53 protein-coding genes and 5 pseudogenes (1 of these 58 running past the window's edge) are annotated in these 51,794 nt (G+C 55.2%); 46 read left to right on the forward strand and 12 right to left on the reverse strand.

The window, feature by feature from the left end:
* Both AB4Y97_RS15620 and AB4Y97_RS15625 read right to left on the reverse strand, forming a co-directional pair.
* Nucleotides 1-1,579, reverse strand: the 5' portion of a protein-coding gene (locus AB4Y97_RS15620; RefSeq protein ID WP_441999962.1) for a hypothetical protein. It extends 32 nt beyond the left edge of the window; only the first 1,579 of its 1,611 coding nucleotides appear in the window; its start codon is at nt 1,577-1,579; the stop codon falls past the left edge of the window.
* A 246-nt stretch (nt 1,580-1,825) separates the two neighbouring features.
* Nucleotides 1,826-2,199: pseudogene (locus AB4Y97_RS15625) on the reverse strand (DDE-type integrase/transposase/recombinase).
* A 646-nt stretch (nt 2,200-2,845) separates the two neighbouring features.
* On the opposite strand from AB4Y97_RS15625, the gene AB4Y97_RS15630 reads away from it, so the two are divergent.
* The 5 genes and pseudogenes from AB4Y97_RS15630 (at nt 2,846) to AB4Y97_RS15650 (ending at nt 9,439) form a co-directional block, all read left to right on the forward strand.
* A complete protein-coding gene (locus AB4Y97_RS15630) occupies nt 2,846-3,901 on the forward strand; it encodes an NAD-dependent epimerase/dehydratase family protein (protein WP_441999963.1) in 1,056 nt (351 codons plus the stop codon).
* 4 nt (nt 3,902-3,905) lie between these two features.
* Nucleotides 3,906-5,984: a glycosyltransferase family 2 protein gene (locus AB4Y97_RS15635; protein WP_441999964.1), complete on the forward strand. Its 2,079-nt coding sequence runs from the start codon at nt 3,906-3,908 to the stop codon at nt 5,982-5,984.
* On the forward strand, nt 5,981-7,537 hold the full coding sequence (locus AB4Y97_RS15640; RefSeq protein ID WP_441999965.1) for a DUF6212 domain-containing protein: 1,557 nt from the start codon (nt 5,981-5,983) through the stop codon (nt 7,535-7,537). Before AB4Y97_RS15635 ends, AB4Y97_RS15640 begins: the two co-directional genes overlap by 4 nt.
* Before the next feature lie 750 nt (nt 7,538-8,287).
* A pseudogene (locus tag AB4Y97_RS15645) lies at nt 8,288-8,374 on the forward strand (IS6 family transposase); the annotation flags it as partial.
* A 264-nt stretch (nt 8,375-8,638) separates the two neighbouring features.
* Nucleotides 8,639-9,439 carry a M55 family metallopeptidase gene (locus tag AB4Y97_RS15650; RefSeq protein WP_441999966.1) on the forward strand — a complete coding sequence of 267 codons (801 nt, stop codon included), beginning with the start codon at nt 8,639-8,641 and terminating at the stop codon, nt 9,437-9,439.
* Here the strand turns inward: AB4Y97_RS15650 and AB4Y97_RS15655 are convergent.
* On the reverse strand, nt 9,429-10,349 hold the full coding sequence (locus AB4Y97_RS15655) for a LysR family transcriptional regulator (RefSeq protein ID WP_441999967.1): 921 nt from the start codon (nt 10,347-10,349) through the stop codon (nt 9,429-9,431). The genes AB4Y97_RS15650 and AB4Y97_RS15655 overlap by 11 nt on opposite strands.
* Nucleotides 10,350-10,502: 153 nt before the next feature.
* On the opposite strand from AB4Y97_RS15655, the gene AB4Y97_RS15660 reads away from it, so the two are divergent.
* From AB4Y97_RS15660 to AB4Y97_RS15690, 7 genes and pseudogenes are all read left to right on the forward strand, one after another.
* Nucleotides 10,503-11,360, forward strand: coding sequence for a D-amino-acid transaminase (locus AB4Y97_RS15660; RefSeq protein WP_441999968.1), 858 nt, complete (start codon nt 10,503-10,505; stop codon nt 11,358-11,360).
* Nucleotides 11,361-11,398: 38 nt separating this feature from the next.
* Nucleotides 11,399-12,250, forward strand: a complete 852-nt coding sequence (locus AB4Y97_RS15665) for an ABC transporter substrate-binding protein (RefSeq protein WP_441999969.1) — start codon at nt 11,399-11,401, stop codon at nt 12,248-12,250.
* A gap of 17 nt (nt 12,251-12,267) precedes the next feature.
* Nucleotides 12,268-13,374 (forward strand): amino acid ABC transporter permease, encoded by a 1,107-nt coding sequence (locus AB4Y97_RS15670; protein ID WP_441999970.1) that lies wholly within the window; start codon nt 12,268-12,270, stop codon nt 13,372-13,374.
* A gap of 44 nt (nt 13,375-13,418) precedes the next feature.
* On the forward strand, nt 13,419-14,162 hold the full coding sequence (locus tag AB4Y97_RS15675) for an amino acid ABC transporter ATP-binding protein (RefSeq protein ID WP_441999971.1): 744 nt from the start codon (nt 13,419-13,421) through the stop codon (nt 14,160-14,162).
* Between the two features lie 181 nt (nt 14,163-14,343).
* A pseudogene (locus AB4Y97_RS15680) lies at nt 14,344-14,535 on the forward strand (IS110 family transposase); the annotation flags it as partial.
* 201 nt (nt 14,536-14,736) lie between these two features.
* Nucleotides 14,737-14,907, forward strand: a pseudogene (locus AB4Y97_RS15685) (DNA translocase FtsK); the annotation flags it as partial.
* A gap of 289 nt (nt 14,908-15,196) precedes the next feature.
* Nucleotides 15,197-17,512, forward strand: a complete 2,316-nt coding sequence (locus tag AB4Y97_RS15690; protein ID WP_441999972.1) for a bifunctional diguanylate cyclase/phosphodiesterase — start codon at nt 15,197-15,199, stop codon at nt 17,510-17,512.
* 150 nt (nt 17,513-17,662) lie between these two features.
* Here the strand turns inward: AB4Y97_RS15690 and AB4Y97_RS15695 are convergent.
* Nucleotides 17,663-18,085, reverse strand: a pseudogene (locus tag AB4Y97_RS15695) (transposase); the annotation flags it as partial.
* Nucleotides 18,086-18,314: 229 nt separating this feature from the next.
* Between AB4Y97_RS15695 and flgB the strand changes: the two are divergent.
* The 16 genes from flgB to AB4Y97_RS15775 all read left to right on the forward strand — a co-directional run bounded on the left by flgB (nt 18,315) and on the right by AB4Y97_RS15775 (nt 31,290).
* Nucleotides 18,315-18,704, forward strand: coding sequence for a flagellar basal body rod protein FlgB (gene flgB, locus AB4Y97_RS15700; RefSeq protein WP_441999973.1), 390 nt, complete (start codon nt 18,315-18,317; stop codon nt 18,702-18,704).
* A complete protein-coding gene (gene flgC / locus AB4Y97_RS15705) occupies nt 18,701-19,117 on the forward strand; it encodes a flagellar basal body rod protein FlgC (RefSeq protein WP_441999974.1) in 417 nt (138 codons plus the stop codon). Before flgB ends, flgC begins: the two co-directional genes overlap by 4 nt.
* A 2-nt stretch (nt 19,118-19,119) precedes the next feature.
* The gene (locus AB4Y97_RS15710; protein WP_441999975.1) at nt 19,120-19,455 is read left to right on the forward strand and encodes a flagellar hook-basal body complex protein FliE; all 336 of its coding nucleotides are present in this window, start codon (nt 19,120-19,122) and stop codon (nt 19,453-19,455) included.
* A 10-nt stretch (nt 19,456-19,465) separates the two neighbouring features.
* Entirely contained in the window at nt 19,466-20,254 is a 789-nt protein-coding gene (gene flgG, locus AB4Y97_RS15715; protein WP_441999976.1) for a flagellar basal-body rod protein FlgG, read from the forward strand.
* Between the two features lie 24 nt (nt 20,255-20,278).
* Nucleotides 20,279-20,740, forward strand: coding sequence for a flagellar basal body P-ring formation chaperone FlgA (flgA, locus tag AB4Y97_RS15720; protein ID WP_441999977.1), 462 nt, complete (start codon nt 20,279-20,281; stop codon nt 20,738-20,740).
* Nucleotides 20,741-21,838: a flagellar basal body P-ring protein FlgI gene (gene flgI / locus AB4Y97_RS15725; protein ID WP_441999978.1), complete on the forward strand. Its 1,098-nt coding sequence runs from the start codon at nt 20,741-20,743 to the stop codon at nt 21,836-21,838.
* Nucleotides 21,835-22,395, forward strand: a complete 561-nt coding sequence (locus AB4Y97_RS15730; RefSeq protein WP_441999979.1) for a MotE family protein — start codon at nt 21,835-21,837, stop codon at nt 22,393-22,395. The genes flgI and AB4Y97_RS15730 overlap by 4 nt, the downstream gene beginning before the upstream one ends.
* On the forward strand, nt 22,395-23,093 hold the full coding sequence (gene flgH / locus AB4Y97_RS15735) for a flagellar basal body L-ring protein FlgH (protein WP_441999980.1): 699 nt from the start codon (nt 22,395-22,397) through the stop codon (nt 23,091-23,093). Before AB4Y97_RS15730 ends, flgH begins: the two co-directional genes overlap by 1 nt.
* Nucleotides 23,094-23,111: 18 nt before the next feature.
* A complete protein-coding gene (locus tag AB4Y97_RS15740; protein ID WP_441999981.1) occupies nt 23,112-23,627 on the forward strand; it encodes a flagellar basal body-associated FliL family protein in 516 nt (171 codons plus the stop codon).
* 114 nt (nt 23,628-23,741) lie between these two features.
* The gene (gene fliP / locus AB4Y97_RS15745; protein WP_441999982.1) at nt 23,742-24,488 is read left to right on the forward strand and encodes a flagellar type III secretion system pore protein FliP; all 747 of its coding nucleotides are present in this window, start codon (nt 23,742-23,744) and stop codon (nt 24,486-24,488) included.
* 129 nt (nt 24,489-24,617) lie between these two features.
* Nucleotides 24,618-26,267, forward strand: coding sequence for a flagellar basal-body MS-ring/collar protein FliF (gene fliF / locus AB4Y97_RS15750; RefSeq protein WP_441999983.1), 1,650 nt, complete (start codon nt 24,618-24,620; stop codon nt 26,265-26,267).
* Nucleotides 26,268-26,957 carry a hypothetical protein gene (locus tag AB4Y97_RS15755; protein WP_441999984.1) on the forward strand — a complete coding sequence of 230 codons (690 nt, stop codon included), beginning with the start codon at nt 26,268-26,270 and terminating at the stop codon, nt 26,955-26,957. It abuts the gene before it with no gap.
* A gap of 3 nt (nt 26,958-26,960) precedes the next feature.
* Complete coding sequence (locus AB4Y97_RS15760; RefSeq protein ID WP_441999985.1) at nt 26,961-28,184, forward strand: MotB family protein; 1,224 nt, start codon at nt 26,961-26,963, stop codon at nt 28,182-28,184.
* 5 nt (nt 28,185-28,189) lie between these two features.
* Nucleotides 28,190-29,392, forward strand: coding sequence for a chemotaxis protein (locus tag AB4Y97_RS15765; RefSeq protein WP_441999986.1), 1,203 nt, complete (start codon nt 28,190-28,192; stop codon nt 29,390-29,392).
* A gap of 13 nt (nt 29,393-29,405) precedes the next feature.
* The gene (gene fliK, locus AB4Y97_RS15770; protein ID WP_441999987.1) at nt 29,406-30,761 is read left to right on the forward strand and encodes a flagellar hook-length control protein FliK; all 1,356 of its coding nucleotides are present in this window, start codon (nt 29,406-29,408) and stop codon (nt 30,759-30,761) included.
* Between the two features lie 58 nt (nt 30,762-30,819).
* On the forward strand, nt 30,820-31,290 hold the full coding sequence (locus tag AB4Y97_RS15775) for a transglycosylase SLT domain-containing protein (RefSeq protein ID WP_441999988.1): 471 nt from the start codon (nt 30,820-30,822) through the stop codon (nt 31,288-31,290).
* Between the two features lie 42 nt (nt 31,291-31,332).
* On the opposite strand, the gene AB4Y97_RS15780 is transcribed toward AB4Y97_RS15775, so the two are convergent.
* From AB4Y97_RS15780 to motA, 8 genes are read right to left on the reverse strand one after another with little or no spacing between them, the layout of a single operon-like run.
* Nucleotides 31,333-32,064, reverse strand: a complete 732-nt coding sequence (locus tag AB4Y97_RS15780; protein WP_441999989.1) for an AprI/Inh family metalloprotease inhibitor — start codon at nt 32,062-32,064, stop codon at nt 31,333-31,335.
* Nucleotides 32,065-32,080: 16 nt separating this feature from the next.
* On the reverse strand, nt 32,081-32,587 hold the full coding sequence (locus AB4Y97_RS15785; RefSeq protein ID WP_441999990.1) for a hypothetical protein: 507 nt from the start codon (nt 32,585-32,587) through the stop codon (nt 32,081-32,083).
* Nucleotides 32,584-33,651: a flagellar biosynthesis protein FlhB gene (gene flhB, locus AB4Y97_RS15790; RefSeq protein ID WP_441999991.1), complete on the reverse strand. Its 1,068-nt coding sequence runs from the start codon at nt 33,649-33,651 to the stop codon at nt 32,584-32,586. The genes AB4Y97_RS15785 and flhB overlap by 4 nt, the downstream gene beginning before the upstream one ends.
* 17 nt (nt 33,652-33,668) lie before the next feature.
* Nucleotides 33,669-34,700, reverse strand: coding sequence for a flagellar motor switch protein FliG (locus AB4Y97_RS15795; RefSeq protein ID WP_441999992.1), 1,032 nt, complete (start codon nt 34,698-34,700; stop codon nt 33,669-33,671).
* A gap of 13 nt (nt 34,701-34,713) precedes the next feature.
* Nucleotides 34,714-35,058: a flagellar motor switch protein FliN gene (gene fliN / locus AB4Y97_RS15800; protein WP_441999993.1), complete on the reverse strand. Its 345-nt coding sequence runs from the start codon at nt 35,056-35,058 to the stop codon at nt 34,714-34,716.
* A 20-nt stretch (nt 35,059-35,078) separates the two neighbouring features.
* Entirely contained in the window at nt 35,079-35,384 is a 306-nt protein-coding gene (locus AB4Y97_RS15805) for a hypothetical protein (RefSeq protein ID WP_441999994.1), read from the reverse strand.
* A complete protein-coding gene (locus tag AB4Y97_RS15810) occupies nt 35,365-36,297 on the reverse strand; it encodes a flagellar motor switch protein FliM (protein ID WP_441999995.1) in 933 nt (310 codons plus the stop codon). The genes AB4Y97_RS15805 and AB4Y97_RS15810 overlap by 20 nt, the downstream gene beginning before the upstream one ends.
* 25 nt (nt 36,298-36,322) lie before the next feature.
* A complete protein-coding gene (gene motA / locus AB4Y97_RS15815; RefSeq protein ID WP_441999996.1) occupies nt 36,323-37,204 on the reverse strand; it encodes a flagellar motor stator protein MotA in 882 nt (293 codons plus the stop codon).
* Between the two features lie 244 nt (nt 37,205-37,448).
* Between motA and flgF the strand changes: the two genes are divergently transcribed.
* The 18 genes from flgF to AB4Y97_RS15905 all read left to right on the forward strand — a co-directional run.
* The gene (gene flgF, locus AB4Y97_RS15820) at nt 37,449-38,174 is read left to right on the forward strand and encodes a flagellar basal-body rod protein FlgF (protein ID WP_441999997.1); all 726 of its coding nucleotides are present in this window, start codon (nt 37,449-37,451) and stop codon (nt 38,172-38,174) included.
* A gap of 1 nt (nt 38,175) precedes the next feature.
* Entirely contained in the window at nt 38,176-39,498 is a 1,323-nt protein-coding gene (gene fliI, locus AB4Y97_RS15825) for a flagellar protein export ATPase FliI (RefSeq protein WP_441999998.1), read from the forward strand.
* Between the two features lie 132 nt (nt 39,499-39,630).
* Nucleotides 39,631-40,857: a flagellar hook protein FlgE gene (locus tag AB4Y97_RS15830; RefSeq protein ID WP_441999999.1), complete on the forward strand. Its 1,227-nt coding sequence runs from the start codon at nt 39,631-39,633 to the stop codon at nt 40,855-40,857.
* 30 nt (nt 40,858-40,887) lie between these two features.
* Nucleotides 40,888-42,351 (forward strand): flagellar hook-associated protein FlgK, encoded by a 1,464-nt coding sequence (gene flgK / locus AB4Y97_RS15835; protein WP_442000000.1) that lies wholly within the window; start codon nt 40,888-40,890, stop codon nt 42,349-42,351.
* A 2-nt stretch (nt 42,352-42,353) separates the two neighbouring features.
* Nucleotides 42,354-43,403 carry a flagellar hook-associated family protein gene (locus tag AB4Y97_RS15840; protein ID WP_442000001.1) on the forward strand — a complete coding sequence of 350 codons (1,050 nt, stop codon included), beginning with the start codon at nt 42,354-42,356 and terminating at the stop codon, nt 43,401-43,403.
* A gap of 16 nt (nt 43,404-43,419) precedes the next feature.
* Nucleotides 43,420-43,767, forward strand: a complete 348-nt coding sequence (flaF, locus tag AB4Y97_RS15845; protein ID WP_442000002.1) for a flagellar biosynthesis regulator FlaF — start codon at nt 43,420-43,422, stop codon at nt 43,765-43,767.
* Entirely contained in the window at nt 43,764-44,183 is a 420-nt protein-coding gene (flbT, locus tag AB4Y97_RS15850; RefSeq protein ID WP_442000003.1) for a flagellar biosynthesis repressor FlbT, read from the forward strand. Before flaF ends, flbT begins: the two co-directional genes overlap by 4 nt.
* Nucleotides 44,184-44,199: 16 nt before the next feature.
* On the forward strand, nt 44,200-44,598 hold the full coding sequence (flgD, locus tag AB4Y97_RS15855) for a flagellar hook assembly protein FlgD (protein ID WP_442000004.1): 399 nt from the start codon (nt 44,200-44,202) through the stop codon (nt 44,596-44,598).
* 1 nt (nt 44,599) lies between these two features.
* Complete coding sequence (fliQ, locus tag AB4Y97_RS15860; RefSeq protein WP_442000005.1) at nt 44,600-44,866, forward strand: flagellar biosynthesis protein FliQ; 267 nt, start codon at nt 44,600-44,602, stop codon at nt 44,864-44,866.
* A gap of 140 nt (nt 44,867-45,006) precedes the next feature.
* Nucleotides 45,007-47,082, forward strand: a complete 2,076-nt coding sequence (gene flhA / locus AB4Y97_RS15865; RefSeq protein ID WP_442000006.1) for a flagellar biosynthesis protein FlhA — start codon at nt 45,007-45,009, stop codon at nt 47,080-47,082.
* On the forward strand, nt 47,079-47,834 hold the full coding sequence (fliR, locus tag AB4Y97_RS15870; RefSeq protein WP_442000007.1) for a flagellar biosynthesis protein FliR: 756 nt from the start codon (nt 47,079-47,081) through the stop codon (nt 47,832-47,834). Before flhA ends, fliR begins: the two co-directional genes overlap by 4 nt.
* Nucleotides 47,835-47,839: 5 nt before the next feature.
* Nucleotides 47,840-48,220 (forward strand): hypothetical protein, encoded by a 381-nt coding sequence (locus AB4Y97_RS15875; protein ID WP_442000008.1) that lies wholly within the window; start codon nt 47,840-47,842, stop codon nt 48,218-48,220.
* 68 nt (nt 48,221-48,288) lie between these two features.
* Entirely contained in the window at nt 48,289-48,795 is a 507-nt protein-coding gene (locus AB4Y97_RS15880; protein ID WP_442000009.1) for a rod-binding protein, read from the forward strand.
* Nucleotides 48,796-48,841: 46 nt separating this feature from the next.
* Complete coding sequence (locus AB4Y97_RS15885; RefSeq protein ID WP_442000010.1) at nt 48,842-49,186, forward strand: flagellar protein FlgN; 345 nt, start codon at nt 48,842-48,844, stop codon at nt 49,184-49,186.
* Entirely contained in the window at nt 49,183-49,632 is a 450-nt protein-coding gene (locus tag AB4Y97_RS15890) for a hypothetical protein (protein ID WP_442000011.1), read from the forward strand. The genes AB4Y97_RS15885 and AB4Y97_RS15890 overlap by 4 nt, the downstream gene beginning before the upstream one ends.
* A gap of 416 nt (nt 49,633-50,048) precedes the next feature.
* A complete protein-coding gene (locus tag AB4Y97_RS15895; protein ID WP_442000018.1) occupies nt 50,049-50,192 on the forward strand; it encodes a CheR family methyltransferase in 144 nt (47 codons plus the stop codon).
* Between the two features lie 158 nt (nt 50,193-50,350).
* A complete protein-coding gene (locus tag AB4Y97_RS15900; RefSeq protein ID WP_442000012.1) occupies nt 50,351-50,515 on the forward strand; it encodes a CheR family methyltransferase in 165 nt (54 codons plus the stop codon).
* Nucleotides 50,516-50,965: 450 nt separating this feature from the next.
* A partial coding sequence (locus AB4Y97_RS15905; RefSeq protein WP_442000013.1) for a flagellin N-terminal helical domain-containing protein occupies nt 50,966-51,794 on the forward strand: 829 nt, incomplete at its 3' end.

Genomic DNA, 51,794 nt, shown 5'->3' on the forward strand with positions numbered 1-51,794 from the left:
GGGCCAGGAAGGTGATGCTCGCGGGCGCCAGCTCAACCCGTCCTGCCTGAACGCGACTGCCCTGCAGGTCCGGGAGCTCGTCTTGGGCCCTGAGCCTCAGCTCTTGTCCGTTCAACCGGATGCTGGAGGATTCCAGCTGTGGCGCCATTAACGTATAGCCTTCCGCCGCTTTCGGGATTTCAACCGCACTCGACTGTGTCCGGCTGTTGTTGATCGCCAGCACCGCGACGCCGCCGGGCGTGCCGCGCAGGCAGTGGGCATAAATATGGAAGCCTTCCTGGATGGGGACCCCCGTCTCAAGCACGGTGGTGCCCATGAGCCGCCGCCACAGCAGCCCCGCCCAGTAGGTGGGCTTCGGCTCCAAGGTCCTGTCGTTGAGCAGGCCATAGTCGCTCGCCACCAGCGTGTTGTGGGCGACAACCCTGACGTCCTGCTTGGCGAGGCGGCCCAGCTGATCGAGATAGCGGAAGGTGTCGAGAAAGGTGTTGGCCCATGGATTGCCGCCGCAGGCCGCGTCGGCGGTTTCGGTCAACCAGAACGGGCGGCCGGGCTCGAACTCGTCGCGCAGTGCCCGGTAGAAGGCGAGAGTCTGGTCGGTGCGCCCGAGCCAGTCCTCGGACAGCGCCGCCTCGGCGGTCGTCTGCTTTCCCATGGCGGCGCAACGCTGCGAGCTCGCCCCATAGTGATGGTATGAGAAAGCATCAACCTGGGCAGGTTGGGATGCGACGAGCATCTCCCGCGTTTTCAGCACGGGCAGCGAACCATACGCCACGCCCCACTCGCCGATGGTCTCGCCGACCGAGCCGGGACCGAGGACGATCATGTCGGGCGCGGCCTGATCGGCGAAGGCACGAAACGCCTTGAAATCGCGCCCGTAGGTGGCGGCGTCGTAGCCTTGCGGGGCCCCGCCCATGATCGCCAGGGTCGGCTCGTTCATGAACTCGGCCGCCACGATGCGACCGCCCACCGACTTCGTGTAGGCAATGAGGCGGCGGGCCTGCTCGGGCATCCAGACACCGGCGCCGTCACGGGTGCCCAGTCCGGTCGCAAACGAGGTGACGATCTCTGCGTTTGCCGCCTTGGCGAACTCGACCACACTCTTCCACTGCTGCCGGGACAGGACGCCCATGAAGCCGGGCGGCGGCGTTGCGGGAGCCTGATCGGTCTCCGGGAAGAACGTGGTGTTGGCCCAGGTTCCGCTGACCCGGACATAGGCCGGTCCGAGGGCGGCGGCCAGCTTGCGCAGGCGCGGGTTGGTCAGGTCGAGGGGTGGCCGGGATTCGTACAGGGCCGGGTTCATGCCGGCGGGCGTGTCGCCGTTCGACTGGGCTGCCGATGCCGGCGTCGGCTGGCGCAGGGCGGCTTCGAGTTCCGGACCGTAGGGCCGCCAGAACCTGCCGCCGGTGACCTCCAGCATCTCGACGTTGTATGACTGGTAGCGCTCGTCGACCGTGCCGATCCGCGGCATGGTGGCCGGGATCAGCGAGACGGATTGTGCCATGGCCGGGCCGCCCAGTGATGCGACAAGGAATGTGAGAGTAACGCCCGCGGACAATCCATGAGGCCAATCCCTGCCCATCGTCCGTCTCCGCAAAAGTGACTCGCGGGGACAACGGATCGCACCTGCTGCCGTTCCGGCGCACATTGGATCCGGAATGGGAAGGATTCCCTTGGAGCATGGCTCAAGATCCTCCCAGTCACCGAGGCTGCGGCCATCGCATTCCGGCGAGCCAAGGGGCTCGCGAACTTTGGTTAGCGGCTCCGTTTGATGGGTTTCATTGCAGTAACTTGGAAAGATCATAACAAACCCAACTGAACGTCCCGCTTAGGCACCAAGACCGAAGAGCTCGTTCACGAGGCGGATTTCGCCTGCCGCTCCCAGCGTGCGCCGTATGCAGTGACCCCGGTGGATCATGCGCATCACTTCAAAGCCTTTCAGAGTCGCGTCTGCTGTTCTCATCCTCCGGAAGCCGCGCGTTGGCCGGATCATCCGCTTGAGTGCGCCGTGATCCGCTTCGGTGACGTTGTTCAAATATTTCGTGTCCGGTGCGCGAAATGTTTCGACAGCAGCCCTTCATTCTGCAAGCGCCCGATCGCCTTCGGGTACGACGCCAGCTTGTCGGTCGTGATGGATGAAGGAGGGTAGCCGCTCCTCGTTACATTGCTAAGGTTAATGCAGCAGTCCCGTCGCGTGATCAGCGTCGATCAGCAACGCGAGATAGTCTTGTACTATTCATTCGGAAAATCCCTCATTCTAATAAAGTTAAAATCAAATTTAATTCGAATTTCGAACTATTTTATATATTATAAACTGAATTTATTCATTGATTTAAGCGATTGTCAGTGCCGAATAAACTCGGTAATACGTATTCAATCGCAAACTACAATTGCCCGATGGTGCGGTAACTGTACCATGAATATTCAAATCCGCATGGATGCCCCAATTGAACAAGGCCTTGCACTCCGCCATAGACCAAACGCTAACTTGGCATCGCTACTTTGTTGCGTCCGACAGAGACCAAGACAAGCGTGAGAACGGACCGCTCGGGAGTTCCATCGCTTTCATCAAGGCTAATGCCGATCGCGTTCGGCTTCCCCATACCTTTCCATCGATCGGAGCGGCCGCTTCAGATGTCGGCACCTCAGAATTGAAGGCGCCCAGAACCCCTGTCACCGATCGGTCTCGGTTCCACCCGCAAGTTGAAAACTTGTGCAATCGAGGAGCCGCGAAAGATGGAGGTAAGACGTTCGACTGACCAAATTCCGATGCCGCGATAGCAAAACGCACGCGGACAGCGACCCTGTCGCAAAATCCAGCTAGCTTGCGACTGCACTTACAGCACCGATGACATCCGCCACCGACATGGATTACCAGCCGCGCGATCTTTCCGGGACAAGATGCCTTGTTCTGGGAGGCGGCGGCTTTCTTGGCGTAAATCTGTGCAACGGTCTCGTCGCGTGTGGGGCATCAGTCACAGCCCTAGGACGTTCGCTCGCTTGGCCGGATGCCCTCAGCCCACGAGTTGCCTGGACGCAGGGTCATCTGGATGACATCGCCGTCCTCAAGGAGTCCGTTCGGGGCCAAGATGTTGTCTTTCATTTGGCGAGCTCTTCAATTCCAAGCATCTCCAATCAAAATCCCGTCGCGGATCTCGAGGCAAATGTGCGGGCTACGGTTCAGTTGTTGGATGTTTGCCGCGGTCATAATGTGGGAAAATTGATCTTTGCGTCGTCCGGAGGGGCCATCTACGGACAACCGGAGTTGCTGCCCATTCCTGAGAATTCGCCCACGGAACCGGTCTCGGCCTATGGCATCAGCAAACTAACAAGCGAGAAGTATCTGGCGCTCTATAAGTATCTGCACGGCCTCGACTACCAGATCTTACGCGTGGCCAATGCCTATGGGCGATATCAAGCGCCACACAGAGGTCAAGGCGTCGTAACGACGATGATCAGCCGAGCCTTGAGCGGCAAGCCGCTCGAGATCTGGGGTACCGGTGATGCCATCCGCGACTTCGTTCATGTCGGCGATGTCGTGGCAGCCATGATAGGGGCGTGTCTCTATACAGGGTCCTGCAAGATCATGAATGTGGGGTCAGGATACGGCCTCAGCATCAACCAGATTTGCCGCGACATCGAAGCTATGATCGCGCGCGGTCCACTGCTCAAACTCTACAAGCCGGCTCAGGCGAGTGATGTGCCGACGAACATTCTCGACACATCGCTGATCCAGCGCGAGTTGGGTTGGCAGCCTCGGGTGCCCTGGCTGGAAGGCTTGCGGCATACCGTGAATTGGTTGGCTGAGGCGAACTGGTCCAGAAGTCACATAGCTTTCACGGACGAAAGAATTCCACGATTGGATCAAGAGAGGGCGACTGCCTTCGCAATTCAGCGAGGGTAGAAGCTTGCGGGAAAACCGGGTTGTCAGAGTTTCCGACGTCTCTGCTGTTAGAGCCGCGATCATTGTGCCTTCTTACGGGCAACCCTCGCTCACGGCGGAGGCATTACGCACTGCCCTAAGTCAGCGCACGAATTTTTCTTATGCGATCGTACTGGTCAATGACGGTTGTCCTGATCCTTCGACACGTGATGTCTGCCTGACTTTTGCGGCCGCCCATCCGGGCCGCATCTTCTACCTTCAGAAAAGTAATGGCGGCCTCAGCGCTGCACGCAATACGGGGATCGATTTTGCGCTTGTCGCCTTTCCCGAACTTGAGGGCATATATTTCCTCGACTGCGACAACCGGATCGGGCCATATCTGCTGCAGCGCCTTCTGACGGCCCTGCGTGCTAGCGAAGAGCACATCGGCTGGGCCTATGCCGATGTCAACAAGTTCGGCTTTACCGAGTTTGGCGATACCTCCGGCCCGTACTCCCCATTGGAGCATCTCTTCCGCAATGTCAGCGAGGCGGGCAGCATGGTTGCGCGGCGAATGCTCGATGCCGGCATCCGCTTCGACACGCAGATGCGACGCGGCGTCGAAGATTGGGAGTTCTGGCTCCAGGGCCTCGAAATGGGGTTTCACGGGGTGCATGTGCCCGATGCCGGCTTTCGTTACCGCCGCCGCGGCGAGAGCATGTTGGTTGCCGCGGAACGGGATTTCGAGCCCATCCTCGATCACATTCGCACGCGCCATCCATCGCTCTTCCGGCCCAGAGCTCTCCTCGCGCGCGAGATTGCCGAAATGTCGCGCTACGCCATTTATCATCCCGATACTGGACGGGTCAGCCGCCTGACCGCTCCTTCAGAGCGCGAGTTCCTCAATCGTGACGACTATCTAAGGCGGTTGCTGCGGTCATGCGAGAGACCGGAATATGGCCGATGCCCGGGGCATCTCGTGGTGATGGACGAGAGTCTGTATGATGCCCTGACCGAACGCCACATGCTGGCCGGAATCCTTTGGACTCTGGAATGCGCGGTAAGGCGCGCCACGTTAGCGGCCATCAGCTTTCGTTCTATGGCCGGCTCTGAGACCATGCCGTGCTGGCTGCGCGAGAACATTTCATACAATCGCGCCGCAGCGACGGTGCCTCTACCGAAGGAAGCGCAGATTATCGCACTCGAAGCGAGCGTCTTACTTTCCCGCGCCCGAGCGGGAAGCGATTTCGACAGTCTCGTCCACCAAGCTATGAAGAGATGTGAAGGGATTGTCCTTACCGCGAATATTGCTGGCTTGCCTTCTTGTGGGCATGGCGCAACCGCGGCCCTGACGGAATTTTGCGAGACCTTGGCCAGTTTCGCCCAGCGCGAGTACGCTCATCTATGGCGCGCCGCTCCCCTCGTCCGCTACCGTTCCCATCCTGCCCTGCCGCGCGATATCTACTCCCATATCGGCCTGCCCTCGGTCTTCCCCTGCGCCGACCTGGCCGGCAAGAACCAGCGGGCAGCGCTGGTTGTCGAACCGGGCATGCCAGGGGCACTGGCAGCGGCGGATCGAATGTGTGATTTGCTGAGTGGCCGAGGGTGGATTGTCGATCTCGTGATCATCGGGAACGAGATCGAGAGCAGCCTCTCGGCTTTAGACAACTATACCGAAATCGTGATGCTGCCCCTTACGGCACTGCAGGTTTCGTCCGGCGCAGGCGACCACCGCATTTATAACGGCACTGGGATCCCGTCTCTCGATGCCTTTAAAATGGAGGACGCCATCGCAACCTTCGCGGCCTATCAATTGGTCATTTCAGTGACAAGCAGCGTCGCCAACACCGTAATGGGCTCCCTGCGCCGACTGAAAGTCAGGACCTGCTGCTTGCTGCAAGCCGACAGCTCCCATCGTTCGCCAGCCGAACTCATCAATGCCTGTGCCGCATTTGAACAGGCTTATGACGCCATTGTCGTCGAAGACCAGCCCATGCTGCACCTCTGCCGTGCTCTTGGCATCCCTCAAAGAAAAATTTACCCATGGCGCGACCTAGCGGCCATGGCGGAAAGCATCGCCCCAATCGCGCCGATGATGACAACTAGGGAGGGGCCCAGCGCATGACCATCTACGCCGATAGAGCATGCTTCGCTTCCCTTTACGACGCGACTCCCAAACTCCTCCTGGTAGGATCGCCGGGATCGGCCATATCTACCGAGTCGAATGATGGGTTCCGATGGGTTGCAGCCCATCGCGACTGCGAGGGACGGATCGTCCTTGCATCGGCGAGCAGACAATTGGTATCCATGTCCGAACTGCTACCACTCCAGGTGCCACCCGCAAACGTCTGGGCGGTGTGGGTACCGGCGGTCGACGACCTGGACGTCGTAGAATCCTTGATGCGGTGGTGGGCGGCTGAAGGTGGCGAAGCAACGCTGCCGGTGTTGGTCCACGGTGACCGCGCCACTTTGGACAGAGTGCTACTGGCTCGATCGCTCGATGAAGGAAACCGACTGGCACGCGCCAATCAACGCCTGCTGTGCGATATCGCTGCTTTGCGCGAGAGCTTCGAGAACCATGTCCGGATTCCCCATGAAATAGAGGAGTTGCTGGAGAATCTACGCCTCGCGCCGCTGCGCCATGTTTTCACTAGCCCACCGCCCAATGACAATATCTCGGTTCCAATGTATGAGCCGATGGATAGGCGTCTGGGCGAGGGCACATCAATCCGGCAAAGATTGCCGATGTCTGCGCGCGGTTTTGCCGGCCTTGATCTCCACATTGCACATCCGGGACTCGGCGAAGGCCTGCTGTGCCTTGACCTGATTGCGCGCGACGAGGGCTTGACGCTCGCGACATGGCGGACGTCTTTCCAGAAGCTGCGCCCGGGCCTTTTGCCCTTGCGTGTGGCAAGAGCTATGGCCCAGCATTGGCATTCGCTCGAGTTGCACATTGCGGCCGAGGGAGTCGGCGATCCTCCACGTCTTGCTATGGGGTCGGCTGGGCTACTGCCGGAGTATTCCTTGATTCCGGCAATTGATGCAGATTTGCCGCCGGAGCCGTCGATGCTTGCCATGCGGCTCTGGGGCGGGCTTCCGGGGGTCGTCACCGGCACCCGAAGCGGTGCGTCGGCTTTGAGGGTCCCACCTTCCGAACCGGTTATCCCAATAGACGAGTTTAGCATCGCCGGCGTACGTCTGACGCGTGAAATCAAGGCGTCTTATCCGTGTTTCGGCCACTTGGGTGGTACCAAGGTGCTGTTGCGGCCGCTTCCGAACAAAGTGTCGGCCGCCGCTATCTCGCTGCAGGCCATCTCTCATCTTGGCGCAGTTTCCTGTTCAGTGGCCGTCGATGAGAAGCGATGCCAGACGCGGAGACTTGGCGCGCGCCTCGTCGTCATGCCTCCGGGCTGCGGGCCCGACGAAGCTGAGCGTGGTGAGGGGGCACTTGCGGCGAGCGAATGGGTTGAGCTGGACGATCCTCTCGAAGCACGAATGCTCAAGGCGCGTCTTCCGGAACCGCATCAGGGGCCGCTCGATCTGCACCTCTTTACGCGCTTGCCTAAGGGAGGTGCGATACAGCATGTGCGCATGGTGTTCCAAAACTTCGAAGCCGAAATTCGCGATCATGCAATTGATGGCATGTCAATTTTGCTACCCTGCGGCGAAGAGGAATGAGGAGCTTTGTGTCGATATCGCCGACAGTGTCGTCAGACCTCCTCCGCACGTCAGATACCTCAACCTCATTGAGGCAGATCGCGGCGCCATCCAGACATGACAACACCGCGTTGGGATATCAGGCAAAGATAAAGCGCCTGCATGGCAGGCGCTTTAGGGGCAGCCTATGGGGGCATAGCTAGGCCGTGAGGATATGTTACCCAAACAGTCAAGCTTTGCTCAGCCATCCTTTCGTATTAGGATCTTACTCCTTTTAAGGTATTTTATCCTGGCGTCACTTCGTATCGTCAGGCCGGATATTGCGCGGCCTTACGCGGCCTCGCAGCGTGCAGGAATCTGGCCGACAACCGCGTCATCGGTCCGATCCAGACCTGCAATGAGGAGTGCTATCGCATCCCGCGCATATATACGGAACTCTGCCTTTAGTATTTCGCAGGCGTGTTCCCAAGTATGTTCGTCGGCTTCGGCATAATAAAATGCCATAGCCACGCGTTCGACGTGTGGTTCCATTTGCCCCCAGCCTTCAGTTCCGATGGTGTGTAAGGATAATCCCGTTGCGCTTGGGTACTTTTACTTGTTTCTGCCCATTGGGATTAAATTCGAGTGATTGCTTTTATGGTTATCGGCCCGGCGATTCGCAATGTGTCGGGAGAGGTACCTCGAAAGTGGTGGAAACGAGGGCCTATCGGACACCGGGCTTTGTCACGCGAACCGCCAACGGATCAGGCTGACATGGGATTGGGTAGGGGGATGCAGCCCGTTTCCTACCACCGTCACCGGTTTCCGCCTCAGATCATCAAGCAGGCTGTTTGGCTCTACCTGCGATTCACATTGAGCTATATGTGTCTGCTCCGTTGTCGGGCCCACATCCGCCTTGGCACGTCTTTTCGACGTTCTGCTTCCTGTCGCGGCTGGGATGTTCGGATTGGAGGTCAGATCGATACTGACGCTCCCTTTCGCAAGAGTTCTTCTTGCGGATTTTCCTGAAAAGGGAATACGGAAGAGAGCTTGTGGCAAAATCCTTCAGCATTCCAGCAAGTAGGTGCTTCATACTCTGTGGGTTTGGGAATATGCCGTACGGGAATCGCGGGGAATCAAGAAATGAAAATCTTCATCAGCGCGGATATCGAAGGCTGCGCGGCGATCACGAGTTGGGATGAAGTCCATAAAGGACACACCGAATATCAAGAATTTCGTGAGCAGATGACTTCTGAAGTGATTGCTGCCTGTGAAGGGGCCCGCGCTGCCGGTGCCACTGACATCTTGATCAAGGATGCCCATGAGAGCGGTTGCAATCTGATTGTCTCGCGGCTGCCGGATTATGCCCGGATCGTTCGAGCCTGGAGTGGTCACCCGTACGTGATGATGTTTGGGTTAGATCGCAGCTTCGATGCGGCTCTCTTCATCGGCTATCACGATGCGGCAGGCTCCGACACCAACCCGCTTGCCCATACGATGAACGACAGGATCGCGAGGCTTTCGATCAATGGCGAGCTTTCATCGGAACTTACGGTCAACGCCTATACGGCGGCCATGAACAGCGTGCCGCCTGTTTTTCTTTCGGGGGATCGGGGCATCTGTGCCGCGGCGGAGCGGTTAGTGCCTGGCATGAAGACCATCGCCGTCAGCGAGGGTTTCGGGCGAGCCACCGTCTCGATCGCTCCTACAAGAGCCGTCCGGATGATCCGTGATGGTGTCGAAGAGGCGCTGACCCGAGATCTCTCAAGATGTGCCCTCACGCTCCCCGAGTGGTTCGAGATCGTGATCGAGTTCAACAATGCCAGCGATGCCTATCGTTCCAGCTTCTATCCAGGTGTCGAACATCCCAAAGCTTGCACGCTGCGCTTCGTCTCGAATGATTATTTCGAGGTCTTGAGAGCGATCCGCTACATCACGGTGTAATCAGGGCGCTTTGTGCACCCGCAACCCGCCAGAATTGATCGACGATTGGGCGCGTCCGGTGGACGTGCCGGTAGAGGCGGATCTCGATAGTGAGTGACCAGGCCGGGTCCTTGCTGGCGTGCGCGAGAGTGCCATCGGCCAGCTCCGACTGGACGAGACTCAAGGGTAACCATGCAACGCCCCAGCCAGCGATCGCCATGGCCTTGTGGCCGATGGAGATGGTGTTCTCGTGTACCACCTGCTTGTCCAGCGGGGGGCGGTTGGCGAAGAGTTTGGTCAAAGCAACGCCGAAAAAAGAGAACTCTCCGTAGCTGAGAAATGGCACGGCCGTCCGGGTCTCGATGGCTCGGTCGAGTATGGATCCGTCCGGATGCGGGCGTGAGACCGGCAGCACCTCCTCGGTACCGAGTACGAGATAAGGAAATCGCGTCTGGTCGAGCAGGAACGGCACGGAGGCGTGGGCGTAGGTCAGCAGGAAATCGCAGTCTCCTTCAACGAGGGATGCGATGTTGTCCTCGATGCCGCCCTTGTCTGGGCTGAGATAGGAGCTGAACGGCGGCAGTGCCTTTTGTATCGATTGCAGCCATCCGGGAAAGAAGGTGACCGTCAACGTGTGAAGCGCCGAGAATGTCAGGCGATGCTGCTCGGGGGCAAGGGTCGGACGCAGAGCGGTGCGATGTCCATTCCACTCGCGCACAGCCTGTTCTGCGACCGGCAGAAAGCGTTTGCCCTCATGCGTGAGTTCGGATGGGAAGATGGCACGATTGATAAGCGTGACGCCCATCCAATCCTCCAGCTGCCGGATTCTCCGGCTGAAGGCGGGCTGCGAAACTCCGCGCAGGGAAGCCGCCTTCGAGAAGCTCAAATGCTCGGCGAGACAGCAGAAATCCTCGAGCCATTTGAGCTCCATGATCCCCTCATCCTTTTTTAGGAATGGTTCGGCGAACGAAATTTTCTATCATTATGCAATTTCTGCATCATGCTCAGAGAAACATGGCATTAGCAATGTACGATTCCTCTTACTAGCGTTCGCGGCAAGCCTCATCCTTCAAGGGGAAAAGCGTTGTCGAGAACGATCTTCATCAATGGGCGCTATGTGCCGGAATCAGAGGCACAGATCTCGATTTTTGACCGTGGTTTTCTGTTTGGCGACGCCATCTACGAAGTGAGCGCCGTGATTGGCGGCCGCATGATCGACAACGATCTTCACCTGGACAGGCTTGAACGCTCCCTGCGCGAACTCGGCATTCCGATGCCTTTGTCGAGAGACGAGATCCTCGCGATGCAGAAGACCCTGATCGTGCGCAACGAGCTCGATGAAGGCGTCGTCTATCTGCAGGTGACGCGTGGAAGCGAGGACAGGAGCTTCGATTACAGTGACACTCTGGAGCCGAACTTCGTTGCCTTCACACAGGTGAAGAGGCTGCTGGACACAAAGGCGCTCAAGGATGGCGTCAAGGTCGGATTGGTCGACGACATTCGGTGGGGTCGTCGCGATATCAAGACGACGATGCTCCTGGCCCAAGTGCAGGCGAAGCGACATGTCAAGCCGAAGGGATGTGCCGAGGCGTGGATGCTGCAGGACGGTTTCATCACCGAGGGCGCCTCCTCGACGGCTTTCATCGTCACCCAGGCCGGCAAGATGGTGACCAGGCCGAACTCACAGGCGACCCTGCCGGGATGTACCCGGCGCGCCGTACTGCAGGTGGCGGCTGATCACGGACTACAGGTTGAAGAACGCCTGTTCACCGCAGACGAGGCTTACCTCGCACGCGAAGCGTTTCTCACAAGCGCCTCAAGCCTCGTTACGCCGATCATCGAGATTGCCGGTCATCGGATAGGGGAGGGGAAGCCCGGTCCGATCACGCGCCGCATTCAACAGATCTATCTGGAACTCGCACTCAACCAAGGCGCAGTCTAGTAGGTAACGCCATCAGAGAACCAAAGGGGACTAAGATAATGAAATTCAAAACCATCAAGACCGCCCTGCTTGCCTCGGCGCTCACGGTCATGGCGGGCGGCATCGCTTCCGCCGAGACGGTCGGCTACGGCAAGTGCGAGCTGACTGGTAAGAAGGGCTCGCACGCGATCACGCCGGCCGTGCCAGGTCAGTTCACCGTGATCATCAACCTACCTGCAGTCGGCCAGTTCAACGGCGACACGCCGGAAGCCATCCGCGATGGCTACGAGTTCTGCATGGCTGTCAACGTCGCCCACCGCCTGGGTCTCGACAAGGTCAAGCTCGTCAATGCCTCCTTCGATTCCATCGTCGCGGGTCAGAACAAGGATTTCGATATCGCCCTGGCGCTGATCTCGGTGACCGAGCCGCGCAAGAAGGTGGTCGATTTCTCGACGGTCTATATGAACTCGAGCTACGGCGTCGCCACTAAGGCGGATGCGAACGTCAGCGAAACCTCGGTGAAGACCGGCCGAGTCGGCGTGCAAGCCGGCACGACGCTGGTGCCTTTTGCCCAGGAAACCCTGAAGGCTTCCAAGGTCGACGTGTATGATGACACCGCCTCCATGTTCACGGCGGCTGCCGCGGGCAAGGTCGATGCCGTCATGACGGATCTCAGCATCGTTCTCGGTCAGGTCGCGAACTCCAAAGGCAGGCTGAAGGTTGTCGGACAGTATCCCAGCGGTGGCCAGACGGCAGGTATTTATCCCAAGGGGTCGGCCAGCAAGCCGGTAATCGACGCCGTCATCCAGGAGTTGAAGGACGACGGCACTCTGAAGAAGCTTGAAGCCGCTTATCTTCTCCCCTCTTGGGGCGGGGTCTCGCCGGATAGCGTCCCGACCTGGAAGTACTGAGATAGGTATCTGATTCTATGAACAAGCTGGCTGTTCAGGCCAATGTCGAGCGCGCCAATCAATGGCGCGCTCGTAGCAAGGTTCGCGCCTATGGCGCTCAGACCTGGGCCGCACTCTCGATCAACGCGATCACGTTCGTGGCTGTGGTCGCCACGGTCATCTCCATCGCGCAATTCATGGTCCAGGAAGGATGGGCTCTACTGCCCGTCTGGATCGCCGGAATCGTTCCTGCGGTACTGTCCCTCCTTGTCGTGATGCTTGCGGCGCAGGCAAGCCGGCTCTCGATGAGAGCCAAGGTCTCGACGGATATTTACGAGGCTCGGGCCTTGGGTGCCAAAGCGTCGGAGATGTCCTGGAAGGCAGTATCCTATTCCATCGCCTTCCTGATCCTGTGCGCACTCGCCTGGTTCATGGTGGTGAACGATGCCGCTGTCAGCCGCACGTTCTTCGACATGGAGTTGATTGTTCGTTCCGCAACGACGGTTCTCAAGGCCTTCGGAACCAACGTGCTCATCTTCGCCGTCTCAGCGGCTTTGATTCTTGTCTGGGCTCTCGTGGTCGCCATCGCCCGCACCCTGCCAGGCGAGGCGGGCCGCCCGATCCGCACTATCGCCATTATCTACAGCGATCTCTTCCGCGGGCTGCCGGCCATCATCACCATCTATCTCATCGGCTTCGGATTACCACTCACGAACCTGCCTATCCTGAAAGATCTCTCCTCCAACGCTTACGCGATCATTGCGCTGACACTCACCTATGGTGCCTACACCTCCGAGGTCTACCGCGCAGGCATAGAGAGCGTTCATCCCAGCCAGATTGCAGCTGCACGCTCGCTGGGGCTCTCCTATTTCAGGACCATGCGATACGTGATCGTCCCACAGGCGGTTCGCGGTATCATTCCGCCGCTGATGAACAACTGCATCAGCCTTCAGAAGGATACGGCGCTCGTCGCCATTATCGGAACGATCGACGCCTTCAATCAATCGAAGATTATTGCTAGCAATAATTTCAATCTCTCGGCGGTGACCACGGTTGCCATCATCTTCATCCTGATCACGATTCCGCAGGCCCGTTTCGTGGACAAGCTCATCGAGCGTGATCGCAGCAAGCGGCGGTCCGGCTAGCTTTCAAACTGAAGCGACAACCGAATTGCGGAAGGGGAACTACCATGGCACTCGTTGAGATAGACAAGGCCTACAAGCACTATGGCAGCTTGGTCGTGCTGAACGGCCTCTCCTTGAACATTGAGGAGCATCAGGTCGTTTGTTTGATTGGACCTTCAGGCTGTGGCAAGTCCACGTTGCTTCGTTGCATCAACCGACTCGAGACCATCCAGGAAGGCGAGATTCGCCTGCACGGCGACCGCATCACCGGGCCGGGAGTGGACCTCGATGTGCTTCGCCGGGAAATCGGTATCGTCTTCCAAGGCTACAATCTGTTCCCGCACATGAGCGTGATCGAGAATATCACGCTCGGTCCTCTCAAAGTGCTGGGGGTGGATCGAAGCGAAGCCCGCGACAAGGGAATGGCACTTCTGTCCCGCATCGGTTTGGCACATAAGGCAGACGAATTTCCCGACCGCCTTTCGGGTGGGCAGCAGCAGCGTGTAGCCATCGTGCGTGCATTGATGATGGATCCTGCGCTCCTCCTCCTCGACGAGATCACATCTGCGCTCGATCCGGAGCTCGTCTCGGAGGTGCTCGATATCGTGCGCGATCTCGCGGCTAAGGGCATGACGATGGTACTCGCCACCCATGAAATGGGCTTTGCCCGTGAGGTCGCCGACAAGGTGTGCTTCCTGCAGGAAGGAGTTGTCTACGAAGAGGGGCCTCCCGCCCAGATATTCGGCAATCCGCAGGGCGAGAGAACTAAGGCATTCCTCAAGAGGATCATCGACGCGGGGCGTCTTTGAAGCCCATCGTTGTACGCCGGAGCAGTGATGAGCCGAACAGTCAACGGTTCCGATCTGGTCTCTGGGATTCTACCGCAGGGTACACAGAATACGATTACGGATGTGCCTGGGGTCCAAGTCGGGCATTGGGCTCCGATGTGCCACAGTGGAGGTGTTGATCAGCACTTGAAGGAATGCGTCCATGGGAGAAGGTAGCACAATCGGAGTGGATCTGGCGAAAAGCGTGTTCCAGGTGCATGGAGCCGATGCATCCGGAGCGGTCCTGTTCCGCAGGAAGCTGCGGCGGCACCGGGTCCTTACTTTCTTCGCGGCCCAGCTGCGGTGCACGGTAGCGGTGGAGGCCTGCGGTGGCTCGCATCACTGGGCGCGCGAGACCGGCGGATCTGTTGCAAACTCGCTTTTTACTTGTGGTCCCCAATTGAGTTTCGAAGGCCCGCTGCTGAAAGGTCAACGACTTCAAGAGCTCGCCACGGTGCCAAAACGGCACCTGAAGTGACTATACTCGAACTTTGCGACAGATCCGATATAGAAGAGATCGGTCCCGCCGAGGCGGGCGATATCGATCTGGGATCCCGACCTCTACGATCAGGCCGTTTCGATCGTCCTCCGGCACAAGAAGGCATCGACCTCGTATATTCAGCGCCGCCTGCAGATCAGCTACAACCGCGCCGCTCCCATTCTGGAGCGGATGGATAAGGAAGGAGTTGTTGGTCCAGCCAATCACGCCGGAAAAGAGAAAATCTGATCGAGCCCAACAGCTTTGACAACTAAGGCGGCCTCCGACCCGTCGGCACCCGCTTGACGGGTCATCATTTAAACCGAATTTCATCTCGGCTTGGCTCGAACATTATAATGCAGCGCGCAACCTCGGTCCTTGAGGCCCGAGGTTCACTTAACTTGATATGAAAACAGTGTACGAAATTCGTGCTACGCTTGGTCGAACCGCAATGATAGGATATTGGGCGAGCCACTCCTTATAGGGATACTCCTCAACACAGGAGGCTCCTTTACGTCCTTTTAATAAGAATTGTCACTTGGCACCATCCTGGATTCTTATTTTCAGCGCATTTATAGCTGTTGCAGCAACCGCCGGCGCCACGGCTTTCATCCTGCGTGGCTACACCGATGATGTCGCTCAGGCCAAGAAAGATTTGACAAATCTTGCCCTAGCCCTTGCCGGACCGACCGATGAGGCGCTTCAGGCAATTGAAGCCCTACAAAAGGTCATATTTGAACGCCTAAATAAATCGGGCATTCTTACAGGGGAGGATTTTCGCAAGGTTGGAGCCAATCGCACCATTTATGAAATCCTTGCCGCGAAGGCAGGGGAGTTACCCCAGGTCAACTCCCTAACAATTATTGATGAAGCTGGCATAGTAATCGCCACGTCAAAACGATGGCCAATTCCCAATGATATTTATGTTGCTGATCGTGCATATTTTCAGTCGCTTTCATCTGACCCACAATTACAAATTTACGTCAGTGAGCCCTTAGTCGCACGCATTACTGGTAAAAAAGCAGTCATATTTGCCCGTAAAATCACTGATATTAACGGTGGTTTCATAGGCGTTATTGTTGCTAGCATCGATCTTCGGCATTTCGATAATATCTGCCGCAATCTTGTTCAGGCGCCAACAGTTTCAATTGGCTTGTATAGGTGCGATGGCGTCTTCCTGGCGCAACTATTCAATCAGGGATTGAGCTTTTCCAAAAATAACACCGATCGATGTTCGGAAATTACCAGGCAGATTCTGGATGACGGCAAAAGTGTTTCAAGCTTTACTAGTCCGATGGATCGCAGGGAGCGGATCGTCGCTGTTCAGTCGCTCGACCATTACCCTGTCTGCGTCGTTGTCAGCGAAGCCGCGCCTAATATCTTCTCGGGGTGGCGCATCGAATCCGCCCTCATCGGAGTAATCGCACTTCTGATGAATCTCGCCATCGGTATCGCCGGCTTTATGGGGCTCAAACAGCTCAGAGACAGTCTTGTTCGAGTCGAAAGCGAGAGTTTTCTTGCGAGGCACGATGTCCTGACTATGCTTCCAAACCGCCTCCTGTTTCAGGAAGAGATGGAACAGGCCATCAGTCAGATGAGAAAAACGAAGAAGCAGTTTGCCGTTCTGCTTCTCGACCTAGGTGGTTTCAAAGAGATCAATGACACCTACGGGCATCCAGTCGGCGATCTACTTTTGAAGGCTGTCGCAGGCAGACTCCAGAGAACCGTCAGAAAGGTGGACTTCGTCGCCCGCGTGGGTGGCGATGAATTCGCCGTCATTCATCACGACATCGAAAATCGTCAAGACACTTCTGAACTTGCCGATCGCCTTATCGCAGAGATGTATAAGCCGTTCGAAATTGCTGGAAAGAGATTGTCGATTTCCGCAAGCATCGGCGCCGCAATGGCACCTGAACATGGTCTGAACCTCAATGACCTCTTGAGAGCCGCGAATATCGCTCTTTACGCAGCAAAGTCTGATCCGAAGGATGACTTTCGTTTTTACGACGCGAAGATGAACGACCAGCGCCTCGCCCAGAAGGCTTTTGAAGACGATCTCCGTCACGCGGTCGACAATAACGAATTCGAGGTTTTCTATCAGCCGATCCTGGAGCTGCATACCGATCAGATCTGGGGCTTTGAAGCCCTTGTGCGGTGGAAGCATCCGAAAAAGGGGTACATTCTCCCAGCGAGTTTCATTCCCCTAGCGGAAGAGACCGCTCTTATCGGGCCGTTGGGCGATTGGGTTCTTCAGGAGGCATGTAGCACGGCCGTCAAATGGCCGTCGCCTTTCAAGGTAGCCGTCAACCTGTCTCCTGCACAGTTCAAGACCCGCGATATTCTTGCTAGTGTCAAACAGGCCCTTAGCGAATCCTCCTTACCTCCGGAACGCCTCGCTCTTGAAATAACCGAAACGGTGTTGCTTGATCAGACCGTCAACACCACGCTTCGTGAGATTAAGAAGCTTGGTGTGTCGATCTCGCTGGACGACTTTGGAACAGGCTATGCCTCGCTGAGCTATCTTCGAAGCTTCCCATTCGACAAAATTAAGATCGACCGCTCCTTTGTCAGCGAGATGTTGCAGGCTCCAGACAGTCGCGCCATCGTCCGCGCAACGCTTGCTCTCGCCAGGGATCTCAAGATGACAACGACCGCGGAAGGCGTCGAAACCCAAGCACAGCTACGTGCCTTGACGGAAGCTGGAGCCACGCAGGCTCAAGGATATGTTATTTCTGAGCCCTTGCCTGTCGACAAGGTCTTGCCGTTTGTCGAAGCACATAACGCCCGTCGACGAGGTGTTTCGGACACGCTTGGCGCCACTACACCGCTTCCCCTCCGGAAAGCACTTGGCTGAGGCTAGACGCCGGATAGTCCGGTCTTCAAATAATCTAGAATTGGCAGCAGATAAGCCTCTCGAGTCTTCTCTGGCGTATTTTGACCAGTTCGAAGGGACCGGCTAGTAGGCACGACCAAGTGCTGCTGGATTTGTTGCAGCATGGTGTCTTCCGCACAGGGAGACGCTTCCGATGCGATTACTCTCGCCCGACTGATTGAGAACCGGCGTGAGTCCCAGGGCTGGGCCGACTGCCTTCGAATTCTTGAACCGGGCCAGAATGTCGATTGTCGCTTGGGAGGCCAACGACACCACCGGGTCAACACCGGGAATGGTCATCAGGCGCCGACAGACCTTATCATCCCGGATGGTCGCCAGCACTTTGCGGTGAAGCGTAGCCAAGCGCTCCCGCAGGCTCTGACGGGCCTCGAGCAGGCAAGCCATGATCTCAGCAAACTCCGGCAATCCGGCCGCAGCCAGCCCGCTGTAGAGCCACTGCGACAGCGGGCTGGCTGCGAGCCCGACCCGCTCGAGCCGCCAAGCGGGATCCCGCAGCACCTGCACCAAGTCATCTGGATGGCTGATCACCTTCATATAGCTACGGTATTACGCTTCTTTGCGTGGTCCGACTTGTGTGCCCAGCTACCACGTCCGTCTAACAACGCCTTGTAAATACAGAGTGTTTTCAATACCGGGCGGGTTTCGCTGAGGGCTGTAAAGGTTTCGAAAAAGATCAGCAACCGCGATTTTTAATGTCTGATGCCAGCTTCGCGCAAGATTGGAGGCGTAAACGAGGACGCGCGAAGTGTTTTTGGAGATCCTTGTGACGTCACCCGTCTATCTGTTCGACCTGGCATCGCGGCAAGCGCAATGGCTCGCTGTGCGCCAGTCGACCATTTCCGGTAATATAGCGAATGCGAACACCCCTGGATTTCGCGCCCGGGACGTTGAGCCGTTTACAGACGTTCTAGACAAGACGAAGCTCGCGATGGTTGCGACCAGCGCACAGCACATCGGCTTCGATGCTCGCCATGTCGAAGGCACAAAGGTCAAGAAGTCGGACACCTGGGATACCGTCTATTCCGGAAATTCGGTCAGCCTTGAGCAGGAATTGACGAAATCGGGCGAGGTCGCTCGCCAACACTCCCTCAATACAAGCGTCGTGAAGTCGTTTCATCGCATGCTGATGTCGGCAGTAAGGACTGGATCATGATTGACCCGCTGGTTGCTTCCTCGCGGCTCTCCGGCGCCGGACTTGAAGCGCAGTCCATGCGTCTTCGGGTCGTGTCGGAAAACGTTGCAAACGCTAACTCGACCGGTCGAACCCAGGGATCTGATCCGTATACGCGCAAAACGATCACATTTAAGAGCCAGCTCGAGCGTGCTTTGGGCGCAGCGTCTGTCTCGGTGAAGTCCATCGGCGGGGACTCCGCTCCGTTTCCTATGCAGTATGATCCGGGAAATCCGGCGGCGGACGACAAGGGCATGGTCAAGATGCCGAACGTCAACGTACTGACTGAAATGACTGATATGCGCGAGGCCAACAGGTCTTATGAGGCGAACCTGCAGATGATCAAACAGGCGCGCTCCATGATCTCGGCGACCATCGATTTGCTTAGAGGCTGACCATGATTAATTCCATCTCTTCAATTACATCAGCGATTGATCGGGTCGGCGGCACGACTTCCTCGCAGTCTGCAGCTAGCATTCAGAACATGTCCACATCGGGCATCGGGGGTGCTTCGTCCGTAAGCTTCAGCGATATGATGGCTCAGGTGGCAAACACGACCATCGATACCATCAAAGCTGGTGAGGCGGCTTCAATCTCCGGCATTCAGGGTAAGGCCTCGGTTCAGCAGGTTGTCGAGGCTGTAATGTCGGCCGAACAGGCGCTCCAGACCGCAATCGCAATCCGCGACAAGGTTGTTGGCGCGTATCAAGAAATCTCGCGTATGGCGATCTAAGGAATATCTCATGAGAGCTCTTGCAATCGCTGCGACTGGCATGAATGCTCAGCAGCTTAATGTCGAAGTTATCGCGAACAACATCTCGAACGTGAATACGACGGGCTTCAAGGCCGCGCGGGCGGAATTCACCGACCTGCTCTACCAAGCTGAACGGTCTCAGGGGATCCCAGCACAAACCGGCGAGGCTCCTGTCCCCGAAGGGGCTATGCTTGGACTTGGTGTCCGGACCGCCGCTATCCGCAATCTGCATCGTCAGGGATCGCTTGCCAATACGTCCAACAAGTTTGATTTGGCCCTGAACGGCCGCGGCTGGTTCCAGGTCGATGCGCCGGGCGGCGAGACGATTTATACCCGCGCCGGATCGTTCAATACGAACAATAACGGCCAGCTCGTCACCATTGACGGCTATACCCTCCAGCCGGCGATCATCATCCCGGCCAATACTGTTGACGTGACGATCAATGAGTCTGGCGAAGTTTTTGCCAAAATCGATGGTCAGACGGCTCCTCAGCAGATTGGTCAGTTGACCCTCGCCAATTTTGCAAACGATGCTGGTCTTGAGCCGATCGGCAATAATTTCTACCGGGAGACGCTCTCTTCCGGAGCGCCGGTTGCAGGCGTAGCCGGCGACCCGGGGTTCGGCAAAATCCATCAGGGATACCTTGAATCGTCTAACGTTGATCCGATCAAGGAGATTACGAGCTTAATTTCCGCACAGCGCGCATTCGAAATGAACTCCAAGGTCATTCAGGCAGCTGACGACATGGCTGGAACGATCTCGAAGGGAATTCGGTAAGCCAAAGGCACCGGGAGAGTTTCGATGAAATTATATCTTAAAGTCGTCATTGCTGCAGCATGCGCTATTATCGACGCTCAAGCAGCGACGGCTGATGATCGAATTCTCCCGGTTCCATCCGTTACGATCTATCCCGGCGATGTCATCGACGAGTCGATGATCAAGGATCGACCCTATCCCGAAAATTACCGGTTCAGGACGTCGGTGGTCGAGTCGCCGCGTGTCCTGATCGGTAAGACGGTCAGGAGAACTCTGGTGCCCGGCGAGGCGATTCCGATGAACTCGATCGATGACCCGCGTGTCGTTACGCGCGGTGTTCCGACGACGGTTGTTTTTGAGGAAGGTGGTTTGTCGATCACCGGCATAGGCACGCCTCTTCAATCAGGAACCGTCGGACAGAGTATCCAGGTCAAGAATATCGACAGCGGAAGAACCATTATTGGCCGGGTCGAAGCCGACGGCAGAATCCGGATTGGTGTGCACTAAATGTTTCGCTTTATTGCTTTTTTCATTGCGGCCTTTCTCATTTCACCGTCGATTGCTGCCACGCGCATTAAGGACGTTGCTGCGGTACAAGGCGTCCGCGACAATCAGCTGATCGGGTATGGCCTGGTTATGGGGCTTCAAGGAACAGGTGACACGCTAAGGAACTCCCAATTTACCGAGCAGTCGCTGCAGTCGATGCTTGATCGAATGGGGGTGAACGTTCGCGACCTTAACCTGAGAACCAGAAATGTTGCAGCGGTCATTGTGACTGCGGATCTTCCGCCATTCGTGGGGACAGGTTCTCGCATCGATGTGACCGTTACATCAATGGGTGATGCGACCTCCCTCAAGGGCGGAACTTTGATGCTCACTGCTTTGCAGGGAGGCGACGGGCAGGTATATGCGGTAGCCCAGGGCGGAATCGCGGTGTCGGGATTCTCGGCGCAGGGGCAGGCTGAAACGCTTACTTCGGGCGTTGCGACAGCAGGTCGAATCCCCAATGGAGCTTTGATCGAAAAAGAAGTGGCTGGCAGTGCCAGGGAATCCAGTTCGATGACCCTCGAATTGAAGAATCCGGACTATAAGACAGCGACCCTGATCACAGATGCGATCAATGCTTATTCGCAGCAGCGTTACGGTATGCGCGTGGCTTCCCCTCGCGACTTCCGATCCGTTGTTCTTAAGAGGCCGAATAATGTCGGTTCAACGCGCTTTATCGCGGAGCTCGGGGATCTACGTGTTCAGCCGGATACGCCGGCGAGGATTGTCGTCGATCAGCGCACTGGAACCGTTGTGATCGGCAAGAACGTCCAAATCTCTACGGTTGCGATCACGCACGGGAATCTGACGATCCGCGTGACCGAGAGTCCGGTTGTGTCTCAACCGGATCCGTTTTCCGACGGGAATTCAGTCGTTGTTCCGCGGACGACGATTACCGCGACCGAAGAGCGGGTACCTCTCGCGATCGTCGGTGGGTCGGATCTGCAGACCCTTGTGAAGGGCCTCAACCAGATGGGTCTGAAGCCTACGGATGTGATCGCTATCCTTCAGGCCGTTAAGACAGCTGGATCATTGCAAGCTGAACTGGTGATTCAATGACCGCTTTGAAATCAAAGTCACGGCTAATCCAAACAATGAGTCTCTGCCTAGCGCTATTGTGCGTCTCCGGTTGGGCCTTAGCCCAAGGGCCGGCCCGCAAGGCAGCGGAACCCAAGGCGCAGGAGAGCAAGGTCGTCGAGCCGACGCGCCAAGAAGCAAAACCGACTCAGTATTGCGAGAATATTGCCGATGCTGCTGCGGATGCCCGTTTTGTCCTTCAGAAGGAAGCGTTGGCAAAGACCGAGAAAGAGATTGAAGGTCGCATTAAAGTGCTCGAAGCCAAGCGGGCCGAGTACGAGGAATGGCTGGCAAGGCGCAACGAATTCCTTGCCAAGGCGGATGAAACGATGGTTTCGATCTATGCCCGCATGCGTCCGGATGCTGCCGCCGTGCAGCTTGCAAATATGCACGACGATATCGCTGCGGCGATCCTCACGAAGTTGAATCCGCGCGTATCCAGCGCGGTCCTGAATGAGATGGAGCCGGCGCGAGCCGCCCAACTGACAAATGTGATTATCGACGCGCCGAAGCGCACCAAAGCGAATGAGAAATCATAATGCACCGCTTGTTTATCGTTGCGACATTTCTTGCCCTCGGAGCTTGCGCGACGCGCCCGGAAGATATCGGCCGGGAGCCGGGTATGACGCCCGTTGGAGCGGGCTTGGCGGTTCAGAGACAGGGAGTGCCGCATGTCTTCAATACATCGGAACGAAGCTCCCCGGGGTCGACCTGGAGCAATGCGAGTGCCGACCTTTTCACCAGCGCGCGGGCTAAGCGGGTTGGCGATATTGTCACGGTGAACATCCAGATCGATGACAAGGCAGAGTTTGAGAATGCCAGCGACCGGCACAGATCGTCCAAGATCAACGCTGGGCTGGACTATGCATTCTCTTTCAAGGGTTGGAATGCTGATGGTACCGGCGACGTCGGTTTGAAATCATCTTCGTCATCTGATGGTCGTGGGACGATTGACCGCTCCGAGAAACTCCGGCTTTCGGTTGCGGCTGTCGTTACCGAGGTACTTCCCAACGGAAACGTCCTGATCAGCGGATCTCAGGAAGTGCGGGTCAACTTTGAAGTGAGGGTCTTGAATATCGCTGGCATTGTGCGGCCTGGCGATATTTCGAAGAAGAACACCATCAGCTATGACAAGATTGCTGAAGCACGTGTTTCCTACGGTGGCCGCGGCCGGATTATGGAAGTCCAGCAGCCGGCGTATGGCCAGCAGATCTTTGACGCGATTACGCCATTCTAACCTCGGGAGTGTGATCCCATGGCTGACAAACAAGTGAAGGCACTGGCGGGTCCGGCCGAGAGAGGCGGGGTGGGGATTAATTTTCGCTGGCTATCTACCGTGGTTGTTCTAACCCTTTTGGCGATCGGGCTTGGTGGTGGCTTTGGCCTTTTGATGATCTCGAACATCGAAAAGATGGTGTTGGCAAAGCACCAGGCAGCGGCTGAAGCTAATAAGACTACGACGAGCCCGTATTCGGGCGATATTTCCTTGAAACGAGTGGCGCCGGTTGTGACCAATCTCGGCGGTTCACAATCGGACTGGGTTCGCATCGAGTCCTCGATCGTGTTCAAGAACACAACAACCAAGAATCCGGACGTGCTGGCGGCGGAGACACGCCAGGATCTGCTGGCGTATCTAAGGACCGTTTCGGTGGCGCAGATTCAGGGGCCCAGCGGGTTGCTCCATTTGCGGGAAGATTTGAATGAGCGGGTTCGGCTGAGATCAAAGGGTGATATTCAGGAATTAATCCTCGAAACCCTTGTAGTCCAGTGAGTTGAGTTAGAACTGGAGGTAGTATAGCAAATGGAGAGTGCGCAACCCGCGCTCTTTTACTCTGTTATAATACTATTTCCATTGAAAATGACATATTTCGAGTTGCCACGCCCGATGACTAAGCGAACTTTTTTTATAATGCTCTTTGCGTTGACAGCTTCGGCGGCTAACGCACAAATTGCCGGCCTAGATGCGTTGATTCCGCAGGGTGACGGGGCGGTTAGCGGACGGATTATTCAGCTCGTCACTTTAATGACCGTGCTTTCGCTCGCCCCGAGTCTCTTGATTATGGTGACGAGTTTCACGCGGTTCGTGGTGGCTTTCTCTTTCCTGCGTTCTGGACTGGGCCTTCAGAGCACACCGGCCAATCTATTCCTGATAAGTCTGTCGTTGTTTATGACATTCTTTGTCATGGCTCCGACGTTTGACAAAGCATGGCAGGAAGGCGTGAAGCCTCTTACAGAAAACCAGATTTCCGAGTCCGAAGCATTTTCGCGAACTGCGGAGCCGTTCCGTGATTTCATGCTGCAGCATGTGCGCCCGAAGGACCTCCAGACGTTCACGGATCTTGCAGCGAGCAGCTTCCCCAAGGCGGCCGAGCCTTCACCGGATGCGAAGATTGACCTTCGGGTGATTATCCCCGCTTTCATGATCTCAGAACTCCGCCGGGGATTTGAAATCGGTTTTTTGATCGCTCTACCGTTTCTCGTCATCGACATGATTGTTGCGACCCTGGTTATGTCGATGGGTATGATGATGATGCCCCCAACGGTCATATCTCTGCCATTTAAGATCCTGTTCTTCATTCTGATCGATGGCTGGAACATCCTCGTGAGCGGTCTCGTGAAATCCTATTTCTGAGACGGAGGTTTCTCTGCGCCGGAACAGTTTTCCTGATAATTTTTGGGAAACTCAAGTGCGAGCAATCCTCGCGCAAGATTGATGATGCACAAAAGGATTTCAGACTGTCCTATAAGAACAGAGATTTTTATGCCTGGTCGTCAACAAGCCGAGAGATTGTGGTTGAGCCTGATGCAGCTTGGCGCTCGTCGCCTCGCTATACTAGGGGCAATTGGCCTCGCCGTTTTCTTGGTTGTTGGTGTCGGAGCGTTTTATCTCAGCCGACCAGCGCAGGAAATTTTATATACCGGGCTCGATCGTGAGGATGTGAGCCGCATCGGCTCGGTTCTTAAAGGCGCGAACATTCCATTCGATGTGAGTTCGGATGGAACTTCGGTCTTGGTCAGCTACGGGAATACGGCGCAAGCTCGTATGCTTCTGGCTGAGAATGGACTGCCTCATAGTTCCAAGGCCGGCTACGAACTCTTCAACGATCTGGGTTCCCTGGGCCTTACGTCCTTCATGCAGGAAGTGACGAAGGTAAGGGCGCTCGAGGGCGAACTCGCGCGCACGATTCAGACAATGAAAGGAGTGCGGGCAGCACGTGTTCATATCGTGTTGCCGGACAAAGGTTCTTTCCGGCGCGAGCAACAGATGCCTTCGGCCTCGGTCGTCATTCGGACGACCCCGGCCGATGACGCGTCCTCTGCGCAGGCGATTAGGCATTTAGTCTCTGCTGCAATCCCGGGCATGAAATCGGATAAAGTTACCGTAATGAATACGGAGGGCGTCCTTCTGATGTCGGGGGATGACGCCTCGAACCTGTCCAGCGGTAAAATGGCGACCCTCGAAAAGACGGTCGGGAATGAAATTCAGGAATCGGTCCGACGCACCCTGGCCCCGTATCTCGGCGTTGGAAACTTTGAAATTAGTGTCGCCGCACGCCTGAACACGGACAAGATCAATACTAGCGAGACGATATTTGACCCGGAATCGAAGGTCGAGCGCTCCATCCGTACGGTAAAAGAGAGTGAGGCTTCTCAAAATCGGCAGGGTCAAAAGCCGACGACGGTTCAACAGAATTTGCCGGATCAGAATGTGCGTGCCGACGGGAGCGAATCGTCGAGCGAAGACAATCAGCGCCGTGAGGAGCTGACGAATTATGAAATATCATCTAAGACAGTGCAGACCGTAAGCGACGGTTATTCGATTAAGAATCTATCTGTTGCGGTGTTGGTGAACAAGGCCCGTCTTGCTGCTCTAATGGGAGATAGCGCGGCTCCGTCGGAGTTGGACGCGAAGATCATGGAGATCGAGCAGCTCGTCTCGTCAGCCGCCGGTTTCAACAAGGCTCGGGGTGATCAAATCAAGGTCGCGGCTGTTGGGTTTATTGACAGTTCGGACAGTCTACAGCCTGTTCCTGGCCAGAGCTGGAGCGAAATTGTCGGCCGCCAGCTTGGGACCGTGATCAATGCGCTGACCATTCTGGCGCTTTGTGTCCTGATGATCTGGTTTGGTTTGCGCCCGGCCGTCAAGATGCTGTTAGCGCGTCAGCAGGCTGAGATTGAACAGCGGAAAGAAGAAGCTGCGGCAATTGCAGCTCGTGAGCAGGCAGAGGTTCTGGCTCTGCAGGCCGCGGAAATCGAAGCGGAGCGCCAGGCGAGGCTTGAGGCGGATCTGATGCCGAATCTTATTGAGCGAAATACGCCTCAGCGGAAACTGGAGCATATTGTCGACCTTAACGAGGAACAGGCGGCATCGGTTCTCAGGCAATGGCTTATGCAGTCGGAGGCTGCGTAAATGGCCTCGCTTTCGACTCTCTTGAGGGATTTTTCTGAACAGGACGAGAAGGTGAGCCCGGTATCCGGTGCCAACCCGTTCGCATCGCTTCGAAAGGTCAGACTTCGTAATCCGGTCGAAGGCGAGGTGCTGCCGGAGCCGAATCCTTCACAAGGGTCTGTTCCGGACTCTGTCGATCATCACGCTGAGGCGATCAGGGCAGCCGTAGAAGCTGCCTGTGCAGAAGAAAGAGAAGCTGCCGAGAACCGTTTGATTGAAGCGTTGGAGGCGCAGAAAGCGCGGTTCGAAGAGAAATTTCAAGCTGAGCGCGAAGCTTGGACCTTGAAAGAGAGCGGCGTTATTGCGGAACGTTTTGGCGCGGCCTTGGTGGATCTTGAAAACGTCCTCTCGGAGCGCATTGCGAACGTTCTAAGGCCTGTGATGCTTACATCGTTGCGAGATAAAAGCATCGCTGCGACGAAAGCTGTGCTGTCCTCATTTCTGTCGGAGACATCGTCGCGGATGATCAAAATTCAGGGGCCGACGGATTTGTTGGATGATATCCGGAAGTCTCTAGGCGATCAGGCCGCCGCTTTTGAATTTGTCAAGGCTGAGACGGTAGACGTGTCTATCGTCGCCGATGATATCTTTATTGAAACTCAGCTGACTTCGTGGGCCGAACAATTGGCAGCGACCGGCAACCCCGAGTGATTCATGTCCACTGATAAACAGGAAATCATTATTGTTCGGCGCTCGGGCGATGAAGAAGAAGTCGTAAAGGGCGGCGTCTGGAAGATCGCTCATGCCGACTTCATGACGGCGATGATGGCTTTCTTTCTGGTGATGTGGCTTATCAGCCAAACGGACCAGAGCACCCGATCGAGCGTTGCGAACTATTTTAATCCGGTGCAGTTGGCTGAAACGACGCCCAACAAAAAAGGCCTCGACGAGCCCCAGAACATACCTCCCGACGGGAAACCCGAATCCGAGAAACCAGGCCAGGAAAAAGGTAGCGGTGAGGGGGCGGGTGGTAAATCTCACCAGCTTCAGAAGCCAAGGTTCAAGGAAGGTGCCTTGTTCCAGGATCCGTATGCGGTTCTGGCGCGGATCTCGGCCGAGATCGAGGCCCGTCCCCAGGACTCTCTGGGAGCCGACGTTACGCCTGGCGAGAGTGACGTTCCGGGTTTGACATCCGGTGAGGCTTACCGGGATCCATTTGATCCCTTGTATTGGCAGGTATCGCCCGTAACCGAGCTTAAGACTGAAACTCCACCCAGGCCAGGAACAGCCCCGACACCCGTCAAGGGCGGCATCGACGCGCTCGCGCCAAACTCGCGCAAGGAGAAGGCTCAGTCTGGAAGTGGTACTTCCAGAACCGCGCCAGCGAGTGTGATATCGGAAGGCGCACAGAAGCCGGAGGACAAGGCTCAGTCTTCGGATGAGGGTGGGGCGCTCAATGGGGTGACTGGCGCTGACTCGGACCGCAAGATCGCTGAACTCAAGAACCAGATCGTCGAAGCGGTTCATCCCCAAAAGGACAGGTCCGCGGCTCCTCAGATCGAGGTCCGTCGTACCGGCGCTGGCACATTGATCAGCCTAACGGACGATTTAAATTTCAGCATGTTTGCTGTCGGCTCTGCTGAACCGCACGGGAAAGTGGTTAAGGCCATGGAGAAGATTGCAAAAATCCTCCAGGCCCGCACCGGAAAGATCGTAATCCGTGGTCATACCGACGGACGGTCTTTCAAGTCAGAGAATTATGACAACTGGAGACTGTCGCAGGCTCGCGCACAAATGGCGCTCTACATGCTGGTTCGCGGCGGTCTATCAGAGAACCGGATTGTTCGCATTGAAGGTCATGCTGATAGAGATCCTCGGAACGCGTCGAACGTTAATGCCGACGAAAATCGGCGCATCGAGATCCTTATTCAGGAGTAATTGATGTGAAGGTCCTGTCGCGTCTGGTTCTAGCTACTGCGGCCTTGCTATCGGCGGGAAAAGCGCTAGCCGAGCCACAAGGCTCAGCAACATACGTCGAGCCTGTGATCTCGCAGCCTATGCAGATGACGCGGACGCTGCAATTGATGCAGGATCAAATAGCTATGGGGTCGACTGACGCTCATGTGGGTCAGCGCGGGCTCCTGACGATTCTTGATGACCGTTTCATGTCTCTCGATGACACAATATGGAAAGATTCTCGCAACGCGCGTGCCGCGGTTATCTTTGTATTGAGCGGCGGTAGCCCAAAGTTTCTCAGGAAACTGCTTTCTCCAAGACTAATCGAAATGGAGGACCTGCCCCTTGTTGAAGGCGCGCTCGCGTATGTGGAGGGCCGAGAGGAAGAGGCCAGGGCTTCTCTGATGCCAATCAATGCTGCCTTGTTGCCGGTTACATTAGGTGCTCAGATTGCTCTTGTACAATCGGCGCTGGCTGTTCGCACGGATCCAGTGAAGGCGATGGAACTGCTCGACCTTGTCCGCTTGCAGGCTCCCGGGACACTCCTCGAGGAAGCAGCGCTTCGTAGGCAAGTCTTTATTGCGAGTCAGATCGACGACGATCGTAAATTCGAATTGCTGGTGAGCGATTATTTGCGGCGGTATCGACACTCCGTTTACGCTGGCAATTTTCGTCAGCGCTTGGCGTCAGCTCTAACACGGCTGGATTTTGCAAAGGATCCGGACCGGTTTTCGCGGATCGTAACGATGCTCCAGGAACTGGAGACTGACGTTCAGCGGGATCTTTACCTGCTTGCCGCCCGAACATCCGTTGAGGAAGGTCGCGTCAAATCGGCTCTCTTGACGGCTGAAATGGCATTGAGATTATCTGATCGGCCGTCGGTGAATGCAACGAGGGCTATGCTGTATCAGGCAGCAGCGATGATTGTGTCGCCAAAGTCTCTTACGATCGGGTTGGACCAGCTCAGGTCAATTGACCGGGGTCATCTTGGCGAAATGGATCAGAAGCTTCTGGACTCGGCCATTTCGATGGGCAATCAGATCCGACGGTTGCCGGGTGATACGATCGAGGACGAAAAAACAAAGGCCTTGCCGCAAAAACCCTCTATCGCACAAGCACCAGAACAGCTTCCTACGATAACCAGGGCTCAGGAAGCGCTAAAGCGCGTCGATCAGTTGATTAAGTACTGAGGTTTTAGAGGTCATGAACAAGCTTGATAACCTACCTCAGCACCTGGCGCGGCGACCTGATGGGCAGTCTGTCGTGGCTTCTACGGTCGAAGACGTTGGAACTGCTGGAAAGCCAAATGGTTCCGGCGCCTTCGGTTCGCTTCTTGATGGATTAACCCAAGCCGGCCAGAAGCCGAATGAGAGGCAGGGCGCAGTACCATTGCTAAGGCTTGATTCTGGCATCAACAAAGCTGACGGGGCTCTCGAGGGTATGAGATCTCGGCGGACTGACGATCATCCGTCTCTGTTGCAGGGATCTGATGCCGATGATTCGGTAGACGACTTACTGACCTCCCTTTTGTTAGATAAAGCCGGAGATCAGACAAGCCCAGGGCAGGGTGGAGCGGCACCTCCGAGCGCGGTCTGTACCGTTCTGGAGGGTCTTCTCCCTCGTGTTCTAAATCAGGGTACCGATGGTTTAGAACGCTCCGCCGTGAATACGCTCAGGCCCGGCATCCAATTGCCGAGTGATATGTCTGATCAGGGTGGCCTTTTGAGCTCAACCTCTGGGTCGACCCTAAAATTGACGGTCCGACTTCAGGAGACGCACTTTAAGCCGATCATGGAAGGTTTTAGCACGAAGCTCGTTATGCCTGGCCGTGAAGAGACAGAGCCGATAGAGCGCGCAGCCGACTTAGGTAGCAGCGGTGAGATGTTCGAGCTCACTTCCAAGGGCCCGGCTAAGAAGCCTCTTCTCGTAAGCCGCGCTGCGGCTGAGGCCGATGTGCCACGTAATGTGGCCGCTTCCAAATCTGAGGCACCAGGCTCGCTGCCGCATGCGATGCTACAAAAGATTGCGGGATCGATTATTGATGAGGTTAAGCCTCTCACCTCGACTCCGGCGTCTTCATCCCCAGGTGCTGCTGATGGAGCAATTTTGTTATCGACCGCTCGTGCGTCCGATGGCGTCGTGAGGATGCTCAATATTCAATTGCATCCTGCTGACCTTGGTCTTGTGACGATCAAAATGAAGCTTTCAGGAGACACTCTGGAGATGGAAGTTCAGGTGTCGAGCGAAGAGACGGCACAAATGTTGAAACATGATTCGGAAAAGCTTTCGTCGCTTCTTCGCGGATCGGGTTATCGGCCCGAAATCATCAACATCCACGCGGGCCCGGTTGATGCCACGCAACAGAGCAGCATGCAGACGCAGCGTCAGCAAACCTTAGGGCCATCACAGCAGGAGGCATTCCAGCAAGGGGCCGGCAGTCATGGAGACCGATCCCATGGACATGGGCAGGACTATGAGAATGAACGTAAGGGCAATCGCGACAGCGAGACGAGTGAGGCTGACTCTGGTAACCGGAGCGTTGGCGGCGTCTATCTTTAGTCTTCCGGATCAAGTCCAGGCCCAGTCAGATGCGGCGAGCCGGACCTGTGAGGTAGAAATGAAGCGCGCCTCCACAAAGTATGGGGTCCCTTTGGGAATGCTTTATGCGGTGGGTCTCACTGAGACCGGGCGCAAGGGAAGTTTGCAGCCCTACGCCATGAATATCGAAGGCAAAGCGTATTTTGCGAAGAGCGCTATCGAGGCGAAACAGCGCTTCGAGGAAGCACGACGTTCTGGCGCCAAGCTAATCGATCTTGGCTGTATGCAGATCAATCACCATTTTCACAGCGGGAATTTTACCTCCCTTGATAGCATGCTCAACCCGCGCGCCAATGTTGAATATGCTGCGCGCTTTCTGAAAGAACTTAAGGGGCGGCATGAATCTTGGACGATGGCCGTAGCGCGCTATCACGCTGGGCCAAATAATGATCCTGCGCAGAAGCGGTATGTTTGCCAGGTGATCGCGAATATGGTGGTCACGGGCTTCGGGCAATGGACGCCACAGGCCAAATTGTTCTGCAGCGCCTAGTAAAGGGAAGTCGTCCATGCCAGCTTCCCGTTGCTCCTCACCCTAGCGCGTCATCGTTATTCTCGAACGGTCGGTGAGCGTACCGGTGAGATGGGCTTCTTTGCCCGACATCTGAGCAATGATTTTCCCTCGAGAATACAATGTTACGCTGGCGCCGGAGAAATTCCAGGAGTTGACGCTCTTCAAATCAGGATTGCTGCATCCAGAGGCGGAAGCCTTGTAAAGATCGAGAGTCGAAGCTGTCGAAAGCAGAATTCGGCAGAATGATCCCTTCTCGTCGACGGCTTTCCAAGTTCCTGCATAAGACGAGGGTTTAGTTGGCGCGCTGGCAAAGTCGGTGCTTGAGGGGGGACCAACCGTCGTTGGCTGTGACGGACTACGCTCCGCCGGCGCTGCAGATCCATCAAGGCCCTGGTAAGGGGTGACAGGCTGGCTGGGAGGATCGCTGTAAGAAGACCCATAAGGCATTGGACTAGCAGGGATTGGATCCGGAGGAAGGACGATCTTGATGCGACCAATTGGGGTGGGGGCAGGTCGTACGACAGGATCGATATCACTCCCATCAATATAGAGTGGCGGTTCCTCGATGAGCGCTTCGACCGGGACGCCTGGTGGTGGCCCCCAAGGAGCAGTGTAACGAGGATAGGTATGATTGACCGTTGCCGGCCCCCACGGTCCAGTCGAGTAATAATAGTGGTCGACGGTATTGCAGGCCGTAAGGAACCCGGTGGAGGCAACGATAAACGGAATAGAGAAATGTTTTTTCACGACCACCGCCGACTCGATAGGATCAATTATGAGTGGCATTCTTGGGGCTGTAGTAGCCCGGCAGCAGGTGCGGAGGCAGCGGCTTTAGCCGTGCGGATTTGAGGACCCGACCGAACTCAATGGCATCGAAGAGTCCTTTGACCGAGCAATCGGTCAAGGTCATCTCCTCAATTTGGACGCCCGCGTATTTATCGCCCAGTACGAGCTTGAAAAGCACATTTACCGGGCCGTAAGCAAAGGCCATATTGAGAATGACGCCTGGAGTGGGGCCCCATTGCGTATCGACATCGGCAGAGTGGGTATAGGTGAGAGTCTTGTCTTTGAAGAACAGCTCGGTTGACGAGGCTACGATCTCGTTCATGTTACCGTGCAACTTCTTGGTCACATAGGCCATGATGATGTCTGCATCTGCCAGGCAGAGGTCGCCGACAACATCCTTAATATTGCAGGCAAGAACCTCTTCGTAGGCCCGAACGTCGAGAACGTTCGAAGAGCCTGCGTCGGCGGGATACATCGAAACACGATTCATTTCTTGGACCTTGTCAAGATATAGAACAAGATTTGAGCTACGGCTTTGTAAAAATCAGGCGGTATCATCTGATCCACCTGCACACTATCGTACATGGACCTTGCCAGAGGCTTGTCTTCGATAACGGGAATGCCATTTTTTTCGGCTATTTCACGGATCTTTAGTGCGATGAGATCCTGACCCTTTGCAACGACGATGGGTGCGCTCGATTCACTGCGCTCGTATCGCAGTGCGATGGCGAAGTGAGTAGGATTGGCGATGACGAAAGTCGCCTTTGGAACGGCCGCAAGCATGCGCTTGCGGGATCGGTCCTGGGTGATTGAGCGCATGCGCGCCTTGACCATAGGATCGCCCTCGATCTGCTTGTACTCGTCCTTGACCTCCTGGCGGGTCATCATGAGATCCCGGTTCCACTTGTATCGGGCCCAGATCAGATCGGCGGCGACGAGCACAATGGTGGCGATCGATATAGCTGACACTAAGCGTACGGAAATGCTCAGCATAATTTCCGGAATGAGAGTCGGATCGCTGAACATTGAGTTGATGACCTTATATTGTTCTGACTTGAGTAGCAGAAGAACAACGAATGCTACGGTTCCGAACTTGAACAGTGACTTGAGAAACTCAACCTGTCCCTGCCGACCGAACAAGCGCGTAAAACCGGCCTTTGGGGATATTTTGTTCCACTTGGGGCGAATGCGTTCCCCGACGATACTCGGTACATTCTGAAGGATCGACGCAGCGAGGCTGCATCCTGCCAATAGCGCGATAATCGGTACCAGGAAGAGACCAACTTCGACCGCCACTGCCTGAATGAGAGCCACAGCGTCGGCACCGGATTCGATTCGGAAGTCCTGTGGTCTGTCTATGAACAGTGACAGTTTCTCGGTTAGGGATTTGACGTTGCCGCGGGTCGCGAATGCCAGAACCAGCAAGAACCCGAGGAAGGAAGCGAACATTGGAGCTTCTCTTGAGAAGGGGATATTCCCCTTCTCAAGAGCGTCGCGGATCTTCTTATCGGAAGCCGCTTCTGTTTTGCTCTCCTTGTCGACATCGTCAGACATAAATCGCTCTCAACAGATCAGTAGACGGAAGCTTCGTCTTCGTTCTCTGAGTTGATCACGATTTCTCCTCGAGCCGCCATTTCCAGGGCCGCGTCGGTAATGGCGCGGCGGGCTTCGATCACGTCGCGGTGCGGAACGGGATCTTTCCCACCCAGTTCGTGTTCGACCATGCGACGGACGCGCGAGGAGAGGGCGCTGAGGACGATCTTGCGGAACTCTTCGCCAGTCCCCTTTAGCGCCAAGACAACGCGATCAGTTTGGATCTGATCGAACAGCATCGTGCGATCACGCGGAGCAAGCTTGATAATGTCGTCGAATGTAAAGAGCAGGCTTTTGAGGATTTCGGCCGATTTCGGACGAACGGCAGCCAGATCGGTGAGCACGTCCTCCATATGATCGCGCTCCATCTTATTGATGATATCAGCCATTTTTGCGTGAGAATCGGCACCAGCGTTCTTCGAAAAGTTCGTCATGAAATCTTCATGCAATGTCGCTTCGATATTCTTCATGGTCTCATCGACGACGGGCTTCATGCTGAGCATCCGCCGCATCAGGCTGTTGCGCAACTTCTGCGGCATCTGCGCCATCACCTTGGCAGCACAGGACGGCCTTACCTTCGATAAAATAAGGGCAGCGGTCTGGGGATGCTCCTTCATCAGATAGGCTGCGATAACGTTCTCCGAAACACTCGAGATGCGATCCCAGATGTTTCGATTGGCGTTGCCGATCACCTCATTCATGATGTCAGAAACTTGGTCTGGCGGAAGGATTCCGCTCAACAGCTTTTCAATCTCGCTCGCGTTGCCGACGAGATCGGTTCCATTGGAAAAATTAGAAGCGAACTCGTCGACCAGTGCCTCGATTTGGTTCGTGGTGACCTGGCCGAGCAAAGCGGCCGATTTTGTGACGAGACGGATTTCGTCAGAATTGAAATGTTTGAGAACCTTGCTGGCCGCCGGCTTCCCCATCGCAAGAAGAAGCGCTGCTACTCGCTCGGGGCCTTTTAAAACCTTCGGGCCCGGCGTGCGGGACGATATGCCGATGGACATGGGCTGATCCGGCTTAGCTGTTAATTTCGTTGCTGGGAGGTCCAACGATCTCGGTAAGGGAGACACCAAAGCGCGAGTTGTCGTCTTCGACGATGACCACTTCCCCGCGTGCGATAACCCGGCCGTTGACGACGATGTCGACCGGTTCGCCCACGCGGTGGTCGAGAGGAATTATCGCCCCGCGCCCAAGGTTCATAAGGTTGGCAACTGGCATGGTTGCACTCCCTAGAACGACTTGGATTTGAACAGGAATGCGAAGAATCGAATCGAGGTTGCGTCCGCCGCCAAGCTTATCCGGCCCAATGCCGGCCTTATCTTGGATGGTCTCGAAATCATCGTCTTTTGCAGGCTGGTTCATATCCGAATTCCTTTAGCCTCTCAGGCTTTTGCCTGGCTTTGGAGATTGCCGCGAATAGTGCTTTCGCGCTCGTCGATGGCTGCGAGGAGTAGCTTAGCCTCTTCGATTTTGGTGCCTAGCTCTTTGAGGGTCGCAGTGCTTTCGGCATTGAAGGTTCTGACGGCGTCCTGTGCGGCCTGGAGTGCCGTGCCTGTTCTTTCTAGCACTACTTGGTATTCGTCTTGATAGACCCCGAAGGTTTTAAGTTTCCGATACATCACTACGACGATAACGCTTGTGGTGACGAGGGCCAGAAATAGGATTGTGTTAACGAGATAAGATATCATCGAGATATTCTTCCTTCTGATCGATGAAATCGTCAACCTTCAGGACGTAGGATCCGTCGGACTGTCCGATATTGCACCAGAACAAACCTTGCTGATTGCCTTCGAGTTTGACGCGGGATCGCGGTGTTGCCTGCAGTTCTATGACTTGGCCGATCTTGAGGTCCGCGAGTTCGCCGAGAGTCAAGGACCGCTCCTCAAGGATGGCGGTCAGTGTGATCGACGTCTTTTTGATCTCTTTCTTGATCTGATTGGCCCAGCGAGGATCACGACCTGTCGATTCGGTTGTGGTTGCGCTGGAAAGAGCCTTCCGCAAGGGGTTGAGGGCGGATTGCGGAATGATGACGAACATTTCGCCGCCACGGTTGAGCGCTTGGACAAGGAACTTGGCCGCGACGGCCGAGTTGTTTCGGCGCCCGATGACGGCGAAGTCCATTCGCGTTTCCAAACGTTCTAGTTTGAAGCGAGTGTCCGTAATGATCGAAAAGGAAGCCTGGAGGGCTTTTGCCACCTGCTCAAAGAGTGACTGGGCCATCTTGATTTCAATGCTCGAGAAGCTCCGGCCTTCCTCAATGGGAGGTTCAGATCCGTCCGATCCGTAGAGGACTTCGACCATGGTGTAGACGTAGTCGCGATCGAACCCAATAAGAATATGACTATCCCAATCGGGGGCATGGAAAATCGCTGCGATGGCATTCGCCTCGTACATTTCGAGAATTTCGGTGATGCGGCCGCTCTCGATCCCGCTGAGGGAATAATACATTGGCGATGCCGCCTTGTGACGAAGATATTCGGCACAAGTGGTCGACATGCGGTCAAAAATGACGTGAAGCATCGGCAGCCGGTCGAGCGCAAGGCCGGCTGCGTCTAATAGCTTGTCGCGAATGTCGTTAGCGCTGTGAGATCCGTTTTGCATGGCGCTTCCAGGAGCTCCCTAATCTTTAAGCTGCTTCTTTGACATCATCGACGCGACTACCAGACGTTGTCGCGGTTTCGACCTCGTCGATGGTTGGGCGGTATTCTGAGGATATGCCCTTGCGGCCATGCTCAATCGCAATCTGAGGGAGAGCGCCGTTCATATAAGCAATAAGAGCCTGCTTCACGATAATATAGACTCGAGTCTGCTTCTCGCGCGTCGATTTGATTTTGAGGGAAAGAGGCGACAGGAGAGCATACGAGATAAAGATACCCGCAAAGGTTCCCACGAGGGCGGCTCCGATCAGCGCGCCCAGGATTTCAGGAGACTGATCGATCGCCCCCATGGCCTTCACGATGCCGAGGACCGCTGCAACGATACCGAGGGCGGGGAGTGCCTCGGCAACCGTGTTGATCGCGAAATAAGGTTTCAGGCTGTCTTTTTTATGAGTGGTGATCTCATGCTCCATGAGGGATTCGATCTCATGGGGGCGGGCATTTCCGATAATGATGAGGCGGACATAGTCGCAAATGAAGAGTGTCAGCTCTTTGTCTTTGAGGACGGACGGAAACGCCGTGAAGATCTCGGACTGGTTGGGCGTGTCGATGTGGCCTTCGACCTCATTGCGGGGCTTGCTGCGCAGTTCTCGCAAGAGGGCATAGAGGAGCCCCAAGATTGCAAGGTAGTCGCTGCGCTTTGGAACGCGGCCGGTAATGGCTTCGATGCTTGCCCTTCCGGTGTCTTTGACCAGGCCCAGCGGGTTCGCGATGATAAAGGTGCCAATCGCAATGCCGAGAATAATGACATACTCCCAGGGCTGCCAGATGACCCCAAGCTTGCCGCCCATAGCCATGAATCCGCCAACCAGCGACCCGATAGCGATGATCAATCCAAATAACGCGCCCAAAGGTTCAACCCTCGTGAAAATATCAAACTCTAGAGGCGCCATAAACCATGAGGCTTGCGCGTAGCTGGAAAGGTTTTGAAGAAATCGGTTAGGGGCAGTTTATTCCGCCAAATGAGCAAGCCTCGTGCAAGGCTCCACCTTTATAGATATTCCGTAAAGCCATCGCTGCGGCAGCAAATCGTGCGAATCCCAAGCTCTCAGAAGCACGAGGGGAGGCGCTATCGTGAGGAATCGGAGTCAATAAATGCAGTCTGCGCTTTACGTATCTCTGTCTGCCCAGGTGGCGATGGAGAAGCGCCTGAACACGATAGCAAATAACATTGCCAACATGAATACTGGCGGATTTCGCGCGGATGAAATTAAGTTCGAGGAAGTCCTTTCGACTGTTGGCAAGTCCGATGTCGCCTTCGCGTCGTCCGGCGAAAACTTTATTTCGCGGCGAACTGGCCCGATCATAAAGACGGATAACCCGCTCGATGTGGCGATCCAGGGAGACGCATGGTTTTCCTTTGTGACTCCGAGTGGCACTGCCTATACGCGTGACGGACGTATGAAGATGTCCGAGAACGGCGACCTCCAGACGATCGCCGGCTATGCTGTTTTGGATTCTGGCGGCGCTCCAATTGCCCTGGATCCCAACGCGGGTCCGCCAACCGTGGGCCGCGATGGCTCCATCATGCAAAGCAACAATCAGGTAGGAAGTCTTGGCCTTTTTAGGCTAAGCAATGATAGTAAGTTGCAGCGTTTCGGGAATTCCGGCGTCTTCTCGAGTGTCCCAGGCGAAGCCGTGCAGGACTTTACGTCGATTGCTGTTCAGCAAGGATATAGCGAGGGCTCTAACGTCAATCCGATCATGGAGATGACAAAGATGATCGCCCTGCAGCGAACATTCGATAGCGCCTCGACTACAATTCAGGAGACGGAAGGGACTCTGATGAGCGCCATTCGGACCCTTGGGCCAGCCACTTGATATGAACGCCCTACAGCGCCTTGAAGAGTTTGCGCTTACCCAGGGCGCCTCGTTTAAATCGATCCGCGTGAGCGGGGTGATCAAAGAGGTGACGCCGAGCTATTACCGTGTGGCTGGGCTTTCTAAATTCGTGAAGCTTGGCGATAGCATCGGCTTCCACGGACATGGTCGGACGCAGCTCGGCGAAGTTGTGAGGATCGATGACAACGGCGTGACAGTTAAGCCGTTCGATGGGCAAATCGAGGCTGGGGTTGGGGCCTTGGCCCATTTTGTCGGCGACATGAAACTTGGCCCGGATGTGAGCTGGAGGGGGCGGGTTATTAATGCCCTTGGGGAGCCGATCGACAATCGTGGCCCTCTGGTTCACGGTCAGAAGGCTCTGTCCCGCGAGGCAACGCCACCTTCTGCGATGACACGGGCACGCGTAAAGACGCCCTTACGAACTGGAGTCCGTGCCATCGACCTATTTACGCCTCTCTGCGAGGGGCAGCGGATCGGTATTTTCGCAGGATCCGGCGTTGGTAAATCAACGCTTCTGACAATGTTGGCCAAATCTGAGGGTTTCGACACCATAGTTGTTGCGCTCGTTGGCGAGCGCGGCCGTGAGGTGCGGGAATTTCTTGAAGGGCCGATTCAAGACAATCTTTATAAATCGGTTATGGTTGTCTCTACGGGTGACGAGAGCCCGATGATGCGCCGGCAGGCCCCGAAAACGGCCATGTCTATCGCGGAGTATTTCCGTGACCTGGGCGACTCGGTGCTCCTTATTGTCGATTCGGTTACGCGCTATGCCCATGCTGCGCGCGACGTCGCACTGGCCACAGGGGAGCCTGCCGTCGCCCGCGGCTACACACCAAGTGTATTTAGCGATCTTCCGCGGCTCCTGGAGCGAGCCGGGCCTGGCGTAGACGGGAAGGGCGCTATTACCGGAATATTCTCGGTCCTGGTCGATGGCGACGATCATAATGATCCGGTTGCCGATAATATTAGAGGAACCTTGGATGGTCATATCGTCCTTGACCGTTCGATTGCCGATCAGGGGCGCTATCCGGCCATTAACGTCTTGGGTTCGATCTCCCGCCTCGCCGAGCACGTCTGGACCCCTGAGCAGAAGGAACTTGTGCGGCGGATAAAGGGTCTTATCGCACGCTTCGAAGATACCCGCGATTTGCGTCTAATGGGTGGTTACCAGCAGGGTAATGACGGGGAATTGGACCAAGCGGTCATCATTGTCCCCAAAATCTATGAGGCCCTTCGGCAGGATCCGTCGAGCTTGCCAAGCAAAGATGCCTTTTTGGATCTGGCGCAGTCGTTGAAGCAATAAAATGAGTTACCGAGATTTAAATTCGGCAACTTGGAACGGACCGGGGCAAAATTTTTTTGCCATTCCTTGAAAATACAGCCTCGCACAAGCCTCATGGTGTTATGTGCGATCAAGAGAATTAGGAGTTTTCTCATGAGTCTTTACGGCGTTCTTCGCAGCGGCGTTTCAGGCATGAACGCCCAGTCTAACAAACTGGGCACGGTTGCTGAAAACATCCAGAATGCAAATACGACGGGCTACAAGCGTGCCTCGACCGAATTTTCGTCGCTGATCCTGCCGTCGAGCAAGGGCGCGTATAATTCTGGCGCTGTGACTAGTACCGTTCGATATGCCATCGACGATCCTGGTGCGATTTCATATACGACCTCTGGGTCGGACCTAGCTATTTCCGGCAACGGCTTTTTTGTTGTCACGGATCCGAAAGGGTCTCCGTATCTGACGCGCGCCGGAAATTTTGTGGTCGACGGGCCTAGCGGCAATCTGGTCAACGCGGCCGGCTTCACGCTGATGGGCTATAGTCTCGCCAACGGTGCCGCGACCCCGTCCCTCAATAGCACCGCCGGTATGGTGCCCGTGAATATTGCGTCGATGAGCATGCAGGCAACCGGCTCGACGACTGGCAAGTTTTCCGGCAACCTTCCTTACGGCGATGCAATAATCGCAACACCACCGCCAGACCCTGCAGGTACCTTCAGCAAAAAGTCATCGCTGCAAACGTACGACAATGTCGGCAATCCCGTGAAGCTCGACATTTATATGACGAAGACGGGCCCCAATACCTGGGAAGTTGCCGTTTATAATGGCAATATTCCAGGCGATTTCCCGGCAACGCCGATGGTTCCTCCTCAGGCCCTCACATTTGACGGTAAGGGGCAGTTGACGGGGCCGAGCACGCTCGGCCTCAACATCCCCAATGGCTCAGCATTCACGCTCGATATGGCGGGAATGACCCAGCTTGCCGGGGAATACAACGTGATCGGCTCGGCAAACGGCAATGCTCCTACGGCCGTTAAGGGCGCCGAATTCGGTACGGACGGTACGGTCTTTGCTGTCTATGAAGACGGAACCAGAGTGGCCGCTTTCAAGGTTCCATTGGCCACTGTGGCAAGCCCGGACAATCTCACTCCGAAAGCCGGCAATGTCTATGAAGCTAGTATCACTTCCGGAACCTATCAGATCGGATTTGCGGAATCCGCAGGTTTCGGGACGATCACCTCGGGTGCTCTCGAAGGTTCCAATGTCGACATTGGAACTGAGTTAACGAATATGATCGAAGCACAAACAAGCTACACGGCGAACTCGAAGGTCTTTCAGACTGGTTCTGAGCTCCTCGATGTCCTAATGAGCTTGAAGCGTTAATCGCTCATATCTGTCCAGGGACTTAGTAGAATGGCTTTATCGCTCGCCCTCAATACCGCCCGTTCTTCGCTTCAAGCGACGCAATCGCAGATGTCTGTGGTGGCGCGTAATATTGCTGGCGCATCGGATCCGAACTACTCCAAGAAGATTGCGTCTCTTGTCACGCAAGGTGGAGCAGCCCGGGTTGCAGTCTCACGGGCGAGTGATATCGCACTCTATTCGAAGATGCTGAGTTCGACCTCTGATGCCGCAACCCAGAAGGCTCTTCTGGACGGACTTGAGAAACTCAACGCGACGATCGGTGATACGGAACTTGGTGAATCGCCGGCTGCTCGTATCGGTGCGTTGAAGGCAGCCTTACAGCAGTATGCGAAGTCGCCCGACAATGTGATTATGGCGAAGGCGTTCTTGACGTCAGCGTCAAACTTAGTGACGACGCTGAATCAGGCAACGGTGCAAGTTCAGGCAATCCGTCAGTCCGCGGACGTGGCAGTTTCGAACTCTGTTTCGCGCATCAACGACCTGTTGACGAAGTTCGAAAAAGCTAACCAGGAGGTTATGAGAGGCGTTGCGATTGGCGCGGACGTGACCGATAGCCTCGATAATCGTGACAGTCTGATCTCACAAATTTCCGAGGAAATTGGTATCACAATTGTGCAGCGTGAAGGCGGTGATGTTGCTCTCTATACGGACAGTGGAATTCCATTGTTCGAACGCTCTGCTCGTCCCGTAACGTTCACGCCGACGACGGTCTATGGACCCGGAATATCGGGAAATGCTGTTTTTATCGATGGCATCCAGGTTACGGGTTCTGGCGCTCCGATGCCGTTGAATGCCGGAAATCTTGTCGGTCTCACCACTCTGAGGGATGACGTCGCAGTCGGTTACCAGAGCCAGTTGGATGATCTGGCGCGGGGTCTCATTGAGGCTTTCGCAGAGAAGGATCAAAGTGGGGGAGGGCTTCCGGATCTTGCGGGCGTATTCACTTATACCGGCGGCAGCGGGATTCCTACCATTCCAGCTCCGGTCGGGCTTGCGGGACTCCTTAGGATTAACGATAAGGTCGATCCGGCCCTTGGCGGGAGCTATGATCTCATTCGCGACGGCGGTATCAACGGCGCGGCGTACCGTTACAATCCAGCAGCCGCAGGGTCGGACAAGGCTTTTGCAGATCGGCTCTATGGCTTGCTGACTTCAGTGGACGCCGACCGGCCGTTCGACTCATCGTTCGGCTTTGGGGCGTCCTCTACACTGTTGAACTTCTCGACGGCCTCGGCAAGCTGGCTACAGGGAACCCGCCAGAAGGCGTCGAGCGACGTTGCTTACCAGAATACGCTCCTTGCCCAGGCATCCGAGTCGCTTTCCAACGCGACTGATGTCAACATGGATGACGAGACGGCGAAGATGCTCCAGCTCGAGCAATCCTACTCGGCTTCTGCGAAGCTGATTTCCGTCATCGATCAGATGATGAAGACACTCTTGAACGCGGTGTAAACATGAAGACAACCTTTATCTCGACCGCCTCGCTTTGGAATTCTCCGCGCTCGAACCTGGATAAGATGCAGAGTGACCTTATTAAGGCGAACAAGGAGCTCGTAACAGGTCGAGACACGGATGTTGGACTGCGTCTCGGGTATCGGACGGGAGAAACTATCTCCATCCGGGAGGAGCGCGCAGAACTCGACACGCTCATCGACAGCAACGCGACCGTGAAGGTGAGACTGGATTCAACGAGCGCGTCTCTTAAGCGGATCCGTGAATCTGCCAGCACGTTCATGAACTCCCTGATCTCGACGCCGATTGCCGAGCGTAACGTCGCTGTGATCATGTATCAGGCGGAGTCTAATCTCGGCAGCTTTGTTGCGGATCTCAACAAGGAAACGAGCGGCCAATATATCTTTGGCGGGATCAACTCCAAAGAAAAGCCAGTTACCGACTACTCTGGAGCGACTATGTCCCCAGCAAAGACTGCTGTGAGGGACGCCTTCTTCACGGAGTTTGGTTTTTATCAGGACGATCCGGCTGCGGCGGGCATTACCGCTGCTCAAATGGACACATTCTTGAATGGAGCATTCAAGAATCTGTTTAACGGGACGATTTGGTCGGCGAATTGGTCGGTCGCGTCGAATACCAACATTCAGAGCCTCATTTCGCCGTCGGATAAAATTGAAACCTCGGTGAATGCAAACGAGAAGGCTCTGCAGGACATCGCCATGGCTTATGCCATGACCTTCGATCTTGGTCTTGCCGGACTTCAGGAGACGACCCGTGAGGCTGTGATTTCGAAAGTGATCACGACCCTCTCTGGCGCGGGTACCGGTGTTGCTGACCTTGAGGCCAAGATCGGTATGGCCCAGGAAAAACTCGAAAATGCTAACAATCGGATGGATATCCAGAAAAGCATTTTCGACGAGAAGCTCGGCAAGCTTGAGGGGGTGGATCCGGCTGAGGCAAAGATTCGGATCGATCAGCTGTCGACCCAGATCCAGGCGTCTTTTGCCCTAACGGCACAATTGAGGCAGCTCAGCCTACTTCATTATCTCTAATATTTGGAAGCCTTTCATGTACCGCTTTTCCTATGCGCAAGCTGTCGAGGATTCATCGAACGAATGTCGTCGGCGCGAGTACGATCTGTTTGATCGCGCTATTGCTATGCTCAAGGCGGCGGAGAAGGCGGAAGTCGGCTCGCCTGATCTAATTAATGCTGTCGCCTTCGTTCAACGGGTCTGGACGTTCCTCATCCAGGACCTGGGAAGCCCGGGTAATGGTCTCCCGGATAACTTGAAGGGAGAGATCATTTCAATTGGCATTTGGGTGATCAAAGAAACGACTCTTATCGTGCGCGGCGAATCATCGAACGTTGCGGGCGTGATCGAAGTCAATTCGATGATTCGGGATGGCTTGAAATGAAACCTCATATGCGATTTTCACTGAAGGCCGGCGAGCGTATCTTCATCAATGGCGCCGTACTGTCGGTGGATCAGAAGGTGACGCTGAGCCTTCTGAACGATGCGACGTTTCTCCTGGAATCTCACGTCCTACAGGTGAATGACGCCACGACGCCCATGCGGCAGTTGTACTTCGTGGTACAGGCTCTGCTTATCAGTCCGTCGACGAAGCAGCAGACGATCATGGTGTTTCGCGAATTGCATGCGTCTCTGCTCTCTATCTACACAGACGACGAAGTCAAAGAAGCGCTCGATGCCATCCTTGGGCTCGTGAATAATAACCGGATATTCGACGCCTTGAAGATGATCCGCAGCCTCTTCGAGGCTGACGATCATAAGGCGACACCCGCCACCCAAAGCGTTCACCACGCTGTTTAACGAGAGGTTCTTCGCTATGGATGTGTCTTCGGTTAACACAGGGCTTCCGACGCAGCGCTCAACAAACAGCAAGGCTCCTGCGCCGACGCTTGGCTATGATAATTTTCTTCAGTTGCTGCTGACGCAGATGAAGAACCAGGATCCGACGGCTCCTATGGAATCGACGGAGTATATGGCACAATTGGCGACTTTCTCGCAGGTTGAGCAACAAACCAAGACCAATAGTAAACTTGACGCGCTATTGAGTGCCTCTGCGCTCGGTCAGGCCAATTCAGTGATCGGCCGCACGATTACGTCGGCCGATGGAACCGTCTCGGGAGAGGTCAAGTCGGTTAAGATTTACGACGACGGCATCATGGCTACGCTGACCAACGGCAAAGATGTCCTGTTGGGCTCGGGTATTGTGATAAGCTGATATGAATGAAGTTGATGCCCTCGAAATTGTGCGAGCGGCTATTTGGACTGTGATTATTGGCGCCGGCCCGGCCGTCGCTGCTGCCATGGTGGTTGGCATTGTTATCGCCTTAATCCAGGCATTAACGCAGATCCAGGAGGTCACGCTCACATTCATTCCGAAGATTATTGCGATTCTTCTAGTGACGCTTTTAACCGGGTCGTTTGTCGGCTCGCAGATTTTTGCATTTACTGAGACTGTCTACAGCCGCATAGCGACAGGCTTTTAGCCGGCGGCTTTGTAGCCGCGCTTCTGATTTGCGGCGAAATTGTCCAAAAATTTGTAAGAAATCGATTGGAGACCATGCTCGCGCAAGCTTGATGGTGAATGTCTTGACTGCGCACATTTTAGAAATTGGGCTCTTGTAGCATGGTCGCCAACGAGGCTGTTAAGCCGGATCGCATTAGGGATATGGCTTTTGCCGGCGGAATTGTCGCCATTTTGGCAATTCTTTTTCTTCCAATTCCGGCAATTCTGATCGACATGGGTCTTGCATTGTCGATCGCGCTATCTGTTTTGATCCTGATGGTGGCGCTCTGGATTCAGAAGCCTCTTGAGTTTTCTGCCTTCCCGACAGTCCTGCTCATTGCAACATTGCTACGATTAGCGCTTAGCATTGCGTCGACCCGACTGATTTTGGCTGACGGGCATAAAGGTATTGATGCTGCCGGTCACGTTATTGCGGGTTTCTCGCAATTCGTGATGAGCGGTGACTTTGTCATCGGCATCGTGGTGTTCATCATCCTCGTGACCGTCAACTTCCTTGTCATCACCAAGGGCGCCACGCGTATTGCGGAAGTTGGAGCTCGGTTCACTCTTGATGCCATTCCGGGCAAGCAGATGGCGATTGATGCTGATCTGAATGCGGGCCTGATCGATGACAAGGAGGCCCAGAAGCGACGCCGGGAGCTCGAGGAGGAGAGCTCGTTCTTCGGCTCGATGGATGGTGCGTCAAAGTTCGTCCGCGGTGAGGCAGTTGCCAGTTTGATCACGATCGCGGTCAATATCTTCGGAGGCATTATCATCGGGGTCACGAGGCATGGTATGCCTCTGTCAAAGGCTGCAGACGTTTTTACCCAGCTTTCGGTGGGCGATGGTCTCGTCAGCCAGATCCCGGCGCTGGTCGTGTCGCTGGCGGCCGGCCTCCTCGTTTCCAAGGGCGGAACCCGAGGCCAAGCCCAGCAAGCCGTGCTTGGTCAGCTGAGCGCTTATCCCAGAGCACTCTGGGTTGCTTCTGCGCTGATGTTCGTCTTTGCGCTAGTTCCCGGACTTCCCTTTATCCCTTTTATGGTCCTTGGCCTCCTGATGGCGTTTGTGGCCTATATTATACCAAAGCGCCTTGGTGAGGAGGTAGCCCGAGCGGAGGCCCTGAAAGTTGAAACTGAGAAGCAGGTTCTGCTGGAGTCTAAGGAGTCGGTGAAGGAGTCGCTAAAGACGCCTGAAATCGAGCTCTGCCTTGGGAAGCATATTGCCTCGGTCCTGAACCATTCTCAGTCGGACTTAGGACATCGCGTCAGCAAGATGCGAAAGAAATTTGCCCAGGAGTATGGCTTTGTTGTCCCGGACATAAAGCTGACGGACAGCATCATGATTCCGGCGAAGAGCTATCAGATCAAGATCCATGGTACCATTGTCGCAACCCATGACGTCCGTCCTGGGGAATTGATGGTGGTAATTGGTGATGGTCCGGTTCCGGACATCCCAGGCGACGAGATCAGGGAGCCGGCCTTCGGAATGAAGGCGCTTTGGGTCACGGAGGCTTACGCGAATGAAATCAGGCGGCAGGGCTTTACTGCTGTCGATAGCAGTTCGGTTCTCCTGACCCATCTCAGCGAGGTGATCCGAAATAATCTGCCTCAGCTCCTGTCCTATAAGGATATGCGCAATCTGCTCGATCGGCTCGACGGCGAATATAAGCGTCTGCTGGATGATATCTGCCCATCGCAGATTTCTTATTCCGGCCTTCAGGCCGTCCTGAAGCTTTTGCTCGCCGAGCGAGTATCGATTCGCAACCTTCATCTGATTTTGGAGGCGATCGCCGAAATTGCTCCCCACGCCCGTCGGGCGGAGCAATTGGTGGAGCATGTCAGGACCCGTATTGCGCAGCAGATCTGTGGCGATCTCGCTGAGGGCGGATCCCTCAACATCCTTCGCCTGGGTAACAAATGGGACATTGCCTTCCACCAGAGTCTGAAGCGGGACGCGAAGGGTGACGTGATCGAGTTCGATATCGATCCGCGACTGGTTGAGCAGTTCGGCGTCGAGGCCTCGGAGGCAATTAAGTTGCGCATGGGCCAGGTTCCGACCTTTGCGATCGTAACGGCGCCAGATGCTCGGCCGTATGTCCGAATGATCATCGAACGGATGTTCTCAACACTTCCAGTTCTGTCGCATCTGGAGATAGCCCGCGGTATCGACGTGAAATCACTCGGGACCGTTTCGTGATCGCGCTGTCGCCAGACACGATTATTGCCATCTTTTTGATCTTCTGTCGGATCGGCGGATGTTTGATGATCGTGGCCGGCTTTTCGAGCAGTCGGATCCCAATGAAGGTCCGCCTGTTTGTGGCGCTCACAACAACATTGGCGATCTCGCCCCTGGTGATCGAGAAGTTAGCGACTAGCTTGGGTAGTCAGCCGCCTTTTGCTCTTCTGTGGTTGATTATCTCGGAAAGCCTAACCGGTCTGACCATCGGACTTCTGGGTCGTATCTATTTCCTCGCCTTGCAAACGCTGGTGACTGGAATTGCGATGGCGATTGGCTTTGGGAGCATATCAGGGACGCCTTTTGATGATTCTGAGCCGCTTCCAGCGATCGGGACGATGATCATGATGGTCGCTACGGCGATGATCTTCCTGACGGATATGCACTGGGAACTATTTCGCGGCTTGGTTGCATCTTATTCGAGGCTCCCGATTGGAGAGGGATTTGGTGCTCGGATTTCATTGATGCAGATTGTCGATCAAACTACTGCGGCTTTTATCCTGGCGCTACGGATCAGCGCCCCATTCATTATTTATTCGGTTGTGGTGAACTTGGCCGTAGGCCTGACGAACAAACTGACGCCGGCGATTCCGGTATATTTCCTTGCGACGCCGTTCATCATGATGGGCGGGCTCCTTCTCATGTATTTTCTCATCGCCGATTACATGAATCTTTTCATGGACGCTTTCGCGACTTGGCTCAGTCAGGGGTGACCTGAATGAAACAGCGTTTAAAAAAGATCGATAGGTTATTAAATGTCCAGCGGCAGCTGCATAAATTATCGGAATGGAAATTGGCTGACCTTCATTCGCGAAAGGCGGAGCTCGAACAGACCCAGGTCATTTTGATCAACACGCTTAACAATGACGAAAATCTCTACGGTTTGTTTGTGGATGCCACGGCAAAGAGACTCCAGCGTCTTGCTGGCCAGTCCAGCGAAGTGGAGGCTGCTCGCGTCATTCAGAAAGAAATAACATTCGAGCGTGCCATGCAGGTCAAGCGAACTGAGAAAATGGCCTCGACCCTGAAAGAGGCGAATCGGCGCGAGCTCGAAAAGAAGACCATCGAGGAGATCGTCGACGCATTGATTTCCAAATGACAGGCGCAAGCTTCCGGACAGCTACATAGTTTAAAGCCTATTCCTCAGTTGATTCATAGAGGCTGGAAATGGCGATTAGCCTTCCCTCGGATATTGTGAGCGATGTTGCGCGGGCTGCGGATCCGATGCGCTATCAAGCGGCGGCTCAAAAACTCACGACCGGCGCTAGCCCGGTGGATGGCGCGAGCTTTGACGAGGCTTTCAAGGCGGCGGGTTCGCCGTTGCTGACCGGCGGCGTCGATATCTATGCCCTTAGAAATAATCTACGCAACAGCGCCAGCTTGAACTCCGAGGAGAAGGAGAAGGCTGCCTACCAGGAGTTTGAGGCTTTCGTGCTTCAGTCCTTCATCGAGTCGATGTTGCCGAAGGATGCGGAGAACACATTCGGAAAGGGTAATGCCGGCGCGATTTGGAAGTCGATGATGGCAGAGCAGCTGGGTGCGCAGATTGCGAAGGCCGGGGGCGTTGGCATCGCTACGAAAATCCTAGCGTCGCATAGTGCGAGTAATGGCGGACCTATCTTGCCGCAATCTGCGACACCAAATTTTTCTAAAAGCTTTCAAAAGAACGTGTAATTGAATCGAACGACGTGCTTTTTGGGCGAAATTAAGGGGACAAACGATGCTTGCAAAATGCCTGGATCGGATCGAAGAGGCGATCGACCTAGAGACGACTGCGCTTTTGGCTCGTGATCTATCGGGCTTGAAAGAGTTCAATCGTCGTAAGAGTCAGAGCCTTCTGGAGTTTACACGGCTGGCTCAGACCATGAGGCTCGAGTCGATCGACCCATTTCTTTCGCAGAGGTTCGCCGCTCTCAGGGAAAAGCTCGAGGCCAATCATGAAATCCTTGGACGCTATATGCGAGCCGCCCAGGAAGTTGCCGATATTATCTCGGGCGCTATCGTGACTGCTAACTCCGACGGCACTTATGCGGCTCGGCTTTCTCACGTCGGCGCTGGCGTATGATCAAGAACATCGTCACAGGTTTTTGGATCTGCGGGATCACGCTCGCGTCGTGCTATGGGGCGGTGACCTATTCGGCTGCAAAGAGTGTTCCAGAGAAGAAAGATTATCTCGTAGGACTGCAGTATAAAAAACTGCCGGTTATGAACATTCCGATTATAGCTGAGGGTTCCGTCCAGGGGTATGTTGTAGCCAATATGGTGTTCACAGCGGATGCTCAGACTCTGAGAGAAATGCCGGTACCTGTGGAGGCTTTTCTTCAGGATGAGGCCTTTCGCTATATCTATTCGGACAACACGCTCGATTTCCGGAAATTGTCGCGCTATGACGTCACGGGCATGATTGCGTCTGTAAAATTTAATGTAAATAAGCGTCTGAATTCAGAGATCGTGAAAGAAATCATGATCGAGAATTTCAATTTCGTTGATAGGGCCGATATCCGGTCTTAGTCTGTAGTAATATGCTGCGCGTGCCGTAAAGCCTGTCGTTGACGGGCTTTATTTTTTGGGTCAAGTCTATTTTTTGTTTTATCGGCGCCTGTGCTGAGCAACGCTGCAAGATTCATTTTATGGTCATTTAAAAAACGGTTCCCATTCTGGGCGGCAAAATGACCGATCTGGAATTCGATATCCTTCGTGTTTTTTGAAGAGTGAGTCCGGATTGACCCTATCATGCGACAAGCATTATTTGGCCGAAAGTCGACTTAAGTCAGTTTGCGATAGCTTTTACCTGGAAAATCTTTCCCGGCTTTGCTGGGAGATAAAAAGAAGAATTCGCAAAGATCTGACAAAAGCGGTTGTCGATACAATGATAATCAACGAAATTTTCTTCTTCCGCGATAAATCTCCGTTCGCTATTTTTGAGATTGTCCTGTTGCCGAAATTTTGAAGGAACGCTTGGCAACAAAAAGCTTAGGATCTGGTGCGCGGTCGTATCAACAGGGCAAGAAGCTTACTCCCTCGCGATGATTCTCGATAACGCTCGGCGTAAATCGGCGGTTGGAAAATAGAGTTGGTCGGAACGGATATATTGATCGACGTGATTAGGAAAGTGAAAGAAGGTCTTTGTAATCAGTTTGAGGTTTAGCGAGGTCTGTCAGTTGCTGTTCTAGTGAAATACTTCGAGTAGCACGGTCATCATTGGCAAATGTCCCGGTAAATACGCTCAATGGTGGATTTCCAGAATATCAATCTTATCCATAATTCTGGATGCCTCGGGCATTCTGACATCGTGTTTTGTAGCAATGTCTTGATCTATTTCGATGCAAAATCTAAGCGGGACGTGCTTAACTGGATCGCGAATGTTATGAGCCTGGACGGCGCCTCATTGTAGAAGCCTCGGAGGCGGTGTTCGGGATTACCGAAGTGTTCTCTTTAGATCCGAGTAATCGCGGGATATATTGGAAGTCGGCAAACTTGGCGCCTACTGGACAAACGTTTGGTTTGCTCAGCAGTTAGCATGAGCCGTTCTGTCGGATAACTGAGCAACTTACATTGCATTAACTAAAATCCTAAAAAGCGGGCTTGACCGATTTTTCAGCAAGATCTAATAAAAAGATGCGCAAGCAACTTTATCGAAGAATTTTTTGATAGGGCTGCTGGTGAAGTTTGCACTTTGGTGACCCGTCCTGGGTCCAGCATGATGCTTTACCAAAGTCCCGGTCGGCCCGGATGTCATGTGAACAGCAGAGCGAACTAAAGTTCGTGGCATGATGCTCTTCTGCTGGGTCGGTTAGATTCCGACATTCCCCTAAATTCCAAACTTTAAAAACGGGTAACACACATGTCTTCGATCAATACAAACCTCTCAGCCATGACTGCTCTGCAGTCGCTGAAGACGACGCAGAATGCTCTGAGCAAGACGCAGGGTCAGATCTCGACCGGTCTGCGCGTCGGTGAGGCTTCTCACAACGCATCGTACTGGTCCATCGCGACCCAGATGAAGTCCGATAATGGCGCGCTGAGCGCTGTAAAGGACTCGATCAGCCAGTCCAAGGCAATGATCGACACCTTCAGCTCGGCTCTCGACAAGACCCTGGTTTATCTCAACAAGATGAAGGAAGGGCTTGTTGCAGCCAGTCAGCCGGGCGCTGATATGGCGGCGATCCAGACCGAGTTCAAGGCGAATATCGAAGGTCTCAAGAGCGCTGCAAGTTCGGCGTCCTTCAACGGCCAGAACTGGCTTGCTGTCGACGGAGCCGCTCCTGCTAACGTGAACCTCGTGACGTCTTATGACGGCAACGCGAAGAAGGTGAACACGCTTGGGATCGACGTGTCGAAGACGCAGCTGTTCCAGACGACTGCCGGTGCTATCACTGGTGTCGGCAGCGGCGGTATCCTCGACAAGGCTGGCGCCAATGCTTCCGTAGTTGGCATCGACATCTCGGGTCTGGACATGTCGGTGGCGGCGGATGCAACGACGATGGCGGCCTATCTGGTGACGGTCGATACGGCGATCGAGGCCGTCACGACCGGTTCGGCGACCCTCGGCGCCAACAAGGCTCTCCTGGAGACCCAGGAATCCTTCATCGGCGTCCTGTCGGACTCGCTGACGGCCGGTGTGAGCGCCTTCGTCGATGCGGACATGAACGAAGCTTCGACCCGCCTGCAGG

The sequence above is a fragment of the Microvirga sp. 2TAF3 genome (assembly GCF_052114965.1).
Lineage (GTDB): Bacteria > Pseudomonadota > Alphaproteobacteria > Rhizobiales > Beijerinckiaceae > Microvirga.

Excerpts from the sequence above, each read along its gene's own strand:
- AB4Y97_RS15630 (WP_441999963.1), top strand. The coding sequence starts at position 2,846 with ATGACATCCGCCACCGACATGGATTACCAGCCGCGCGATCTTTCCGGG.
- AB4Y97_RS15640 (WP_441999965.1), top strand. The coding sequence starts at position 5,981 with ATGACCATCTACGCCGATAGAGCATGCTTCGCTTCCCTTTACGACGCG.
- AB4Y97_RS15650 (WP_441999966.1), top strand. The coding sequence starts at position 8,639 with ATGAAAATCTTCATCAGCGCGGATATCGAAGGCTGCGCGGCGATCACG.
- AB4Y97_RS15655 (WP_441999967.1), bottom strand. The coding sequence starts at position 10,349 with ATGGAGCTCAAATGGCTCGAGGATTTCTGCTGTCTCGCCGAGCATTTG.
- AB4Y97_RS15665 (WP_441999969.1), top strand. The coding sequence starts at position 11,399 with ATGAAATTCAAAACCATCAAGACCGCCCTGCTTGCCTCGGCGCTCACG.
- AB4Y97_RS15670 (WP_441999970.1), top strand. The coding sequence starts at position 12,268 with ATGAACAAGCTGGCTGTTCAGGCCAATGTCGAGCGCGCCAATCAATGG.
- AB4Y97_RS15675 (WP_441999971.1), top strand. The coding sequence starts at position 13,419 with ATGGCACTCGTTGAGATAGACAAGGCCTACAAGCACTATGGCAGCTTG.
- flgC (WP_441999974.1), top strand. The coding sequence starts at position 18,701 with ATGATTGACCCGCTGGTTGCTTCCTCGCGGCTCTCCGGCGCCGGACTT.
- AB4Y97_RS15710 (WP_441999975.1), top strand. The coding sequence starts at position 19,120 with ATGATTAATTCCATCTCTTCAATTACATCAGCGATTGATCGGGTCGGC.
- flgG (WP_441999976.1), top strand. The coding sequence starts at position 19,466 with ATGAGAGCTCTTGCAATCGCTGCGACTGGCATGAATGCTCAGCAGCTT.
- flgA (WP_441999977.1), top strand. The coding sequence starts at position 20,279 with ATGAAATTATATCTTAAAGTCGTCATTGCTGCAGCATGCGCTATTATC.
- flgI (WP_441999978.1), top strand. The coding sequence starts at position 20,741 with ATGTTTCGCTTTATTGCTTTTTTCATTGCGGCCTTTCTCATTTCACCG.
- AB4Y97_RS15730 (WP_441999979.1), top strand. The coding sequence starts at position 21,835 with ATGACCGCTTTGAAATCAAAGTCACGGCTAATCCAAACAATGAGTCTC.
- flgH (WP_441999980.1), top strand. The coding sequence starts at position 22,395 with ATGCACCGCTTGTTTATCGTTGCGACATTTCTTGCCCTCGGAGCTTGC.
- AB4Y97_RS15740 (WP_441999981.1), top strand. The coding sequence starts at position 23,112 with ATGGCTGACAAACAAGTGAAGGCACTGGCGGGTCCGGCCGAGAGAGGC.
- fliP (WP_441999982.1), top strand. The coding sequence starts at position 23,742 with ATGACTAAGCGAACTTTTTTTATAATGCTCTTTGCGTTGACAGCTTCG.
- fliF (WP_441999983.1), top strand. The coding sequence starts at position 24,618 with ATGCCTGGTCGTCAACAAGCCGAGAGATTGTGGTTGAGCCTGATGCAG.
- AB4Y97_RS15755 (WP_441999984.1), top strand. The coding sequence starts at position 26,268 with ATGGCCTCGCTTTCGACTCTCTTGAGGGATTTTTCTGAACAGGACGAG.
- AB4Y97_RS15760 (WP_441999985.1), top strand. The coding sequence starts at position 26,961 with ATGTCCACTGATAAACAGGAAATCATTATTGTTCGGCGCTCGGGCGAT.
- fliK (WP_441999987.1), top strand. The coding sequence starts at position 29,406 with ATGAACAAGCTTGATAACCTACCTCAGCACCTGGCGCGGCGACCTGAT.
- AB4Y97_RS15775 (WP_441999988.1), top strand. The coding sequence starts at position 30,820 with ATGAAGCGCGCCTCCACAAAGTATGGGGTCCCTTTGGGAATGCTTTAT.
- AB4Y97_RS15785 (WP_441999990.1), bottom strand. The coding sequence starts at position 32,587 with ATGAATCGTGTTTCGATGTATCCCGCCGACGCAGGCTCTTCGAACGTT.
- flhB (WP_441999991.1), bottom strand. The coding sequence starts at position 33,651 with ATGTCTGACGATGTCGACAAGGAGAGCAAAACAGAAGCGGCTTCCGAT.
- AB4Y97_RS15795 (WP_441999992.1), bottom strand. The coding sequence starts at position 34,700 with ATGTCCATCGGCATATCGTCCCGCACGCCGGGCCCGAAGGTTTTAAAA.
- fliN (WP_441999993.1), bottom strand. The coding sequence starts at position 35,058 with ATGAACCAGCCTGCAAAAGACGATGATTTCGAGACCATCCAAGATAAG.
- AB4Y97_RS15805 (WP_441999994.1), bottom strand. The coding sequence starts at position 35,384 with ATGATATCTTATCTCGTTAACACAATCCTATTTCTGGCCCTCGTCACC.
- AB4Y97_RS15810 (WP_441999995.1), bottom strand. The coding sequence starts at position 36,297 with ATGCAAAACGGATCTCACAGCGCTAACGACATTCGCGACAAGCTATTA.
- flgF (WP_441999997.1), top strand. The coding sequence starts at position 37,449 with ATGCAGTCTGCGCTTTACGTATCTCTGTCTGCCCAGGTGGCGATGGAG.
- fliI (WP_441999998.1), top strand. The coding sequence starts at position 38,176 with ATGAACGCCCTACAGCGCCTTGAAGAGTTTGCGCTTACCCAGGGCGCC.
- AB4Y97_RS15830 (WP_441999999.1), top strand. The coding sequence starts at position 39,631 with ATGAGTCTTTACGGCGTTCTTCGCAGCGGCGTTTCAGGCATGAACGCC.
- flgK (WP_442000000.1), top strand. The coding sequence starts at position 40,888 with ATGGCTTTATCGCTCGCCCTCAATACCGCCCGTTCTTCGCTTCAAGCG.
- AB4Y97_RS15840 (WP_442000001.1), top strand. The coding sequence starts at position 42,354 with ATGAAGACAACCTTTATCTCGACCGCCTCGCTTTGGAATTCTCCGCGC.
- flaF (WP_442000002.1), top strand. The coding sequence starts at position 43,420 with ATGTACCGCTTTTCCTATGCGCAAGCTGTCGAGGATTCATCGAACGAA.
- flbT (WP_442000003.1), top strand. The coding sequence starts at position 43,764 with ATGAAACCTCATATGCGATTTTCACTGAAGGCCGGCGAGCGTATCTTC.
- flgD (WP_442000004.1), top strand. The coding sequence starts at position 44,200 with ATGGATGTGTCTTCGGTTAACACAGGGCTTCCGACGCAGCGCTCAACA.
- fliQ (WP_442000005.1), top strand. The coding sequence starts at position 44,600 with ATGAATGAAGTTGATGCCCTCGAAATTGTGCGAGCGGCTATTTGGACT.
- flhA (WP_442000006.1), top strand. The coding sequence starts at position 45,007 with ATGGTCGCCAACGAGGCTGTTAAGCCGGATCGCATTAGGGATATGGCT.
- AB4Y97_RS15875 (WP_442000008.1), top strand. The coding sequence starts at position 47,840 with ATGAAACAGCGTTTAAAAAAGATCGATAGGTTATTAAATGTCCAGCGG.
- AB4Y97_RS15880 (WP_442000009.1), top strand. The coding sequence starts at position 48,289 with ATGGCGATTAGCCTTCCCTCGGATATTGTGAGCGATGTTGCGCGGGCT.
- AB4Y97_RS15885 (WP_442000010.1), top strand. The coding sequence starts at position 48,842 with ATGCTTGCAAAATGCCTGGATCGGATCGAAGAGGCGATCGACCTAGAG.
- AB4Y97_RS15890 (WP_442000011.1), top strand. The coding sequence starts at position 49,183 with ATGATCAAGAACATCGTCACAGGTTTTTGGATCTGCGGGATCACGCTC.
- AB4Y97_RS15900 (WP_442000012.1), top strand. The coding sequence starts at position 50,351 with ATGGTGGATTTCCAGAATATCAATCTTATCCATAATTCTGGATGCCTC.